Raw genomic sequence first — 55,144 nt, forward strand, 5'->3', positions numbered from 1 at the left:
CCCGCGCCGGTGGCCGACGACCTCGCCTACATCATCTTCACCTCCGGGACGACGGGTGTGCCCAAGGGCGTGGCCATCACGCACCGCAACGTCACCCTGCTGGCCGACGCCCTCGACGACACCGGCCTGCCGCCGGGACCCGAGCGGGTGTGGTCGCAGTGGCATTCCTACAGCTTCGACATTTCGGGCTGGGAGATCTTCGGCGCCCTGCTGCGTGGCGGGCGCCTGGTCGTCGTGCCCGAATCGGTGGCCAGCTCGCCGGAAGACTTCCACGCCTTGCTCGTCGACGAACGGGTCAACGTGCTGAGCCAAACCCCGTCGGCCGTCGGGGCGTTGTCACCGGAGGGTTTGGACTCGGTGGCCCTGCTCGTCGGTGGCGAGGCCTGCCCGGCCGAAGTGGTCGACCGCTGGGCGCCCCGGCGGGTGATGATCAACGAATACGGCCCGACCGAGACCACGATGTGGGTCGCGATCAGCGCCGCACTGACGCCCGGGTCGGGCGTGGTGCCGATCGGGTCGCCCCTGCCGACGGCGGCGTTGTTTGTGCTCGACGCATGGTTGCGGCCGGTGCCGGCCGGAGTGGTCGGTGAGTTGTATGTGGCCGGCGGCCAGGTCGGCTGCGGGTATTGGCGCCGGGGCGGGTTGACCGCGTCGCGATTCGTGGCGTGCCCGTTCGGCGGGCCCGGGACACGGATGTACCGCACCGGCGACCTGGTGTGCTGGGGCCCCGACGGACAACTGCAATATCTCGGGCGCACCGACGAGCAGGTGAAGATCCGCGGGTATCGCATCGAACTCGGTGAGGTGCAGGCGGCGCTGGCCGCGCAACCCGGGGTGCGGCAGGCGGCGGTGATCGCCCGCGAGGACCGCCCCGGGGATAAGCGCCTGGTCGGCTATGTCACCGGGACCGCCGATCCGGCCGCGGCCCGCGCCCAGCTGGCCGAGCGGCTCCCCGCGTACATGGTGCCGGCGGCCGTGGTGGCGGTGCAGGCCCTGCCGTTGACCGTCAACGGCAAACTCGACAAGCGCGCCCTGCCGGCACCCGAATACCAGGAGGGTGATCGGTACCGAGCGCCGTCCACTCCCACCGAGGAGATCCTCGCCGGCATCTACGCCGAGGTGCTCGGCGTCGACCGCGTCGGGGTCGACGAGTCGTTCTTCCACCTCGGTGGGGATTCGCTTTCCGCGATGCGGGTGATCGCCAAGATCAACACCGCCCTGGATACCCACCTGTCGGTGCGCGTCTTGTTCGACGCGCCGTCGGTAAGCGGCCTGAGCCAGCAGGTCGGCCGGCATGCCGGCGCGGACGGCTTCACCTCCGTGCACGGCCGCGACGCCACCGAGGTGCACGCCGCCGACCTCACGCTGGACAAGTTCCTCGACGCCACGACGCTTTCCGCCGCCCCGTCCCTGCCCGGCCCCAGCGCCGAGGTGCGGACGGTATTGCTCACCGGCGCAACCGGTTTCGTGGGGCGCTACCTGCTGCTGGAATGGCTGGAGCGGATGGAGCTGGTCGACGGCACGCTGATCTGTTTGGTGCGGGCCGATTCCGACGAGGACGCGCGACGCCGGCTGGTCAAGGTCTTCGACCGCGGCGATCCGGATCTGCTGTGGCGATTCCAGGACCTGGCCCGCGATCATCTGCGGGTGATCGCGGCCGACAAGGCCGAAGCCAACCTCGGCCTGGACGAGCAGGCCTGGCAGGGGCTGGCCGACACGGTCGACCTGATCGTCGATTCCGCGGCCATGGTAAGCGCCGTCTTGCCCTACAGCGAGCTGTTCGGGCCCAACGTCGCGGGCACCGCCGAGTTGATCCGGTTGGCGCTGGCCACCAAACTCAAGTCCTACATCTACGTGTCGACCGTCAACGTGGGCGACCAGATCGAGCCGTCGGCGTTCACCGAGGACGCCGATATCCGGGTCATCAGCCCCACCCGAACCATGGACGGCAGCTACGCCAACGGCTATGGCATCAGCAAATGGGCCGGCGAGGTGCTACTGCGCGAGGCCAACGATCTGTGTGGGCTGCCGGTGGCGGTGTTTCGCTGCGACATGGTCATGGCCGACACCACCTACGTGGGTCAGCTCAACGAGTCGGACCTGTTCTCCCGCATGGTGTTGAGCGTGGTGGCCACCGGTATCGCACCGCGTTCGGTGTACCGGCTCGATGCCGACGGCAACCGGCAACGCGCGCACTTCGACGGGCTGCCCGTCGGATTCGTCGCCGAGTCGATCGCCACACTGGGAGCCCAGGTGGTCGACGGGTTCGAGACCTACCACGTGATGAACCCGCACGACGACGGCATCGGATTCGATGAGTTCGTCGACTGGCTGATCGAGGCCGGCCACCCGATCCAGCGCATCGACGACTTCGGGGAATGGCTGCGGCGCTTCGAGGCCGCCCTGCGTGCCCTGCCCGAACGGCAGCGCCAGCACTCGGTGCTGGAGGTACTGCAATTGCTGCTGCGCAATACCCCGGACGTGCACGCGATCGAGCCGGTCCGGGGTTCTCTCGCGCCGACCGACCGATTCCGGGCTGCGGTGCAGGAAGCCAAGATTGGGCCGGACAACGACATCCCGCACGTCTCGCCGCCGATCATCGTCAAATACGTCACCGAGTTGCAGCGGCTCGGACTGCTCTAGCCGGCAATCACCACATGCACGGCACCAGGCGGTAGCGGACCTTGCGCGTGTACTCGCGATACCCGTCCAGCTCTTCGGACAGCAGCTTCTCCTCATCCCGGATGCGCCAGGCGAGCACGCCGAGGCCCGGCAGAACGAACAGCAGCCCCCAATAGGAGCCGAGCGCGAGGGAGAAGCCGATCATCATGATCACGTTGCCGGTGTACATGGGGTGGCGCACCAGCCCGTAGAGCCCGTTGGAGATGACCTTCTGGCCGGCCTCCACCCGGATCGTCGCGGCCGCATGGCTATTCTGGACGACCACCAGCATCATCACGCCCAGCCCGACGGCTACCAGGACATCACCGGCCAGGCAGACCGCGGCCGGGGCCCGCGACCAGCCGAAGCGATGGTCGAGGGCGCTCAGGGCGAGCATCGCCGCCAGCGACGACCACGAGGCCGCCATCACGACCTTCTGCGTCGTTCGCGTCTCCGCCGCCGGTCCTCCACGCATCCGGCGTTGTAGCGCAACGGGATTCGTGCGCAGTAAGTAAAGGCTGGGGAGCCACCCGGACAGGGCGAACACCACCAGGAAAACCCATGCCTGCCAGTAGTCGAACGTGAAAGCCGCCGTGAATAGGATCACCCCGAACACGACGGGCTCAACAAGCCCCAATGCCAACATTTTTGGAACGGTGGTCACGCATCCTCCTGCCGTGGGCTGCCGCGGGCGCCAGTTTTCGCACGGTGTTCGTACTGTAGGCGATCGGTGTGTGTCCGGCGGTCGGCTACACCTGAACAGGTACAGCGACTTGCCGGGTTTTGTCCCCGACGGTGGCGGCGACGACGGTAATCTGATGACCGTGGAGGGGACTTCCGTTCCGGCTGTGCTGCGCGAACGCGCCAGCCTGCAGCCCGATGACACGGCGTTCACGTTTGTCGATTACGACCAGGACTGGAACGGCGTGGAGGAAAGCCTGACCTGGTCGCAGCTGTATCGGCGAACACTGAACGTCGCACGGGCGCTCGAAGATTGCGCGTCGACGGGTGACCGCGCCGTCATATTGTCACCCCAGGGGCTCGACTACATCGTTGCGTTTCTCGGCGCATTGCAAGCGGGGCAGCTCGCGGTTCCGCTTTCGGTTCCGCTAGGTGGCGTCAGCGATGAGCGCGTCAGCTCGGTACTGCGCGACACGTCGCCGACCGTCGTCCTCACCACGTCCCCTGTCGCGGGCAAGGTTGCCTATTATGCGACGCGGTCCGCGGAATCAGTTCCCACGATCGTTGAGGTTGACCGGCTGGATCTTGACGCTCCGGCAGGATCGGGCGCCCGGCGCGAGACCTATCCGGATGTGGCGTATCTGCAATACACGTCGGGGTCGACCCGCCAGCCGGCCGGAGTCATGATCTCGCACCACAACTTGCTGGCCAATTTCGAACAGCTGATGTCCGACTTCTTTGTGGATTACGGACGGGTCCCGCCGGCCGACGGCTGTATTGTGTCGTGGCTGCCGTTGTATCACGACATGGGTTTGGTCCTGGGGGTATGCGCGCCGATTCTGGCGGGGGTCGGCACCGTGCTGACGAGCCCGGTGGCGTTCCTGCAACGGCCGGCCCGCTGGATGCAATTGCTGGCGAACAACCACCATCCATTTTCGGCGGCGCCGAACTTCGCCTTCGAATTGGCGACACGAAAAACCTCGGACGAGGACATGGCCGGATTGGACCTGGGGGAGGTGCTGGTCATCCTCAGCGGTAGCGAACGGGTGCACCCCGCGACGCTGCGGCGTTTCACCAATCGGTTCGCGCGTTTTAACTTGCCCGACAACGCGATACGGCCGTCATATGGGCTCGCCGAGGCAACGGTGTATGCGGCTACCCGCACTCCTTCCCAGCCACCCGAGATCGTCCACTTCGAATCCGAGAAGCTGTCCGCCGGCCATGCGGAGCGTTGCGCTAGCGGGACCGGTACACCGCTAGTCAGCTACGGGGTGCCGCGGTCACCGACGATTCGCATCGTCGATCCCGACACGTGCGTCGAGTGCCCGGAAGGTACGGCCGGTGAGATTTGGATGCACGGCGCCAACATCGCTATGGGCTACTGGCACAAGCGCGACGAGACCGAGCGCACCTTCGGCGGGCGGCTCGTCGCTCCGTCGGCGGGGACGCCCGAAGGGCCGTGGCTCAGAACGGGAGACCGGGGATTCTTCTCCGATGGGGAGCTGTTCATCGTTGGCCGCATCAAGGATCTATTGATTGTTTACGGGCGTAACCACTCACCCGACGACATCGAGGCGACCATCCAGGAGATCACCCGGGGCAGGTGCGCGGCGATAGCGGTTGCGCGCGATCACACGGAGGAGCTCGTGGCCATCATCGAGGTCAAGCGCCGCGGCGATTCCGATGAAGCGGCAGCGGACCAGCTCGTCGCCGTCAAGCGTGAGGTCACCTCGGCCATATCCAATTCGCATGGGCTGGCCCTCGCGGATCTGGTTGCGGTGCCACCGGGTTCGATTCCCATCACCACGAGCGGCAAGGTCAGGCGAGCGGCCTGTGTCGAGCACTATCGACACGGCCGGTTCACCCGTTTGGACGCTTAGGCAATCACCGGGCCCGCGGCTCCGGGCTTCAGGGGGTGCGCAGACCGCGGTCGCAAACCGGAGGTCACGAGGTGGGTAAGAGATCGTCCAAATGTGTTGTTTTACATGTGTTTTACTGCACGATCGGTTCACCCGTTCGGCCGTTCGAGCAACACCGCGGACCGGGGTCCAGCGCGAATTTGTTAGGCAGGCTTGGAGTTCCGGGCTTCAGCTCATTGATCTGCGACTTCGTCCGGCGCTAGCCGACTAGGCCTGAGCTCGCATGGTCCGGCCGCAAACCGGAGGGCGTGTGTTGGGTAAGAGATCGTCGAAAAGTGTTGTTTTACATGTGTTTTACAGCAAGAAACTTTCTCGAAATCCCAACGGACGCGGTAGGCCTCCGTTATGGTTTGGGCCGGGCTTCACTCATTTCGACTAGACGGCCTAGGGGAATTTTGCCGGTGTTCCAGGCGGCTGGCGGATGGTCTCGGGTGAAGAGGATCGCGTCGCGTATCCGGACTACTTCGAAGAGAAAAGGACCGATAGACGGCCGAAAAGTCTGCGCGAGAGGCTGGCAGTGGGCAGGGCTTTTGATAACTAAACCATGCGGGGTGGGGGATTCGGATGGCACTCGATGACCGCGCACTGACGCTGACGCGCGAACATGATGACCGGGCACTACCGGTAACGCGCGGACAGCTAGACATTTGGCTTGCGCAGGAAACGGGACACTCCGGCACGGAGTGGCAACTCGGTCTGTTCGTGAAAATCGAGGGCACGGTAGAACCCGATGCCCTGCAATGGGCGATCCGTCGAGTAGTGAGCGAGGCCGAACCTGTCAGGGCTGCCATCTTTGAGGTGGATGGCCAGGTTTTCCAAAAGCCGATCGAGTACCCGGATGTGGAGCTCGTCTTCTATGACCTGACTGGTTCGCACAATCCCGTACAAGAAGCGCATCGGATAACCTCATCGATCCAGCGCACCCCGATGCCACTCAGTGGCCCGCTGTTCAAATTCGCATTGCTTCGGACGGCGCCCGAGGAATTCTATTTTTTCGGGTGCGGCCACCACATAGTCGTGGACGGAACCGGGATCGCGCTGGTTGGTCAGCGGATTGCGGCCGTCTACTCGGCGATCGTTTCGGGCGCGCCGATTCCTGATGCGTTCTTCGGCTCGCTGCAGGACTTGGTCGAATGCGAGTTGGAATACGAAGCGTCCGACGACTATCTCGAAGATCAGGCCTATTGGACCAGAAACCTTCCCAGCGAAAGCGGGCCGCGCGATCGGTTGCCCGCTGCCGCGGGCGAGCGGGAACCGTATTGGCTTTCCGCGCCGGTTCAATTGGACCCTTTGGTCCTTCGCCGCGTAGAAGAGTTATCCGAGGTGTGGAATGTGCCTCGATCGTCGGTCATCACCGCGGCGTGCGCCCTCTTGGTCCGTGGCTGGTGCGCCGAGGGCCCAGAGGTGGTGTTCGATTTCCCGGTCGCCAGGCGAGTACGTCCGGAATCACGGACGCTTCCCGCAATGGTTGCCGGAATTGTGCCGCTGGTGTTGACGGTTTCGCCGGGATGTACGGTCGCCGGTTTTTGTGAATATGTTGACAAGCGGATACGGGAAGCGCTGCAGCATCAGAGGTTTCCGGTGCAAGCCCTTGAGCGCAAAGCTCGCCCGGGTCAGCCGATCGGCAGGGTGAGCGTTAATTTCATCCCGTCCATATTCACCTTGGCCTTCGGTGGTGCCGCGGCGTCGGCCTCATTGACCACTGCGGGCCCCGTGGACGGCTTTGGGCTGTTCTTCTCTGGCGCCGGCGATCGGCTGTTTCTCAGCACGGCGGGCGCTGGGCAGCCATTTTCGAATTTCGATGTCACCGATGTGGCGCAGCGGTTGGAGCGGGTACTGGCGGCGATGACCGCCGACCCCACGCGTCCCTTGTCGTCGGTGGACTTGCTGGATCCGCCCGAGCAGGCCCGGCTGGAGGGGTGGGGCAACCGGGCGGTGTTGAGCGAGCCGGCGAGCACGCCGACGTCGATCCCGGCGTTGTTCGCCGCGCAGGTGGCGCGCACACCCGAGGCGGTGGCACTGGTATGCGAGGGGTGCTCTTGGACGTACCGCGAGCTTGACGAGGCGGCCAACCGGTTGGCGCACCTGCTGGCCGGCCAGGGCGCGGGCCCGGGTGAGTCTGTGGCGCTGCTGTTTTCGCGTTCGGCCGAGGCGATCGTGTCGATTTTGGCGGTGCTGAAAACCGGGGCGGCCTACCTACCGATCGACCCGGTACTACCGGCGTCCCGCGTCGGGTTCATGCTCGCCGACGCCACGCCGATCGCCGCGATCACCACCGCCGGGCTGGCCGACCGGCTGGACGCCCATCAGTTGCTGGTTATCGACGTCGACGACCCCCGCATTGATATACAGCCCAGCACGGCACCGCCGGCGCCGGCTCCCGATGACATCGCGTACGTCCTGTACACCTCCGGCACCACGGGTGTGCCCAAGGGGGTGGCGATTACCCACCGCAACGTGACCCAGTTGCTGGAGTCGTTGGATGCGGGCCTTCCGGCGCCGGGCCAGGTGTGGACGCAGTGGCATTCGTTGGCCTTCGACGTCTCGGTGTGGGAGATCTTTGGCGCGCTGTTCTACGGCGGGCGGCTGGTGGTGGTGCCCGAAGAGGTGGCCCGCTCGCCGGAAGACTTCCACGCCTTACTGGCCGCCGAACACGTCAGCGTGCTAAGCCAAACCCCCTCTGCGGCGGGGGTTTTGTCTCCTGAGGGCTTGGAAGCGGCGCTGGTGGTGGCCGGTGAGGCCTGCCCGGCCGAGCTGGTGGATCGGTGGGCGCCCGGGCGGGTGATGATCAACGCCTACGGCCCGACCGAGACCACGGTGTACGCGGCGATCAGTGCGCCGTTGACGGCGGGTTCGGGGGCACCGATCGGTTCGCCGGTTCCCAGGGCGGCGTTGTTTGTGCTCGATGCGTGGTTGCGGCCGGTGCCGGCGGGTGTGGTCGGTGAGTTGTATGTGGCCGGTGCCGGTGTGGGAGTTGGGTATTGGCGCCGGCCGGGGTTGACCGCTTCGCGGTTCGTGGCGTGCCCGTTCACAGCGGGAACTCGGATGTATCGCACCGGGGATGAGGTGTGTTGGGGCACCGATGGGCAGCTGCGGTATCTGGGGCGTGCCGATGAGCAGGTCAAGATCCGCGGGTATCGCATCGAACTCGGCGAGGTGCGCGCGGCGCTGGCTGGGCTGGATGGCGTCGAGCAGGCGGTGGTGATCGCCCGCGAGGACCGTCCCGGCGACAAGCGTCTGGTGGGCTACGTCACCGGGACCGTCGATGTGGCCGGCATACGCGAGCGGCTGGCGGATCGGTTGCCGGCCTACATGATCCCCGCGGCGGTGCTGGCGCTCGAGGCGCTGCCGTTGACGGTGAATGGCAAATTGGATAAGCCGGCCTTGCCGGCACCCGAGTACATCGAGCTTGATCGCTATCGCGCGCCAGTCAGCCCGACCGAGGAGATTTTGGCCGGCATTTATGCCCGGGTGTTGGGGTTGGACCGGGTCGGGGTCGACGAGTCGTTTTTCGATTTGGGTGGGGACTCGCTGTCGGCGATGCGGGTGATCGCCGCGGTCAACACCGCTTTGGATGCCGGTCTGGCCGTGCGCACCTTGTTCGACGCGCCCACGGTGGCCCAGTTGGCGCCCCGCATCGGTGAGGACGGGGATCGGCGTCCGCCGTTAGTGGCCGGCCAGCGACCCGCGGTGGTGCCGATGTCGTTTGCGCAGAGCCGGTTGTGGTTTTTGGACCGCTTCGAGGGCGGGGTAGCGACCTACAACATGCCGATCGCATTCCGGATCGACGGGGCGTTGGATGTGCCGGCCCTCGTTGCGGCGCTGGACGATGTGATCGCCCGTCACGAAGCGCTGCGCACGGTCTTCGTTGATGTTGACGGGGTCCCGTGCCAGCAGGTGTTGGCAGCCGCCTCGGGAATGTGGCATCACAAGGGTGCGGCGGTGGTGTCGTTGCCGGAGCGGGACGTGGCCGGCGAATTGGTGGCGTTGGCCGGGTATCGGTTTGAGCTGTCGACCGAGATCCCGATTCGCGCGCAGATCTATGCCGTGGGCCCCGATCAGCATGTGGTGGGAATCGTGGTGCACCACATCGCTTTTGACGGCTGGTCGATGGCCCCGATGGTCCGCGACGTGGGCATGGCGTATGCCAGCCGGCGTGCTGGGCAAGCCCCGTGCTGGGCACCGTTGGCGGTGCAGTACGCCGATTACACTCTGTGGCAACGGGATTGGCTGGGCGACGAGTCCGATCCCGACAGTGAGATCGGCGGGCAGTTGGCCTACTGGCGCCAGGAGCTGGCGGATTTGCCCGAGCTGGTGTCGCTGCCCACCGATCGGATCCGTCCGCCGGTGCCCAGCTACCGCGGTGATCGGGTGCCGCTGCGCATCGACTCCCAATTATGGGCGGGGGTCAAGGCGCTGGCGGAGGCGCACAACGCGACGGTGTCGATGGTGTTGCAGGCGGTCTTGGCGGTGGTGTTGCACCGTGCCGGCGCCGGTGAGGACGTGGTGATGGGCTCGCCGATCGCCGGACGGTTGGACGAGGCGCTCGACGATCTGGTCGGGTTTTTCGTCAACACCTGGGTGTTGCGCTTGGATGTCAATCCCGCGCAGCGGTTTTGCGACGTGCTGGCGCAGGTGCGGCACAAGGCGCTCAACGCGTACGGCAACCAGGACGTCCCCTTCGAGCTGCTGGTCGAGCAGCTCAACCCGGCCCGCTCCACCGCGCATCACCCGCTGTTCCAGGTGGGCATGGTCTTCCAGAACAACGTGCGCCCCGAGGTGGCGCTGGACGGTGTGAACGTCGAGTCGCTGGCGATGTCCACCGGGACCTCTAAGTTCGACCTGGATTTCGATCTGCATGAGATAGCCGCCGACTCCAGTGGCTCGCCGATGGCCGCCGGGATGGTGACCTATGCGACAGACTTGTTCGACCGGGCCAGCATCGAGCGGGTGGTCGGCTGGTTCGGGCGAGTCATCGAGGCGGTGGTCTTCGACGCCGCGGTGGCGGTGGGAGAGGTGTCGTTGCTGGATCGCGGTGAACGCGATCTGGTGCTGGAGCGATGGTCTGGCGCCGAGGTGGACGCGCCGGTGGGGGTGGCGCCGCAGGTGTTGGCCGCGACGGTGGCCGCCGACCCCGACGCGGTGGCGGTGATCGACGGCGCGCGGCGCGTGTCCTACCGCGAGCTTGATGAGTGGTCGTCGCGGTGGGCGCGGGTGTTGATCGAGGCTGGAGTCGGTACCGAGCGCGCCGTCGGTGTCGCGCTGGACCGGTGTGCGGAGTTGCTGGTGGCCTGGTGGGCGGTGCTCAAGGCCGGCGGGGTGTATGTGCCAGTGGACCGGACCCACCCCGTCGAGCGCATTTCCGCGGTATTGGACGCGGCCGGGGCGGTGTGCGTGGTGACCTGCGGTGCCGAGGAGGTGGCCGGGGCCGGGGCGCGCCCGGTGCTGCGCCTCGACGGCACCGATGTCTCCAGGTACTCCGCGGACCCGATCATCGACGCCGATCGGCTGGCGCCGCTGGCACCCGATAACACCGCGCATGTGTTCTTTACGTCGGGGTCCACCGGGGTGCCCAAGGGGGTGTCGGTTAGCCACGCCGGTCTGCCGGGGGTGGCCGCGGCGCAACGCACGGAGTTCGGGTTGGGCGCCGACGCGCGGGTATTGATGGTGTCCGCACCTACCTTCGATGCGTCGGTGTTTGAAATCCTCTGGGCCACAGGGTCGGCGGCGGCGTTGGTGGTGGCGCCACCGGATGTGTATGCCGGGGAGGCGCTGACCGATCTGCTGCAAGCCCAGCGGGTCAGCGCGGCCATCATGACTCCGACGGTGGTGTCGTCGCTGGATCGGGACCGCCTGGACCAACTGGACACACTGGCCACCATGGGTGAGGCCTGCCCGCCGGAGGTCGTGGCGGCCTGGGCGCCGGGCCGGCGGATGTTCGACGCCTACGGTCCGACCGAGACCACCGTTTGGGCGACGTGGGCGCCGCTGGTGGCGGGGCAGCGGGTGACGATCGGCGTACCGATCGCGGGGGTGTGCGCGTGGGTGCTCGACGCGCGGCTGAACCTCGCGCCGATCGGGATGGTCGGTGAGTTGTATATGAGTGGGCCGGCGGTGGCGCGTGGTTATGTGGGCCGGGCGGGTTTGACCGCGGAACGGTTCGTGGCCAACCCCTTTGGTGCTCCGGGGGACCGGATGTATCGCACCGGCGATCTGGTGCGCTGGACCCCCAGCGGCGCCCTGGAGTATCTGGGCCGCGCCGACACGCAGGTCAAATTGCGCGGGCAGCGCATCGAGCTGGGCGAGATCGAAAACACCCTGCTGGCCTGCCCACAGGTGACCCAGGCCGCCGCCGCGGTGCACGAGACCGCCACCGGCTCCCACCTTGTCGCCTACGTGGCTCTCGAGCACGCGGCGACCGAAGAGGACGACGCCGAGGTCGTCGACCAGTGGCAGCACCTGTACGACGAGCTGTATGGGTCCGAGGGCGAGGCGCCGGAGTTCGGCATGGATTTTCGGGGCTGGAACAGCAGCTACACCGAGGAGCCGATTCCGCTGCAGGAGATGGTGCAGTGGCGCGGGGCCACCGTGGATCGGATCTTGGCCCTGCGGCCGCGGCGGGTGTTGGAGATCGGGGTTGGTTCGGGGCTGGTGTTGTCCCAGATCGCCCCCCACTGTGAGCAGTACGTCGGCACGGATATGTCGGCGGTGGCTATCGAGAAGCTTGCCCGCGCGCTCGAGCGGTTGCAGATCGAGTGGCGTGATCGGGTGCGGTTGCTGGCCCAGCCCGCTCATGTGATCGAAGCTCTGCCGCATGCTCATTTCGACACGATCATCTTGAACTCGGTGGTGCAGTACTTCCCGAACGCGACGTATTTGCGCGAGGTCATCGACAATGCCATGCAGTTGTTGGCCCCGGGTGGGTCGGTGTTTCTCGGTGACGTGCGCAACCATGCCCTGCAGGGTGCGTTGCAAACCGGGGTTGCGCTGGCGCGCACCGACAGCGCCGATGCCGCCGAGATCCGCCAGCGCATTCAGCGTGCGGTGCTCGCCGAGACCGAATTGCTGTTGGCGCCAGAGTTTTTCACCGCCTATGCGGCCGAGAATTCGGCGGCGGCCGGGGTTGACATTCAGGTCAAGCGTGGAACGGCCGACAACGAACTGACCCGGTATCGCTACGACGTCGTCATCCACAAAACCCCCGCGGCCGTGCGTTCGCTGGCCGACGCCCCCCGTTGGGCATGGACGCATTGCGCCGGAGTACGCGACCGGTTGATCTCGCAGCGCCCCAACATGATTCGCGTCACGGGGATACCCCGTGCCGGGGTGATCGGCGACGTCCACATCGAAGGCGTCCTGGAGGCCGGGCTACCTCTGGAGGCAGCCCTCGCCGAAGCCGCAGCCACAGCGGATGCCGTCGTCCCCGAAGAGTTGCACCGTCTCGGTGAAACCGCCGGATACCACGTCGCCGTGACCTGGGGCGCCCAACCGGGCACCATGGATGCGGTCTTCATCGCGCCGACCGACGCCGACGGCCAGCACATCGCGCCGCTGGTGGACCTGTATCTGCCCTCCGCCGGAGCCGGGCAACAAACCGCTCACGCAAATGATCCCGACACCAATACCAAGATCGGAGCGGTGCGGCAGCGGTTGAGCGCATGGTTGCCCGACTACATGGTTCCCGCACACATCGTCGTGCTCGAGAAATTTCCGTTGACCTCATCGGGCAAGGTCGACCGAAAGGCGTTGCCGGCGCCGGTTTTTGCCGCCAGGGCGTTTCGGGCGCCGCAGACCCAGACCGAAAAGATCATTGCCGAGGCGTTCGCCGAGGTATTGGGCCTGGCCCGGGTCGGGCTCGACGACGACTTCTTCGCCCTGGGTGGCGATTCCCTGAGCGCCACCCGTGTCAGCGCGCGCCTGCAGCTCGCGTTGGGCAGGGAAGTGCCGGTGCGGTATCTGTTCGAGGCCGCCAAAGTCGCGGACCTCGCCGAGCACTTGCGACGGCATCGTGGTGCTTCTCCCCGCCCGCCCCTGGTGCCGATGGCACGCCCGCAACGGATCCCGTTGTCGTATGCCCAGCAGCGGTTGTGGTTCATCGACCAGCTGCAGGGGCCTTCCCCGATCTACAACATGGCGGTTGCCTTGCGGCTGTGTGGGCGGCTCGACGTCGAGGCGTTGGGGGCGGCGGTGACCGATGTGGTGGCCCGCCATGAGAGTCTGCGCACCCTGTTCGCCGCGCCCGATGGCGTACCGCAGCAGGTGATCATCCCCTCGGAGCGGGCCGATTTCGGGTGGCAAGTCATCGATGCCACCGGCTGGCCGGGAGACCAGCTGTATGAGGCAATCAGCGCCGAGGCGCGTCACACATTTGATCTGGCCTCCGAGATCCCTTTGCGGGCAAGGCTTTTCCGCATCGACGACGACGAACATGTGCTGATGGCCGTGGCCCACCACATCGCCGCCGACGGCTGGTCCATTGCCCCGCTGGTGCGTGATCTGGGCGTGGCCTATGCCAGCCGCTCTGCGGGACACGCTCCCGACACGGCGCCGTTGACGGTGCAGTACGTCGACTACACGCTGTGGCAGCGCGAGCACCTCGGTGATCTCGACGATCCCGAGAGCCCCATCGCCGCGCAGCTGGCCTACTGGCAGGAAGCCCTGGCCGGGATGCCCGAGCACCTGCAGCTGCCCACCGATCGCCCCTACCCGCCGGTCGCCGATTACCGAGGCGCCACTCTGGCGGTGGAGTGGCCGGCGGCGCTGCAGCAGCGGGTGGCTCAGGTGGCCGGTAAGCACAACACGACCAGCTTCATGGTGATCCAGGCCGCCCTGACGGCGCTGCTATCCAAACTCAGCGCCAGCTCCGATGTGGCGGTGGGGATTTCGATCGCCGGGCGCCGCGACCCGGCGCTCGATGAGCTGGTCGGGTTTTTCGTCAACACGTTGGTGCTGCGTGTCGATCTGGCCGGTGATCCCACCATTGGTGAACTGCTGGCCCAGGTGCGGGCGCGCAGTTTGGAGGCTTTCGAGCATCAAGATGTGCCCTTCGAGGTGCTCGTCGAGAGGCTCAACCCTTCTCGGTCGCTCACCCATCACCCCTTGATCCAGGTGATATTTGCGTGGCAGAACTTCACCGGTCAAGACAGTGACCCCGCCGTCGAACCGGCTCTGGGTGACGTGCAGGTCACGCCGCTCCCGGTGGGCATCCAGGCGGCCCGGATGGATTTGGTGTTTTACCTCGGGGAACGCTGGAACGAGGCCGGTGAGCCCGCCGGGATCGGCGGGGCAGTGGAATTCCGCACCGACGTGTTCGACGCGGCCAGCATCCAAACACTGATCGAGCGGTTGGAGCGGGTGTTGGCGGCGATGACCGCCGAGCCCACCCGGCGGCTGTCGTCGGTGGACCTGCTCGACGAGCCCGAGCATGCCCGCCTGGAGGGGTGGGGTAACGGGGCGGTGCTGGCGCGGCCCGCACCCGCCGCGGCGTCGATCCCGGCGTTGTTCGCCGCGCAGGTGGCCCGCACCCCGGATGCGGTGGCGCTGGTGTGCGAGGAGCATTCGTGGACCTACCGCGAGCTGGACGAGACCGCCAACCGGCTGGCGAATCTGTTGGCCGGATCTGGTATCGGTGCGGGACAGCGTGTGGCGCTGCTGTTTTCGCGGTCCGCCGAGGCGATCGTGTCGATTTTGGCGGTGCTGAAAACGGGGGCGGCGTATCTGCCGATCGACCCGGTGGTGCCGGATGCCCGTATCGCCTTCATGCTCGCCGATGCCGCCCCGATCGCCGCGATCACCACAGGCGAGCTGGCCGACCGACTCGACGGACGCGACCTGCTGGTCGTCGATGTCGACGATCCCCGCATCGAGGCCCAACCCAGCACGGCGCTGCCGGCGCCGGCCCCCGACGACATTGCCTACCTGATCTACACCTCCGGCACCACCGGGGTGCCCAAGGGGGTGGCGACCACCCACCACAATGTCACCCGGCTGTTCGACGGCATGGATGTCGGCGTGGAGCTAGCGCCGGGACAGGTGTGGACGCAGTGTCATTCCCTGGCGTTCGACTACTCGGTATGGGAGATCTGGGGTGCGCTGCTGCATGGTGGGCGGCTGGTGGTGGTGCCCGAGTCGATCGCCCGCTCGCCGCAGGACTTCCACGAGTTACTGGTCACCGAAAAGGTCAGCGTCCTAAGCCAGACCCCCTCGGCGGTGGGGGTGCTTTCGCCGAAGGGTCTCGACTCGGCGGCGTTGATGGTGGCCGCTGAGCCCTGTCCGGCCGAGGTGGTCGATCGGTGGGCGCCGGGGCGGGTGATGATCAACGCCTACGGCCCGACCGAAACCACGGTGTACGCGACGATCAGTGCGCCGCTGACGGCCGGGTCGGGCGTGGTGCCGATCGGCTCGCCGGTGCCCGGGGCGGCGCTGTTCGTGCTCGACGGCTCACTGCGGCCAGTGCCGGCCGGTGTGGTCGGTGAGTTGTATGTGGCCGGTACCGGTGTGGGAGTTGGGTATTGGCGGCGGGGTCCCTTGACGGCGTCGCGGTTTGTGGCGTGTCCGTTCACCGCGGGAGCACGGATGTATCGCACCGGGGATCTGGTGTGTTGGCGTGCCGACGGGCAGCTGCAGTATCTGGGGCGCGCCGACGAGCAGGTCAAAATCCGCGGCTATCGCATCGAGCTCGGTGAGGTCCAAGCGGCGCTGAATGCACTGGACGGGGTCGAGCAGGCGGTGGTGATCGCCCGCGAGGACCACCCCGGCGACAAACGCCTCGTCGGCTATATCACCGGACCGGCGGACCCAGCCCATGCACGTACCGCGCTGGCCGAGCGGCTCCCGACCTACATGATCCCCGCGGCGGTGGTGGCACTCGACACGCTGCCGCTGACACCCAACGGCAAGCTCGACACCCGCGCCCTGCCGGCACCGAGCTACGCGGACGTCGATGGGTACCGCGCCCCCGCCACCCCCACCGAGGAAATCTTGGCCGGCATTTATGCCCAGGTGCTCGGGCTCGAGCGGGTCGGGGTCGACGACTCCTTCTTCGACCTGGGCGGGGATTCACTGTCCGCGATGCGGGTGATCGCCGCGATCAACACTTCCCTGGATGCCGGACTTTCGGTGCGCACCTTGTTCGAGGCGCCCACGGTCGCCCAGCTGGCGCCGTGTATCGGCGACGAGGGGGGCCGGCGTCAGCCGCTGGTGCCGGTCGAGCGGCCGGCGAGCGTTCCGTTGTCGTTCGCGCAGAGCCGATTGTGGTTCCTGGACCAATTGCAGGGTCCCTCACCGGTTTACAACATAGCGGCGGCGTTGCGGCTGAGCGGGGCCCTGGATGCCGCTGCGCTGGGTGCGGCGCTGGCCGATGTGGTCGGCCGGCACGAAAGCCTGCGCACCCTGTTCCCCGCGGTCGAGGGGACACCCCAGCAGCTGGTGGTGCCCCCCGAGCGCGCCGAGTTCGGTTGGCACGTCGTCGATTCCACCGGCTGGCCGGCGGACCGGCTTGATGAGGCGATCAGCCACGCGGTGCGTTACAGCTTCGACCTGGCCACCGAGATCCCGTTGCGGGCAGTACTTTTCCGTGTCGCCGACGACGAGCACGTGCTGGTGGCCGTGGTGCACCATATCGCCGCCGACGGCTCGTCGATCACCCCGCTGGTGCGCGATCTGGGCGTGGCCTATGCCAACCGGTGCGCCGGGCGCGCCCCCGACTGGGCGCCACTACCGGTGCAGTACGTCGATTACACGTTGTGGCAGCGCGAGCACCTCGGGGATCTGGCCGACAGCGAGAGCCCCATCGCCGCACAACTGGCCTACTGGGAAGACGCGCTGGCCGGAATGCCCGAGCGCCTGCCCCTGCCCACCGATCGGCCCTACCCACCCGTTCCCGATCCGCGCGGGGCCAGCGTGCCCGTGGAGTGGCCGGCCGAGCTGCAGCAGCGGGTCCGCGATCTGGCCCGCGAACACAACGCGACCACGTTCATGGTCGTTCAGGCCGCGCTGGCGGTGCTCTTGTCCAAGCTCAGCGCCAGCCCCGACGTGGCCGTGGGAATCGCGGTCGCCGGGCGCGGCGATCCCGCGCTCGATGAGCTGGTGGGGTTCTTCGTCAACACGTTGGTGCTGCGGGTCGACCTGGCCGGTGATCCCACAGTCGGCGAACTGCTGGCCCAGGTGCGACAACGCAGCCTGGCCGCCTACGAGCACCAAGACGTCCCGTTTGAAGTGCTGGTGGAACGGCTCAACCCCACCCGATCGCGCAAGCACCACCCACTGATCCAGGTGATGGTGGCCTGGCAGAATTTCGCCGGGCACAACGATCCCGTGGCCGGGTTGAGTTTGGGTGATGTCCAGGTCGCGGCGCTGCCCGTGCGGCTTCAGACCGCCCGCATGGATTTGACCATTTCGCTCGCGGAACGGTGGACCGAGGCCGGTGAGCCCGCCGGGATCAGCGGGGAAGTGGAATTTCGGACCGACATTTTCGACGCGGCCAGAATCCAGGCCCTGATCGAGCGGTGGCAGCGAGTGTTGGTGGCGATCACCGCCGAGACGGGGCGGCGCGCATGACGGCCGATGCGGGGCCGCGGCTTTCGTCGATCGACCTGCACGACGAGGGTGAGCATGACCGGGTGGAGGAGTGGGGTAATCGTGCGGCGTTGACCGCGCCGGCCGCCGCTCCGGCGTCGCTTCCGGTGCTGTTCGCCGCGCAGGCGGCGCGGGCCCCGGGCGCGGTGGCGCTGACCTCTGCAGGCCGCTCCATGACTTACCTGGAGCTCGACGAGGCCGCCAACCGGTTGGCGCACCTGTTGGCCGGCCAGGGAATCGGCCCGGGAAAGTTTGTGGCGCTGCTGTTTTCGCGGTCAGCCGAGGCGGTCGTAGCGATTTTGGCGGTGCTGAAAACCGGAGCGGCGTATCTGCCGATCGACCCGGTTGTGCCGGATGCCCGTATCGTCTTCATGCTCGCCGATGGCGCTCCGGTCGCCGCGATCACCACTGCCGAGTTGGCCGATCGGCTGGACGGGCATGGGCTGCTGGTCATCGATGTCGACGACCCCCGTATTGACACCCAGCCCGGCACGGCATTGCCGGCGCCCGCCCCGGATGACATGGCCTACCTGATCTACACCTCGGGCACCACCGGCACCCCCAAAGGCGTTGCGGTAACCCACCATAACGTCGCCCGGCTATTCGACTCGCTGGACGCCGGCTTCGAGCTGGGGCCGGAAAGCGTGTGGACGCTGTCTCACTCCTTGGCCTTCGACTACTCGGTGTGGGAGATCTGGGGCGCGCTGCTGCACGGCGGCCGGCTGGTGGTGGTGCCCGAAGAGGTGACGCGTTCTCCCGAGGACTTCCATGCCTTGTTGGTCGGCGAGAAGGTCAACGTTTTGGGCCAGACCCCGTCATCGGTGGGGACGCTGTCGCAGCAGGGTCTGGAGTCGGCGGCCTTGCTGATCGCCGCCGAGGCCTGCCCGGCCGACGTGGTGGATCGGTGGGCGCCGGGGCGGGTGATGGTCAACGCTTACGGCCCGACCGAGACGACGATATTGGCGACGATCAGTGCGCCGCTGACGGCTGGCTCGGGTGCGGTGCCGATCGGCTCGCCGGTGCCCGGGGCGGCGTTGTTTGTGCTCGACGGCTCATTGCGCCCGGTGCCGGAAGGTGTGGTCGGTGAGCTGTATGTGGCCGGTACCGGTGTGGGAGTTGGGTATTGGCGGCGGCCGGGGCTGACCGGTTCGCGGTTTGTGGCATGCCCGTTCGGCGGTGCGGATGCGCCGGGAGCACGCATGTATCGCACCGGGGATCTGGTGTGTTGGCGTCCCGACGGGCAGCTGGATTATCTGGGGCGCGTCGACGAGCAAGTCAAGATCCGCGGCTATCGCATCGAGCTCGGTGAGGTCCAAGCGGCGTTGAGCGCACTGGACGGGGTGGGGCAGGCGGCCGCGATCGTCCGCGAGGACCGCCCCGGCGACAAACAGATCGTCGGCTACGTCACCGGCACCGTCGACGTGACCGACGTACGCGCGCGCCTGGCCGAGCGGCTCCCGGCTTACATGATCCCCTCGGCGGTCGTGGCGCTGGATCGAATGCCGTTGACCCCCAACGGCAAACTCGACAAGCGGGCCCTCCCGGCACCCGACTATCAGAACGCGTCCCGCTACCGCGCCCCCTCCAGCCCGGTCGAGCAGGCCTTGGCCGATATCTACGCCCGGGTCCTCGGGCTGGAACGGGTCGGGGTCGACGACTCCTTCTTCGATCTGGGCGGGGATTCACTGTCGGCGATGCGGCTGATTGCCGCCGTCAACACCGCCCTGGATGCCGGTCTTGCGGTGGGCACCTTGTTCGACGCACCGACGGTTGCCGAGCTGGCGCCGCGGATCGGTGAGGACGGGGCCCGCCGTAAACCGTTGGTCGCGGCCGACCGGCCGGCGAGGATTCCGTTGTCGTTCGCCCAGAGCCGGTTGTGGTTTTTGGACCGGTTCGAGGGCGGGGTGGCGACGTACAACATGCCAACCGCGTTCCGGATCGACGGACCGCTGGATGCCGAAGCACTCGGGGCGGCGCTGGACGATGTGATCGCCCGCCACGAAGCGCTGCGCACCATATTCCCCGACGTCGACGGGGTGCCGTGCCAGCAGGTGTTGCCGGCGCAGCCGGGAATGTGGCGGCACAAGGGCGCGGCGGTGCTGTCGCTGCCCGAGCGCGACGTGGCCGGCGAGTTGGTGGCGCTGGCCGGGTATCGGTTTGACCTGTCGACCGAGATCCCCATCCGTGCCCAGATCTATGCCGTGGGCCCCGAGCAGCATGTGGTGGGAATTGTGGTGCACCACATCGCTTTTGACGGCTGGTCGTTGGCTCCCATGTTCCGCGATGTGGCCGAGGCGTATCGGTCCAGGCGAGCTGGCCGCGCCCCCAGCTGGCCCGGTTTGGCGGTGCAGTACGCCGATTACACGCTGTGGCAACGGGATTGGTTGGGAGAGGAGACGGATCTCGACAGTGTGATCTCCTCGCAGTTGGCCTACTGGCGCCAGGAGCTGGCCGGGCTGCCCGAGGTGGTGTCGCTGCCGACCGACCGGGTGCGACCGCCGGTGCCCAGCTACCGCGGTGATCAGGTGCAGGTGCGCATCGACCCCCAGCTGTGGGCGGGGGTCAAGGCGCTGGCCGCGGTGCACAACGCGACGGCCTCGATGGTGTTGCAGGCCGCGTTGGCTGTGGTGTTGCACCGCGCCGGCGCCGGTGAGGACATCGCGATGGGCACGCCGATCGCCGGGCGGTTGGACGAGGCACTCGACGATCTGGTCGGGTTTTTCGTCAACACCTGGGTATTACGGGTGGGCGTCACCTCCGCGCATCGGTTCTCCGACGTCCTGGCGGCGGTGCGGCACAAGGCGCTGGCGGCTTACAACAGCCAGGACGTTCCCTTCGAGCGGCTGGTCGAACAGCTCAACCCGGTCCGCTCCACCGCGCATCACCCGCTTTTCCAAGTGGGCATGGCCTTTATGAGCAATGTGCGCCCCGAGGTAGCGCTGGACGGAGTCAGCGTCGAGCCGCTCGGAGTGTCCACCCAGACGTCCAAGTTCGACCTGGATTTCAACCTGGGTGAGGTGCTTGCCGAGGATTCGGGCGCGCCGATGGCCGCCGGGGTAGTGCTGTACGCCACGGATTTGTTCGAGCGGGCCAGCATCGAGCGGTTGGTCGGCTGGTTTGGCCGGGTGATCGAGGCGGTGGTGACCGATGCCTCGGTGATGGTGGGAGAGGTGTCGTTGCTGGATCGCGGTGAGCGTGATCTGGTGCTGCAGCGGTGGTCTGGCGTCGAGGTGGAGGCGCCCGTTGGGGTGGCGCCGCAGATATTGGCCGCGGCGGTGGCCACCGCGCCGGCCGCGCCGGCGGTCATCGACGGCAGCCGCACGATGTCGTATCGCGAGCTTGATGAGTGGTCGTCGCGCTTGGCGCGGGTGCTGATCGAGGCGGGGGTCGGTCCCGAGCGCGCGGTGGGCGTCGCGATGGATCGGTGTGCGGAGTTGGTGGTGGCCTGGTGGGCGGTGGTCAAGGCCGGCGGGGTCTATGTGCCGGTGGATCGGAGCCATCCCGTCGAGCGCATCGCCGCGGTGCTCGATGCCGCGGGGGCGGTGTGTGTGCTGACCTGTGGCGCCGACCCGATGGCCGGGGCGGGCCCGGTGCTGAGGGTCGACGATCTGGATGTCTCGGGGTACGGCGCGGATCCGGTCACCGACGCCGATCGGTTGGCGCCGCTGCGAGTCGACAACGGCGCGTACGTGATTTTCACGTCGGGCTCTACCGGGGTGCCCAAGGGGGTGGCGGTCAGCCACGCCGGTTTGGCGGGGATGGCCGCAGCGCAACGGACGGTGTTCGGCCTCGGCGCGGATGCGCGGGTGTTGATGGTGGCCGCACCGACCTTCGATGCGTCGGTGTTCGAAATGTTATGGGCGGCAGGATCGTCGTCGGCGGTGGTGGTGGCGCCACCGGACGTGTATGCCGGGCAGGCGTTGACCGAGTTGCTAGAGGACAACCAAGTCAGCGCGGCGGTGGTGACCCCGTCGGTGGTGTCGTCGCTGGACCCGGTCCGCCTGGAAACGCTCGACGCGTTGGCCACCATGGGCGAGGCCTGCCCACCCGAGGTAGTGGCCGCTTGGGCGCCGGGCCGTCGGATGTTCAACCTCTACGGTCCGACCGAGACCACCATCTGGGCTACCTTTGCGCCGCTCGTGGCGCGGCAGCCGGTGAATATCGGCGCCCCCGTAGCGGGCGTACATGCGTGGGTGCTCGACGCGCGGCTACACCCCGCGGCGGTCGGGGTGGTCGGCGAGTTGTATGTCGGTGGGCCGGCGCTGGCGCGCGGCTACGTGGGCCGGGCAGGGTTGACCGCGGAACGGTTCGTGCCTAACCCCTTTGGGGCCCCGGGGGCGCGCATGTATCGCACCGGAGACCTGGCGCGCTGGACCCCCGCCGGCGCCCTGGAGTATCTGGGCCGCGCCGACACCCAGGTCAAACTCCGCGGGCAGCGCATCGAGCTGGGCGAAATCGAAAACACCCTCCTGGCCAGCCCGCAGGTCACCCAGGCCGCCGCCGCCGTACACGAAACCGCCACGGGTTCGCATTTGGTCGGCTACGTCACCTTCGACGACACCGCCACCGTCGAGGACGATGCCGAGGTCGTCGAGGGGTGGCAGCGGCTCTACGACGAGCTCTATGGCGCCGAAGGACAAGCGCCGGAGTTGGGCATGGACTTTCGGGGCTGGAACAGCAGCTACACCGAGCAGCCGATTCCGATCGAGGAGATGGCCGAGTGGCGCGCGGCCACCGTGGATCGGATCCGCGCGCTGCGGCCACGGCGGGTGTTGGAGATCGGCGCCGGGTCGGGGCTGGTGCTCTCGCAGGTCGCTCCCGCGTGTGAGCGCTATGTGGCCACCGACATGTCGGCGGCGGCGATCGAGAACCTGCGTGCGGCGGTGGCCGCACAGCCGTGGGGTGATCGGGTGGAATTGCTGTGCCGGCCTGCGCATGTCACCGATGCGCTGCCGGACGGATATTTCGACACCATCGTTTTGAACTCGGTAATCCAGTACTTCCCTAACGCCGCGTACTTGCGCGAGGTCATCGACAACACCATGAGGTTGTTGGCGCCGGGCGGGGCCCTCTTTCTCGGTGATGTCCGCAATCACAGCCTGCAGGGCGCGTTGCAAACCGGGATCGCGCTGGCCCGCACCGAATCCGCCGACGCCGCCGACATCCGTCAGCGTGTCCAGCGCGCTGTGCTCGGTGAACCCGAATTACTGTTGGCCCCAGAGTTTTTCACCGCCTGGGCCGCCGACCATCCCGCGGTGGCCGGGCTTGACCTCGAAGTCAAACGCGGGGTGGCCGACAACGAACTGACCCGGTATCGCTACGACGTCACCGTCTACAAGACGCCCGCAGCGGTGCGCTCGGTGATCGCCGCGGATAGCTGGGCGTGGGCCCGGTGCGCCGGGCTCGACGGACTGCGGGACCGGTTGACATCACAACGTCCGGGCGCGGTTCGGGTCACCGGGATTCCGCGTGCCGGGCTGATAAGCGAGGTCCGCCTCGAGGCCGGCCTGGCCGCGGGGTTGTCCGTCACCGACGCGCTGGCCGATGCCGCCGCCACCGCCGATGCCGTTGTGCCCGAAGCGTTGTACCGCCTCGGTGAGACCACCGGATACCGGGTGGCGGTCACCTGGGGCAACCCACCGGGCACCCTGGACGCGGTCTTCCTCGCACCCGCCGACCCCGACCAGCGCGCCGCGGTGACCGACGTGTATCTGCCCCCGGCCGGGGCGCCCCAAGGCGGCGCCTGCGCCAACGATCCGCAGACCAACACCAAACTCGGCACCGTGCGCCAATGGCTCAGCGCATGGTTGCCCGACTACATGGTGCCGGCCCAGATCGTCGTGCTCGACGAGTTCCCGCTAACGTCGTCGGGCAAGATCGACCGTAAAGCTTTGCCGGCGCCGATTTTTGGTTCCACCGCGTTTCGGGCGCCGCAGACCCAGACCGAAAAGATCATCGCCGAGGTGTTTGCCGAGGTGTTGGGCGTTGCCCGGGTCGGACTCGACGACGATTTCTTCGCCCTGGGCGGGGATTCGCTGATCGCCACCCGGGCGAGCGCGCGCCTGCAACTGGCCCTGGGCCGACAAGTGCCGGTACGGTACCTGTTCGACGCCGCCAAAGTCGGAGATCTGGCCGATTACCTGCACTACCACCGCGGGGGCCCTGCCCGCCGGCGGCTTGAGGCGACGGCGCGGCCACCCCGAATCCTGCTGTCCTACGCCCAAAACCGGCTGTGGTTCCTGGACCAATTGCACGGGCCCTCACCGATCTACAACATGCCGACCGCGTTCCGGATCGGCGGGGCGCTGGACGTCGACGCGTTGCGCGCGGCGCTGTCCGATGTGGTGGCCCGCCACGAGAGCCTGCGCACCCTGTTTCCCGCGACCGACGGGATACCCCGGCAGGTGGTGGTGCCCGCCGAGCGGGCCGACTTCGGGTGGGACGTCGTCGATGCCACCGGCTGGCCGGCGGATCGGCTGGGCGAGGCCATTGCTGCCGCGGCTCGTCATCCGTTCGATCTGGCCGCCGAGATCCCGTTGCGGGCAAGGCTTTTCCGCGTCGGCGAGGACGAGCATGTGCTGGTGGCCGTGGCCCACCACATCGCCGCCGACGGCTGGTCGGTCGCTCCGCTGGTGCGTGATCTGGGTGTGGCCTATGCCAGCCGCTGCGCGGGACACGCTCCCGACACGCCGCCGTTGACGGTGCAGTACGTCGATTACACGCTGTGGCAGCGCGAGCACCTCGGCGATCTCGACGATCCCGACAGCGCGATCTCCGCGCAGCTCGCCTACTGGCAGGAAGCCCTGGCCGGGATGCCGGACCGGCTGCAGCTGCCCACCGATCGGCCCTACCCGCCGGTCGCCGATTACCGCGGCGCCAGTGTGGCCGTCGACTGGCCGGCGCAGCTACAGGAGCAGGTCGCCCGGATAGCCCGCGAGCACAACGCGACGAGCTTCATGGTCGTGCAGGCGGCCCTGGCGGTGCTCCTGTCCAAGCTCAGCGTCAGCAGCGATGTGGCGCTGGGCATCGCGATCGCCGGACGTGACGACCCCGCGCTCGATGAACTGGTCGGCTTTTTCGTCAACACCTTGGTACTGCGGATCGACCTGGCCGGTGACCCCACCGTCGCCGAGCTACTGGGCCGGGTCCGACAGCGCAGCCTCGCCGCCTACGAACACCAAGACGTGCCCTTCGAGGTGCTCGTCGATCGGCTCAACCCGACACGATCGCTGACCCATCACCCGCTGGTTCAGGTCATGCTGGCCTGGCAGAACCTGCCCGGGCAGGGCACCAACCCGGCCGCAGAGCCGGCCCTGGGGGATCTGCAGGTTAGCCCATTGCCCGCCGAGACCCACACCGCCCGAATGGATCTGACGTTTTCGTTGGCCGAGCGCTGGAACGAGGCCGGGGAGCCCGCGGGGATCGGCGGGCTGGTGGAGTTTCGCACCGACGTGTTCGATGCGGCCACCGTTGAGGCGTTGGTTGAGCGTTGGCGGCGGGTGTTGGCGGCGATCACCGCCGAGCCCACCCGGTCGTTGTCGTCGGTGGATGTGCTCGATGCCGCCGAGCGGGCCCGCCTTGATGGCTGGGGTAACCGTGCGGTCTTGAGCGCGCCGGCGGCCGCGGGGGCGTCCATTCCGGAGTCGTTCGCCGCCCAGGCGGCGCGCACACCCGATGCGGTGGCGCTGACATGCGGGGAGCGTTCGTGGAGTTACCGCGAGGTCGACCAGGCGGCCAACCGGTTGGCGCACCTCTTGGCCCGCCACGGGGCGGGCCCGGGACAGTCTGTGGCGCTGCTGTTTTCGCGGTCGGCCGAGGCGGTCGTGGCGATGTTGGCGGTGCTCAAATCTGGGGCGGCTTACCTGCCGATCGACCCGGCACTGCCGACGGCGCGCATCGAGTTCATGCTCGGCGACGCCGCACCGGTTGCCGCGCTCACCACCGCCGGGCTGGCCGAGCGGCTCGACGGGCGCGGGCTGCTGGTCATCGACATCGACGAACCCGGCATCCAGACCTATCCGTGCACCGGCCTGCCCGCACCGCAATCCGACGACATCGCCTACCTGATCTACACGTCCGGTACCACCGGGACGCCGAAAGGGGTGGCGGTCACTCACGGCAACGTCACTCGACTGTTAGAGACGCTGCATGCCGGCATGCCAGGGACCGGCGTGTGGTCCCAGTGTCATTCGCTGGCCTTCGACTACTCGGTGTGGGAGATCTTCGGTGCGCTGCTCGGCGGTGGGCGGCTGGTGGTGGTGCCCGACGCGGTGGTGCGCTCACCCGAAGACCTCTATGCCTTGCTCGTCACCGAACAGGTCAGCGTCTTCAGCCAGACGCCGTCCGCGTTTTACGCACTGCAGGCCGTCGATGCGGCAGCACCCGAACCGGCACAGCAGCTGAAGCTTGAAACGGTGGTGTTCGGCGGGGAAGCGCTGGAACCGAAACGTCTTGGGCCGTGGCTGCACAACCATCCGGGATCGCCCCGGATGGTCAACATGTACGGCATCACCGAGACGACGGTGCACGCCTCGTTCCGGGAGATTGTCGACGGCGATGTCGAAAGCAACGCCAGCCCCATCGGTGTGCCGCTGGCCCACCTCGGCTTTTTCGTGCTGGACGGCTGGTTGCGCCCCGTGCCGGCGGGGGTGGCCGGGGAGTTGTACGTGGCCGGCGCCGGGCTGGCGTGTGGGTATCTGCGCCGGGCGGATTTGACGGCGTCGCGGTTTGTGGCTTGCCCGTTCTCCGGAGCGCCAGGAGCACGCATGTATCGCACCGGGGATCTGGTGCGTTGGGGGGCCGATGGTCAGCTGCGGTACGTCGGCCGCGCCGATGAACAGGTCAAGATCCGCGGCTACCGCATCGAACTCGGTGAAATCCAGGCAGCATTAAGCGGTTTGGCCGGGGTGGAGCAGGCGGTGGTGATCGCCCGCGAGGACCGTCCCGGCGACAAGCGCCTCGTCGGATATGTCACCGGAACGGTGGATCCGGTCGGGATCCGCGCGCAGCTGACCGAGCGGGTGCCGGCGTATATGGTGCCGGCCGCGGTGGTGACGTTGGAGGCGCTGCCGCTGACCCCCAACGGCAAACTCGACACCCGGGCCCTGCCGGCGCCGGACTATGCGGACGCCGATCGCTATCGCGCCCCTGCCACCCCCACCGAGGAGATTCTGGCCGGCATTTACGCCCAGGTGCTCGGGCTCGAGCGCGTCGGGGTCGACGACTCGTTCTTCGAGCTGGGCGGGGACTCACTCTCGGCGATGCGCTTGGTCGCCGCCGTCAACGCCAACCTGGAGGCCGGGCTTGCGGTACGCGCCGTGTTCGAGGCGCCCACCGTTGCCCAGTTGGCGCCCCGCATCGGTGGAGACGCGGATCGGCTGGGGCCGGTGGTGCCGGTTGAGCGGCCCGCGGTGGTGCCGTTGTCGTTTGCGCAGAGCCGGTTGTGGTTCCTGGACCAGTTGCAGGGGCCGTCACCGATCTACAACTTGTCGGTGGCGTTGCGGCTGGGCGGGCGCCTTGATGCCGACGCGTTGGGTGCGGCCCTGGCCGACGTGGTCGACCGGCATGAGAGCCTGCGCACGCTGTTCCCGGCGCCGGACGGGATACCCCGGCAGCTGGTGGTGCCGGCAGACCGGGCCGACTTCCGCCTCGAAGTCATCGATGCCACCGGCTGGCCGGCAGAGCGGCTGGGCGAAGCCATCGGCGCGGCGGCGGGTCACAGTTTCGATCTGGCCGCCGAGATCCCGTTGCGGGCAACGCTTTTCCGCGTCGGCGAGGACGAGCATGTGCTGGTGGCGGTGGTCCACCATATCGCCGCGGATGGCCTCTCCATCGCCCCGTTGGTGGGCGACGTGGGGGTGGCGTACGCCAGCCGGTGTGCCGGCCAAGCCCCCGGGTGGGCGCCATTGGCGGTGCAGTATGTCGACTACACGCTGTGGCAGCGTGAGCAGCTAGGGGACCTCGACGATAGCGAGAGCCCCATCGCCGCGCAGCTGGCCTATTGGGAACGGGCCCTGGCCGGGCTGCCCGAGCGCCTGCAGCTGCCTACGGATCGGCCCTACCCGCCGGTTGCCGATCACCGTGGCGCCAGTGTGGACGTGGAGTGGCCGGCCGAGCTGCAGCAGCGCGTGCGTGATCTCGCCCGCGCGCACAACGCGACCAGCTTCATGGTGGTTCAGGCCGCGCTGGCGGTGCTGCTGGCCAAGCTCAGCGCCAATAGCGATGTGGCAGTGGGGATCACGATCGCCGGGCGGCGTGACCCCGCGCTGGATGACTTGGTCGGGTTCTTCGTCAACACCTTGGTGCTGCGCGTCGGCGTGACGGGCGATCCGACCGTAGCCGAGCTGGTGGACCAGGTGCGCCAGCGCAGCCTGGCCGCCTACGAGCACCAAGATGTGCCCTTCGAGGTGCTGGTGGATCGGCTCAATCCGACCCGGAGCCTGGCCCATCACCCGCTGATCCAGGTGCTGCTGGCCTGGCAGAATTTCGCGAAGCAGGACACCGAACCCGAGGGCTCGGCCTTCGGCGATTTGCGGGTCACGCCGCTGCCGGCGCGCACTCAGACCGCCCGCATGGACCTGGTATTCACCTTGGCCGAGCGTTGGGACAAGGCGGGCGAGCCTGCCGGGATCCGCGGGGCGGTCGAGTTTCGCACCGACGTGTTCGACCCAGCCAGCATCGAAACGCTGATCGACCGGTTGGAGCGGGTATTGGTCGCGATGACCGCCGATCCCGCCCGGCGGATCTCCTCGGTGGACCTACTCGAAGAGGGCGAGCGCACCGGCTTGGATCGGTGCGGTAACCGGGCGGCGTTGACCGCGCCGGCAGACACAACGGGGTCGATTCCGGCGCTGTTCGCCGCCCAGGTGGCGCGCACACCCGAGGCGGTGGCGCTGGTGTGCGGGGGGCGCTCTTCGACATACCGCGAGGTTGACGAGGCGTCGAATCGGTTGGCGCACTTGCTGATTGGCCAGGGCGTAGGCCCGGGGCAGCGGGTGGCGCTGGTGATGTCGCGCTCGGCCGAGGCGATCGTGTCGATCTTGGCGGTGCTGAAAACCGGGGCGGCCTATCTCCCGATCGACCCGATGGTGCCGGCGACACGGGTGCGGTTCATGCTCGACGACGGCGCGCCGATCGCCGCGCTCACCACCACCGAACTGACCGACCGGCTGGACGGCCTTCAGTTGCCGGTCATTGATGTCGACGACCCCCGCATCGATGTCCAGCCCAGCACGGCGCCACCGGCGCCGGCCGCCGACGACATCGCCTACATCATCTACACGTCGGGCACTACCGGTGTTCCCAAGGGCGTGGCGATCACCCACCGCAACGTGACCCAGCTGCTGGAGTCGGTGGACGGCGACGTCGAGCGCGCGGGCGTGTGGACGCAGTGGCATTCGTTGGCCTTCGACGTCTCGGTGTGGGAGATGTGGGGCGCGCTGCTGGACGGGGGACGGCTCGTCGTCGTGCCCGAAGAGATCGCCCGCTCGCCGCAAGACTTCCACGCCTTACTCGCCGCTGAACAAGTCACCGTCCTCAGCCAGACCCCATCGGCGTTCTACGCGCTGCAAACCGGCGAGGCCCTGCAACCTGAGGTGGGACGGCAGCTGAAGCTCGAGACCGTGGTGTTCGCCGGCGAAGCGCTGGAACCACAGCGGCTTCGCACCTGGCTCGACAACCACCCCGGACTGCCGCGGCTGATCAACATGTACGGCACCACCGAGACGACGGTGCACGCCTCGTTCCGCGAGATCGCCGACGAAGACGTCGAGGGCAGCGCGAGCCCCGTCGGGGCACCGTTGGTCCGTCTCGCCTTTTTCGTGCTCGATGCGTGGTTACGTCCGGTGCCGACCGGTGTGGTCGGCGAGCTGTACGTCGCCGGTGCCGGTGTGGGAGTTGGGTATTGGCGGCGGCCCGGACTGACCGGTTCGCGGTTTGTGGCATGCCCATTCGGCGGCGCGGGTGCGCCGGGAGCACGCATGTACCGCACCGGGGACGTGGTGAGTTGGGGCGCCGACGGGCAGCTGCGGTATCTGGGCCGCGCCGACGAGCAGGTCAAGATCCGCGGCTACCGCATCGAACTCGGCGAAATCCAGGCGGCACTAAGCGATTTGGCTGGGGTGGAGCAGGCGGTGGTGATCGCCCGCGAGGACCGCCCCGGCGACAAGCGTCTGGTGGGTTATGTGACCGGGAACGTCGATGTCACCGGCATACGTGCGCAAATGGCCGAGCGGCTCCCGGGATACATGATCCCCGCGGCGGTGGTGGCGCTGGACACCTTGCCATTGACGGTCAACGGCAAACTCGACAAGCGGGCCTTGCCGGCACCGGAATACAGCGACGTCGATCGTTATCGCGCGCCGTCGGGCCCCACCGAGGAGATCCTGGCCGGTATTTATGCCCGAGTCCTCGGGCTGGAGCGGGTCGGGGTCGACGACTCCTTCTTCGACCTGGGCGGGGATTCGCTGTCGGCCATGCGGGTGATCGCGGCGATCAACACCGGTTTGGATGCCGGCCTTGCCGTGCGCACCTTGTTCGACGCGCCCACGGTGGCCGAGCTGGCACCGCGGATCGGTCAGGATGGCGACCGGCGCAAGCCATTGGTCGCGGGGGCGCGGCCGGCACGGATTCCATTGTCGTTCGCGCAGAGCCGGTTGTGGTTCTTGGACCGCTTCGAGGGCGGGGTGGCGACCTACAACATGCCGATCGCGTTCCGGATCAACGGGCCGCTGGATATCGAGGCGCTCGATACCGCACTGGACGATGTGATCGCCCGCCACGAAGCGCTGCGCACCATATTCCCCGACGTCGACGGTGTGCCCTGCCAGCAGGTGTTGCCCGCTCAGCCGGGAATGTGGCGGCGCGGCGGCGCGGCGGTGGTGTCGTTGCCGGAGCGCGAGGTGGCCGGCGAGTTGGTGGCGTTGGCGGGGTATCGGTTTGACCTGTCGGGCGAGATTCCGATCCGTGGACAGATCTATGCCGTAGGCCCCGAGCAGCATGTGGTCGGGATGGTGTTGCACCACATCGCTTTTGACGGATGGTCGATGGCACCGATGGTCCGGGATGTGGGCGTCGCATATGCCAGCCGGTGCGCGGGGCAAGCCCCCAGCTGGCCTGACTTGCCGGTGCAGTACGCCGATTACACGCTGTGGCAACAGGATTGGCTGGGAGATGAATCCGATCCCGAGAGCGTGATCGCCGCGCAGTTGGCGTACTGGCGCCAGGAGTTGGCCGAGCTGCCCGAGGTGGTGTCGCTGCCGACGGATAGGGCCCGCCCGTCGCTGGCCAGCTACCGCGGCGATCAGGTGCCGCTGCGCATCGACGCGCCGCTGTGGGCGGGGCTCAAGGCACTGGCGGCGACGCACAACGCGACGGCCTCGATGGTGTTGCAGGCGGTGTTGGCGGTGGTGTTGCACCGCGCCGGCGCCGGTGACGACATTGCACTGGGCTCGCCGATCGCCGGGCGGTTGGATCCGGCCCTTGATGAACTCGTCGGGTTTTTCGTCAACACGTGGGTGCTGCGCGTGGATGTCAAACCCGCGCAGCGGTTCTCCGATGTGCTGGCGCGGGTGCGGCACAAGGCGCTCAACGCCTACAGCAACCAGGACGTCCCGTTCGAGCTGCTGGTCGAGCGGCTCAACCCGGTGCGCTCCACCGCGCATCACCCACTGTTCCAGGTGCTCCTGGCCTTCCAAAACAACGTGCGCCCCGAAGTGGCGCTGGACGGGGTGAACGTCGAGCCGTTGGCGGCGTCCACGGGTACCTCCAAGTTCGACCTGGACATCGACCTCAGGGAGGTGCCCACCGAGAATGCGGGCGCGCCGGCGGCCGCCGGAGTGGTGACCTACGCGACGGACGTGTTCGACCGGGCCAGCATCGAGCGATTGGTCGGCTGGTTTGGGCGGGTGATCGAGGCGGTGCTGGCCGACGCCTCGGTGGCGGTGGGGCAGGTGTCGTTGTTGGATCGCGGTGAACGCGATCTGCTGCTGTCGGGGTGGTCCGGTGCCGGTGTAGGAGCGCCGGTAGGGGTGGCGCCGCAGCTGTTGGCCGCTGCGGTGGCCGCCGGCCCGGATGCGGCGGCGGTGATCGACGGTTCCCGGCAGCTGTCGTATCGCGAGCTTGACGAGTTGTCGACACGGTGGGCGCGGGCGCTGATCGAAGCGGGGGTGGGACCCGAGCGCGCGGTGGGCGTGGCGCTGGATCGGTGTGCGGAGTTGGTGGTGGCCTGGTGGGCGGTGCTCAAGGCCGGCGGGGTGCATGTGCCGGTGGATCGCGCCCATCCGGTCGAGCGGATCGCCACGGTGCTCGACGCGGTAGGCGCGGTGTGCGTGCTGACCCGCGGTGCCGAGGAGGTGGCCGGGGCCGGGGCGCGCCCGGTGCTGCGCGTCGACGATCTGGACGTATCCGGGTATTCCGCGGATCCAATTACCGATGCCGATCGGCTGGCGCCGCTGGCGGCCGATAACACCGCGTATGTGATCTTCACCTCGGGGTCCACCGGGGCGCCCAAGGGGGTGGCGGTGAGCCACGCCGGTCTGCTGGGTTGGGTGGCGGCGCAACGCGCCGCGTTCGGGTTGGGCGCCGATGCGCGGGTGCTGATGGTGGGCGCGCCGACCTTTGATGCGTCGATGTGCGAGTGGTTGTTGGCTGTGGGGCCGGGGGCGGCGTTGGTGGTCGCGCCGGCGCAGGTGTATGCCGGGCAGGCGTTGACCGATCTGCTGCAGGACCAACAGGTCAGCGCGGCCGTCTTGACCCCGACGGTGCTGTCAACATTGGATCGGGGCCGCCTGGACAAACTGGACACACTGATCGCCGTCGGCGAAGCCTGCCTGCCGGAGTTGGTGGCCGGCTGGGCGCCGGGCCGGCGGATGTTCAACGCTTATGGCCCCAGCGAGACGACCATCTGGGTCACCTGTGCGCCGCTGACGGCGGGGCAGCCGGTGCGCATCGGCGCTCCGATCCCGGGGGCCTGCACGCTCGTGCTCGATATGCGGTTGAACCCCGCGCCGATCGGCGTGGTGGGCGAGCTGTATGTGAGTGGGCCCGCGTTGGCGCACGGCTACGTCGGCCGGATGGAGTTGACCGCGGAACGGTTCGTGGCCAACCCCTTTGGGGCACCGGGGGAGCGGATGTATCGCAGCGGTGATCTGGTGCGCTGGACGCCCGATGGCACGCTGGAGTATCTGGGCCGTGCCGACACCCAGGTCAAGCTGCGCGGGCAGCGCATCGAGCTGGGCGAAATCGAAAACACCCTGCTGGCCTGCCCCCAGGTCATCCAGGCCGCCGCCGCCATGCACCACGGCAGTACCGGCTCGCATCTGGTCGCCTACGTCACTCTCGAGCACAACGCCACCGCCGATGACGACGCCGAGGTCGTCGAAGAGTGGCAACACCTGTACGACGAACTCTATGGCGCCGAGGGCGAGGCGCCGGAGTTCGGCATGGATTTTCGGGGCTGGAACAGCAGCTACACCGAGCAGCCGATTCTGCTGGAGGAGATGGCCGAGTGGCGCGCTGCCACGGTGGATCGGATCATGGCGCTGCGGCCGCGGCGGGTGTTGGAGATCGGCGTGGGTTCGGGGCTGTTGTTGTCCCAGATGGCCCCGCACTGTGAGCATTACGTCGGGACCGATTTCTCGGCGGTGGTTGTCGACCGCCTGGCTCGGTCGCTGCGGGAACTGCAGACTGAATGGCGTGATCGCGTCGAGCTGCTGACCCAGCCCGCCGATGTCACCGGAACTTTGCCGCACGGTTATTTCGATACCGTCGTGCTCAACTCGGTGGTGCAGTACTTCCCCAACGCGACGTATCTGCGCGAGGTCATCGACAACGCGATGGATCTGCTAGCCCCGGGTGGGTCGGTGTTTCTCGGTGACGTGCGCAACCATGCCTTGCAGGGCGCGTTGCAAACCGGGGTTGCGCTGGCACGCACCGACAGCGCCGATGCCGCCGAGATCCGCCAACGCGTCCAGCGCGCGATGCTCGCCGAGACCGAATTGCTGTTGGCGCCAGAGTTTTTCACCACCTATGCGGCCGAGAATTCGGCGGCGGCCGGGGTTGACATTCAGGTCAAGCGTGGAACGGCCGACAACGAACTGACCCGGTATCGCTACGACGTCGTCATCCACAAAACCCCCGCGGCCGTGCGTTCGCTGGCCGACGCCCCCCGTTGGGCATGGACGCATTGCGCCGGAGTACGCGACCGGTTGATCTCGCAGCGCCCCAACATGATTCGCGTCACGGGGATACCCCGTGCCGGGGTGATCGGCGACGTCCACATCGAAGGTGCCCTGGAGGCCGGGCTACCTCTGGAGGCAGCCCTCGCCGAAGCCGCAGCCACAGCGGATGCCGTCGTCCCCGAAGAGTTGCACCGTCTCGGTGAAACCGCCGGATACCACGTCGCCGTGACCTGGGGCGCCCAACCGGGCACCCTGGACGCGGTCTTCACAGCACACTCCGGCGCCGAGCGCACGGCACCGCTGACGGATCTGTATCTGCCCTCCACCGAGGCCGACGATCCCGTCGCGTACGCCAATGATCCGCAGACCAACACCAAGCTCGGCGCGGTGCGCCAGCGGTTGAGCGCGTGGTTGCCCGATTACATGGTGCCCGCACACATCGTGGTGCTCGAGGAGTTCCCGTTGACCTCCTCGGGCAAGATCGACCGTAAAGCGTTGCCGGCGCCGGTGTTTGCCGCCACCGTCTTCCGGGCGCCGCAGACCCAAACGCAAAAGATCATTGCCGAGGCGTTCGCCGAGGTATTGGGTATGGCCCGTGTCGGGCTCGACGACGATTTCTTCGCCATGGGTGGCGATTCGCTGACCGCCACCCGCGTCAGCGCGCGACTGCAACTCGGACTTGGCCGGGAAGTGCCGGTGCGGTATCTGTTCGACGCCTCCACCGTCGCGGGTCTGGCCGAGTATCTGCACCACCACCGCGGCGGCCCCGCCCGTCCGCCGTTGCGGGTGATGGCGCGCCCAGACCGGGTTCCGTTGTCGTTCGCCCAAAACCGGTTGTGGTTCCTGGATCAGTTGCAGGGCCCCTCGCCCGTCTACAACATGCCGACCGCGTTCCGGATCAGCGGGTCGCTGGACGTCGAAGCGTTGGGCGCGGCGCTGGCCGATGTGGTGGCCCGCCACGAGAGCCTGCGCACCCTGTTCGCCGCAACCGACGGCATACCCCAGCAGATAGTCATCCCCGCCGAGCGGGCCGACTTCGGATGGGACGTCGCCGATGCCACCGGCTGGCCGGCGGAGCGGCTGTATGAGGCCATCGACGCCGCGGTGCGGCACAGTTTTGATCTGACTGCCGAGATCCCTTTGCGGGCAAGGCTTTTCCGCGTCACCGCTGCCGAACACGTGCTGGTGGTCGTGGTGCACCATATCGCCGCCGACGGCTGGTCGGTGCGGCCGCTGGTGGCTGACCTGGGTATGGCCTACGCCAGCCGGTGCGCGGGGCGCGCTCCCGGGTGGGAGCCCTTGGCGGTGCAGTACGTCGACTACACCCTGTGGCAGCGTGATCACCTCGGCGATCTCGATGATCCCCACAGCGCGATCGCCGCGCAGCTGTCCTACTGGGAGCAGGCCCTGGCCGGCCTTCCCGAGCGGCTGCAACTGCCCACCGATCGGCCCTACCCGCCGGTGGCCGACTACCGCGGCGCCAGTCTCGAGGTCAATTGGCCGGCCGGGCTGCAGCAGCAGGTGGCCAGGGTGGCCCGCGAGCACAATGCGACCAGCTTCATGGTGATCCAGGCCGCCCTGGCGCTGTTGCTGTCTCAGCACAGCGGCAGCCCCGATGTGGCGGTGGGGATCGCGATCGCCGGGCGCCGCGACCCGGCGCTCGACGGGCTGGTCGGGTTCTTCGTCAACACCTTGGTGCTGCGTGTCGACCTGGCCGGGAATCCCACCATCGGCGAAGTGCTGGCCCAGGTGCGGGCGCGCAGTTTGGAGGCGTTCGAACACCAAGACGTGCCCTTCGAAGTGTTGGTCGAGCGGCTCAACCCCAACCGGAGTCTCGCCCATCACCCGTTGGTCCAGGTGTCGCTGTCGTGGCAGAACCTTCCCGGGCAAGACAACCCAGCCGCCACCGAGGCGGGCTTGGGTGACCTCGAGGTCGCCCCGCTGCAGGTGGACACCCGGACGGCCCGCATGGACCTGACACTCTCACTCGGGGAACGCTGGAACGACGCCGGTGAGCCCGCCGGGATCAGCGGGACCGTCGAATTTCGCACGGACGTGTTCGACGAGGAAACCATCCACGGGCTCGTCGAGCGCTGGCAGCGGGTGCTGGCGACGATCACCGCCGACCCCACCCGCCGGCTCGCGTCGGTGGATCTGCTCGATGAGGTCGAGCACGCCCGCCTGGAGGGGTGGGGTAACCGCGCGGTGTTGACCGCGCCGGTGAGTGCGCCGATGTCGATACCGGCATTGTTCGCCGTGCGGGTGTCGCAGATACCGGACGCGGTGGCGCTGGTGTGCGGGGAGCGCTCATGGACCTACCGCGAGCTGGATGAGGGCGCCAACCGGCTGGCGCATCTGTTGGCCGGCTCTGGTGTGGGCCCGGGACAGTATGTGGCGCTGCTGTTTTCGCGGTCGGCCGAGGCGATCATCGCGATTCTGGCGGTCCTGAAAACCGGCGCGGCCTACCTGCCGATCGACCCGGTCATCCCGGCGGCCCGCATCGCCTTCATGCTCGCCGATGCCGCCCCGACCGCCGCGATCACCACCGGCGAGCTGGCCAACCGATTCGCCGGGCATGAGCTGCGGGTCATCGACGTCGACGACCCGCGCATAGACGCCGGGCCCAGCACGGCGCTGCCCCTGCCCGCTCTCGACGACATCGCTTACCTGATCTACACGTCGGGCACCACCGGGGTCCCCAAGGGGGTGGCGGTCACCCACCGCAACGTCACCCAGCTGCTGGACACTCTGGACGCGGGCCTGCCGGTGGCGGGGGTGTGGACGCATAGTCACTCGTTGGCGTTTGACGTTTCGGTGTGGGAGATCTTCGCTCCTCTGTTGCGTGGTGGTCGGCTGGTGGTGGTGCCCGAAGAGGTGGCCCGCTCACCGCAGGACTACCACGCCGTGCTGGTCGGTGAAGAGGTCACTGTCTTGACGGAGACCCCGTCCGCGGTGGGGGTGTTGCCGACCGCCGGTTTGGAGTCGGTGGCATTGGTGATGGCCGGTGAGGCTTGCCCCGCCGAAGTGGTGGATCGCTGGGCGCCGGGGCGTGTCATGGTCAATGCCTACGGCCCGACCGAGACCACGATGTGCGTGGCGATCAGTGCGCCGCTGGCGGCCGGGTCGGGCGTGGTGCCGATCGGCTCGCCGGTGGCCGGGGCGGCGCTGTTCGTGCTCGACGGGTTGTTGCGCCCGGTGCCGGCGGGTGTGGTCGGCGAGTTGTATGTGGCCGGCGCCGGCCTTGCGTATGGATACGTGGGCCGGGCGGGGTTGACCGGCTCGCGGTTCGTGGCGTGCCCGTTCTCCGCGGGAACGCGGATGTATCGCACCGGGGACCTGGTGTGCTGGGCCCCCGACGGGCAGCTGCACTATCTGGGGCGCGCCGACGAGCAAGTCAAGATCCGCGGCTATCGCATCGAGCTCGGCGAAGTCCAGGCCGCGCTAAATGCACTCGACGGTGTCGAGCAGGCGGTGGTGATCGCCCGCGAGGACCGCCCCGGCGACAAACGCCTCGTCGGCTATGTCACCGGTACCGTGGCCCCGGCCGAGATACGGGCCGCGCTGGCCGAGCGGCTTCCGGCCTTCATGATCCCCGCGGCGGTGGTGGTACTCGAGGCTTTGCCCTTGACGCCCAACGGCAAGCTCGATACCCGGGCCCTCCCGGTGCCCGAGTACGCCGGCGTCGGGTATCGCGCGCCGGCCACCCCCGCCGAGGAAATCTTGGCCGGCATCTACGCCCAGGTGCTCGGGCTCGAGCGGGTCGGGGTCGACGACTCGTTCTTCGACCTGGGCGGGGATTCGCTGTCGGCGATGCGGGTGATCGCCGCGATCAACACCGGGATGGGTGCCGGCGTTTCGGTGCGCGCCTTGTTCGAGGCACCCACGGTGGCCCAGTTGGCGCCGCGTATCGGTGAGGGTGGGGTTCGGCTCGAGCCGTTGGTGCCGGTCGAGCGGCCCGCGGTGGTCCCGTTGTCGTTCGCGCAGAGCCGATTGTGGTTCCTGGACCAATTGCAGGGTCCCTCACCGGTTTACAACATCGCGGCGGCGCTGCGACTGAGCGGGCGTCTGGACACCGACGCATTGGGTGCGGCGCTGGCCGACGTGGTCGGCCGGCACGAAAGCCTGCGCACACTGTTCACCGCACCCGCAGGCGTACCGCAGCAGTTGGTGGTACCCCCCGAGCGGGCCGAATTCGGTTGGGACGTCATCGATTCCACCGGCTGGCCGGCGGACCGGCTGGGTGACGAAATCGGCGCGGCGGTGCGGCACAGCTTTGATCTTTCTACCGAAATCCCGTTGCGGGCACGGCTTTTCAGAGTCGGCGGGAACGAGTACGCGCTGGTGATTGCCGTGCACCACATCGCCGCCGACGGCCTGTCGCTGCGGCCCCTGGTCCGTGATCTGGGCGTCGCGTATGCCAGCCGGTGCGCTGGGCAAGCCCCCGACTGGGCGCCGTTGCCGGTGCAGTACGTCGACTACACGCTGTGGCAGCGCGCGCAGTTCGGTGACCTGGACGACCGCGAGAGCCCCATCGCCGCACAGCTGGCCTACTGGGAAGACGCCCTGGCCGGGATGCCCGAACGCCTGCAGCTGCCCACCGATCGGCCCTACCCGCCGTTTGCCGATCAGCGCGGCGCCAGTGTGGCCATCGAGTGGCCGGCCGAGCTGCAGCAGCGGGTGTGCGATCTGGCCCACGAGCACAACACGACCAGCTTCATGGTGGTTCAGGCGGCGCTGGCGGTGCTGTTGTCTCGGCTCAGCGCCAGTCCCGATGTGGCGGTAGGGTTCCCGATCGCCGGGCGCCGTGACCCCGCGCTGGACGAGCTGGTGGGCTTTTTCGTCAACACGTTGGTGCTGCGGGTCGACCTGACCGGCGATCCCACCATCGGCGAAGTGCTGGCCCAGGTGCGACAGCGCAGCCTGGCCGCCTACGAACACCAAGACGTGCCCTTCGAGGTGCTGGTCGAGCGGCTCAACCCCAGCCGAAGCCTGACGTTCCACCCGGTCGTCCAGGTGTTGTTGGCCTGGCAGAATTTCGCCGGGCAGGACACCGTCCCCGCCGGGCGGAGTTTGGGCGACGTCGAGGCCACGCCACTGCCGGCGGACACCCGCACCGCCCGCATGGACCTGATGTTCACCGTGGCCGAACGCTGGAGCGAGGCCGGGGAGCTCGCCGGGATCGGCGGGGCGGTGGAATTCCGCACCGACATTTTCGACGCGGAAACCATCGAAACGCTGATCGAGCGGTTGGAGCGGGTGTTGGTGGCCATGACCGCCGACCCCGCGCGGCGCCTGTCGTCGATGGACCTGCTCGACGAGCCCGAGCGCGCCCGGTTGCGTGACATCGGTAACTGGGCGGCGTTGACCGCGCCGGCTGTCACCTCGGCGTCGATCCCGGAGTTGTTCGCCGCGCAGGTGGCGCGCGCCCCGGAGGCGGTCGCGCTGAGCTTTGGCGGTCGTTCCGTGACTTACCGGCAACTCGACGAGGCCTCCAACCGGTTGGCGCACCTGCTGGCCGGCCGGGGCATCGGCCCGGGACAGTCTGTGGCACTGCTGTTTTCGCGTTCGGCTCAGGCGATCGCGGCGATCTTGGCGGTGCTCAAAACCGGGGCGGCCTATCTGCCGATCGACCCGGCACTGCCCGGGACCCGGATCGAGTTCATGCTGGCCGATGCCGCGGCCGTGGCGGTGCTCACTAGCGGCGCGCTGGGCGACCGGCTGCAGCGATGCGATCTGCCGGTCATCGACGTCGACGACCCCCGCATCGACACCTACCCATGCACCGGCTTGCCTACCCCGGCCGCCGACGACATCGCCTACATCATCTACACGTCGGGCACCACCGGCACCCCGAAAGGCGTTGCCATCACCCATCACAACGTCACCGAGCTGATGGCGTCGATGGATGCGGGTCTGGCGGCGCCGGGGCAGGTGTGGGCGCAGTGGCACTCCTATAGCTTCGACATCTCGGGCTGGGAGATCTTCGGCGCGCTCCTCCACGGTGCGCGGCTGGTCGTGGTGCCGGAATCGGCGGCCCGCTCACCGCTGGACCTTCGTGCCTTGCTGGTCGCCGAAAAGGTCAGCGTCCTAAGCCAAACGCCAACCGCTGCCGCAGTGCTGTCGCCCGAGGGTTTGGATTCGGTGGCCTTGCTGGTGGGCGGCGAGCCCTGCCCGGCCGAAGTGGTCGACCGCTGGGCGCCCGGGCGGGTGATGATCAACGAATACGGCCCGACCGAGACGACGATGTGGGTGGCGACCAGTGCGCCGCTGACACCCGGGTCGGGTGTGGTGCCGATCGGCTCGCCGCTGCCCAGGGCGGCCCTCTTCGTGCTGGATGGTTGGTTGCGTCCGGTGCCGTCCGGCGTGGTCGGTGAGTTGTACGTGGCCGGTGCGCAGGTCGGGTGCGGGTACTGGCGGCGGCCCGGTTTGACGGCGGCGCGGTTCGTCGCCTGCCCGTTCGGCGGGCCGGGGACGCGCATGTATCGCACCGGGGACCTGGTGCGCTGGCGCCCCGACGGTCAGCTTGACTATCTGGGTCGCGTCGACGAACAGGTCAAGATCCGCGGTTATCGCATCGAGCTGGGTGAGGTCGGGGCGATGCTGGCGGCCCATCCCCGGGTGGCGCAGGCGGCGGTCACCGCCCACGCGGCCACGCCCACACCGGATGCGGCTACCGACACGCTGTTGGCCGGCTATGTCGTACTGGATCAGCAGATGAAACTGGTCCGAGAGCCCGAGCGGGAAGCGCGGCTGGTCGAGCAGTGGCAGCGGGTGTGGGGCGACGTGTACTCGGGATCGGAGCCCGAGGCGGCCGCGCCCGCGGAGTTTGGGGAGGACTTCGCGGGCTGGAACAGCAGTTACACCGGGGCGCCGATCCCAGTGGAGGAGATGCGGGAATGGCGCGCGGCCGCGGTGGAGCGGATCCGCGGATTGGGCGCGGCCCGGGTGCTCGAGATCGGGGTGGGCGCTGGGTTGCTGCTTTCTCAGCTGGCCCCGGATTGCGTCGAGTATTGGGGTACCGACTTGTCCGCGCCGACGATCGAGAAGTTGCGGGCGGCGGTGGCGTCGCAGCCTTGGGCGGATCGGGTTCGGTTGCGGGTGCAGACGGCGGATGTGGCCGATGGGCTGCCGCAGGGGCATTTCGATGTGGTGGTGCTCAACTCGGTGGTCCAGTACTTCCCGAGCGCGGGCTATCTGCTCGACGTCCTGGCGGTCGCGATGCGCCTGCTGGCGCCGGGCGGGGCGGTGTTCGTCGGCGACGTGCGCAACCTGTCGTTGTTGCGGGCCTTCACCACCGGGATTATGTGCGCCGACGCGACCACCGGCGAGGACATGGCCGAGGTGATGCGGGCGCGGGTGCGCCGGGAGATGCTCGCCGAGCAGGAATTGTTGTTGGCGCCAGAGTTTTTCGCGGCATTACCGCGCAGTCTCGCCGATATCGCCGCGGTGGACGTGCGGCTCAAGCGGATGCGTGCGGTCAATGAACTCAGCGCGTACCGCTATGACGTGGTGCTGCACAAGGCGCCGGTGGCGCTGCGCTCCGTTGCCGACCTGCCGGCACAGCCGTGGCAGCGATTCGAAAGCCTGGCGGGCCTGGCCGACTACCTGCGCTCGGAGAACCTGCCGGAGTTGCGCATCACCGGGGTGCCCCATGGCGCGACGTGGCCCGATGTGGCGCTGACGGACGCGTTGGCCCGAGCCGGTGATCGGGTGCCGGTCAGCGCGTTGGGTGCCGGTATCTCCGCGCCCGATGCGGTGTTGCCGCACCAGTGTCATCAGTTGGGGCGGGAGCTGGGTTACGCCGTCGCGGTGACCTGGTCGCCCGAGGCCGGTCTGGTGGACCTCATCTTGACCCGCGCGGCCGAGACCCCTGACGGTATGCCGCGGGCGGCGTTGTCGGATCTGTATTTGCCGGCCGCCGAGGCCGATTCTCTGGCCGGTTACGTCAACGACCCGGCGGTGATCGAGCGAGTGGCCGAGCTGCGCGGTTTCGTGGCGGAGCGGTTGCCGGAGTTCATGGTGCCGGCGGCGATCACGGTGGTGGACTCGTTGCCGTTGACGGTCAACGGCAAGCTCGACCGGCGGGCGTTGCCGGCCCCCGAGTTCGTCAGCGCGGTGGCCTATCGGGCGCCGCGCGATCGACGCGAAGGGGTGCTGGCCGCGCTGTTCGGCGAGATTCTCGGCGCGGCGCGGGTCGGCATCGACGACGGATTCTTCGATCTGGGCGGGCATTCACTGACCGCGACGCGGCTGATCGCGCGCATCCGGGCCGAATTGGGTGTCGAGGTCCCGATCCGGGTGCTGTTCGACGCGCCCACCGTGGCCGGGTTGGTCGAATGGATGAGAACCCATGGCGGGGAACGCGTTACAGCGCCGTTGACCCCGCAACAACGGCCCGCGGTGATCCCGTTGTCGTTCGCCCAGCAGCGGTTGTGGTTCCTGGATCAGCTGCACGGACCCTCCCCGGTTTACAACATGGCGACCGCCTATCGAATCACCGGCACGCTTGATGTCGACGCGTTGGGCGCGGCGCTGAGCGACGTGGTGGGCCGCCAGGACAGCCTGCGCACCCGGTTCCCGTTGAGCGACGGCGTACCCCAGCAGGTGATCGTCCCCGCTGAGCGGGCCGACTTCGGGTGGCAGATCATCGACGCGACCGGCTGGCCGGCGGACCGGCTGGGTGAGGCCGTCGGCGCCGAGGTGCGTCACTCGTTTGATTTGGCGAGCGAGATCCCGTTGCGGGCAAGGCTTTTCCGCGTCGGCGACGACGAGCATGTGCTGGTGGCCGTGGTGCATCACATTGCCGCGGACGGCTTGTCGATTGCCCCGCTGGTGGGTGATCTGGGGGCGGCGTATGCCAGCCGGGCCGCCGGCCACGCCCCCGGGTGGGCGCCGTTGGCGGTGCAATACGTCGACTACACGCTGTGGCAGCGCGACCAACTTGGTGATCTCGATGACCCGCACAGCCGCATCGCCGCGCAGCTGGCCTACTGGCAGGATGCCCTGGCCGGGATGCCCGAGCGCCTGCAGCTGCCCACCGACCGGCCCTACCCCGCGGTTGCCGACTACCGCGGCGCCACGGTGGCCGTGGAGTGGCCCGCGGGGCTGCAGCAACGAGTGGCCCGGGTCGCGGCCGAACACAGCGCGACCAGCTTCATGGTGATCCAGGCCGCCCTGGCAGTGCTGCTCGCCAAGCTCAGCGCCAGCAGCGATGTGGCGGTCGGATTCCCGATCGCCGGGCGCGGCGACCCCGCGCTGAACGAACTGGTGGGGGTTTTCATCAACACCCTGGTGCTGCGCGTCGACCTGGCCGGCGATCCCACCATCGGCGACGTGCTGGCCCAGGTGCGACGGCGTGGCCTGGCCGCCTACGACCACCAGGATGTGCCCTTTGAGGTGCTCGTCGAACGGCTGAACCCCACCCGAAGTCTCACGCATCATCCGCTGATCCAGGTGATGTTGGCGTGGCAGAACCTTCCCGGGCAGAGCACCGACCCCGGCGGCATCGCCTTGGGTGACCTCGAAGTCGCCCCGCTGTCAGCCGACACCCAAACCGCGCGCATGGACCTGACATTTTCCCTGGCCGAACGCTGGAACGAGGCCGGTGAGCCCGCCGGGATCAGCGGGGCGGTGGAATTCCGCACCGACGTGTTCGACGCGGAAAGCATTGAAACGCTGATCGAGCGGTTGGAGCGGGTGTTGGCGGCGATCACCACCGATCCGGCCCGACGGCTCTCGTCGGTGGATCTGCTCGACGCCGGTGAGCGTGCCCGCCTGGCGGGGTGGGGCAATCGGGCGGTGTTGACGGCGCCCGCGGCCACGTCGGCGTCGATCCCGGCGTTGTTCGCCGCGCAGGCGGCGCGTGCCCCCGAGGCGGTGGCGCTGGTGTGCGGTGCGGCCTCGTTGACCTACCGCGAGCTCGACGAGGCGTCTAACCGGTTGGCGCACTTGCTGATTGGCCACGGCGCGGGTCCGGGACGGCGTGTGGGTGTGCTGTTGCCACGGTCGACCGAGGCGATCGCGGCGATTCTCGCGGTGCTCAAAACCGGGGCGGCTTATCTGCCGATCGACCCGGGCCTGCCGGCGGCCCGCATCGGGTTCATGCTCGATGACGCCGCGCCGATCGCCGCGATCACCACCGCCGGGCTGGCCGAGCGGCTGGACGGACGCGGTGTGCCCGTCGTCGATGTCAACGACCCCGCCGTCGGCACGCAACCCGGCGCGGGGCTGCCGGCGCCGGCCCCCGATGACATCGCCTACCTCATCTACACCTCGGGCACTACTGGTATCCCCAAGGGAGTGGCCGTCACCCACCGCAACGTCGCCGAGCTGCTGGCGACACTGGACTCGGCGCTGGAGTTGTCGGCCGCGCAGGTGTGGACGCAGTGCCATTCCCTGGCCTTCGACTACTCGGTGTGGGAGATCTTCGGTGCGCTGCTGCACGGTGGGCGACTAGTGGTCGTACCCGACGAGGTGATCCGTTCTCCGGAAGACCTCCATGCCTTGCTGGTAACCGAACAAGTCAGCGTGTTGAGCCAGACGCCGTCGGCGTTCTACGCCCTGCAAACCGCCGACGCGCTCGCCGCCGAATCCGGACGCCAGCTGAAGCTCGAGACGGTGGTGTTCGGCGGTGAGGCGCTGGAACCACAACGCCTCCGGCCCTGGCTAGCCAATCATCCGGGATCACCGCGGCTGATCAACATGTATGGCATCACCGAGACGACGGTGCACGCCTCGTTCCGCGAGATCGTCGGCGGTGACGTCGAGAGCAACGCCAGCCCGATCGGGGTGCCGCTGGCGCACCTCGGCTTCTTCGTGCTCGACGGGTGGTTGCGTCCCGTCCCGGCAGGTGTGGTCGGGGAGTTGTACGTGGCCGGGCGCGGACTGGCATGCGGGTACGTGGGCCGGCCGGGATTGACGGCAACGCGATTTGTCGCCTGTCCATACGGCGCGGCCGCGGGCACACGGATGTATCGCACCGGAGATCTGGTGCGGTGGACCGCCGATGGGCAACTGCACTACGTGGGCCGTGCCGACGAGCAGGTCAAGATCCGCGGGTATCGCATCGAACTCGGTGAGGTCCAGGCCGCACTTGGCGCGATGGACGGGGTGGAGCAGGCGGTGGTGATCGCGCGCGAGGACCGCCCCGGCGACAAGCGGCTGGTCGGCTATGTCACTGGCACCGCCGACCCCGGTGCGGCGCGTGGCGCTCTGGCCGAGCGTCTACCCGCCTACATGGTGCCAGCCGCGGTGGTGGTGCTGGAAGCGCTGCCGCTGACGGTCAACGGCAAACTGGACACACGAGCCCTGCCCGCACCGGAATACACCGGCGTGGGGTATCGCGCCCCGGCTACCCCCACCGAGGAGATCCTGGCCGGCATCTACGCCCAGGTGCTCGGACTCGAGCGGGTGGGCGTCGACGACTCGTTCTTCGACCTGGGCGGCGATTCACTATCGGCGATACGGGTGATCACCGCGATCAACGCCAGCCTGGATACCCACGTTGCGGTGCGCACCTTGTTCCACGCGCCGTCGGTGCGAAGTTTGAGTCAGCAGCTGGGCAGACCCGGCAGCTCGGTGGAGATAGTCCCCGTCGAGGTCCTCAAGGAAGGTGCCGGTGTCCCGCTGTTCTGCATTCATCCCGGGGCCGGGATGAGTTGGGCGTATCAGGCGCTCGGCAGTTTCCTGGACTGCCCGATCATCGGGATTCAACAGATCCTGCAGGACGGAGAAGCCGAACCGCGATCGATTCGCGATATGGCGAAAAACTACGCCGACCGGATCCAAAGAATCTGCCCTGCCGGGCCGTACCACCTTCTCGGCTGGTCATTCGGCGGCGTCGTCGCCCACGAACTCGCCGTCGAGCTTCGGCGGCGCGGATGCGTAGTCGCACGTCTTGTCCTGCTCGACGCTCAACCCCGTCTCGACGACCGCGTCGCGCTGCCAAGCGATGCTTTGGACAGGCAGCAGATCCTGGCAGAGGTCTTGCGGCTCTATGGCATTGATATGCCAGAACAGGATCCGTCGCTTACCTACGAGCAGTTAGCGGAACTGGCGCGCGAACGAGCGGCGGTCGAATTTCCTCAATATAAACAGCTGCTGGATCCGCTGGTTGAAAACCTGGATTTGCTCGTTCGAAACGTCGTTGACAACAGGACGTTGCAGCGAGCTCACGAACCCGCCGTTTTCGACGGTGACATGACCATATTTTCCGCGGCGCAAGACGAAAGCGATAAGAGTTCGTCTGCTCTGCAGAGTTGGCGCCCTTATGTCACCGGCGACGTCACTGAGTACGCGACGGGCTGTGCACATGCGGTCATGCTGAGTCCCGAATCGCTCAGCAGCTATGGCGAGCAACTCAAATCTTCGTTGGAAGGCGGTCTCTGATGTTTACGGATGTCGTTCAGAAGTACTACGTGGCGGTTGATAACGCAGATGTCGACGGCCTGGTCGCTCTCTTCGAAGCCGACGCCGAATACTCCCGGCCCGGCTATGCGCAGCTGCGCGGAAGAGACGCGATCCGGTCCTTTTACGTGGATGACCGCATCATCGAGTCGGGCATGCACAATATCGAGTCGATCGTTTCTGATTCCGACGTAGTTGCTGTCGAAGGCTCGTTCAGCGGAACCGTACGCGGGGGAGCCGCTGCAGAAGTCGAGTTTGCCGACTTCTTCTGGCCTGGCCCAAACGGGCTGATAAAGAAACGACGGACGTATTTCTACGCGCCGCTGGTATAAATCTCATCAGGTGGAGCAAAATGTCGGTGGATCAGGAAGTAGCGCTTGTGTCCGGGGGCTTTCGCCTCGACGTGTCCCCGTCGCGGGTGTCGGACTCTAAGCGGGCTAAAATTTTGGCCGACCCCGGGTTCGGGCGTTTTTTCTCCGACCATATGTCGATCATTTACTGGGATGCGAACAAAGGTTGGCATGGGGCCTGTATAACGCAGCTCAAACCGTTCACCATTCATCCGGCGTCCGTTGTGCTGCACTATGCGCAGGGAGTCATCGAGGGCCTGAAAGCTTATGGCCGGGCAGACGGCAGCGTTTGGCTGTTCAGGCCGCTGCTCAATGCTCGTCGCTTCCGCAAATCGGCTGCCAGGCTGGCCCTTCCAGAGCTGCCCGACGACCTGTTCCTCTCGAGCCTGATTTCGCTGGTGCAGGTGGACCGCGCGTGGGTGCCCGCGAATGATCGTGAATGCAGCTTGTATCTCAGGCCTTTCATGTTCGGTGCAGAAGTGGCACTCGGGGTCCGGCCGAGTCCGTGCGTGACCTATGCGGTCATCGCCAGCCCGGCAGGGCCATATTTTCCAGGCGGAACCGACGGAATGCGGCTGTGGGTAGGGAAGTACCCGCGCGCCTGGGAGGGCGGCACGGGCAGCGTCAAGTTCGGCGGTAACTATGCGTCGAACCTCGTGGCAGACATTGAAGCTCGGGAGTATGGCTGCGATCACGTTCTGTTCCTCGACGATGATGGCAATCTGCAGGAATCGGGCACGATGAATATTTTCGTCATAACCTCTGACGGCGAGCTTGTCACTCCGCGCCTGGGCACGATTCTCGACGGGGTGACACGGGCGAGCATTCTTTCGCTGGCGCCCGCCCACGGGTTGGCCCCGAACGAACGCAAATTTTCGTTCGAGGAATTGAAGCGGGGCTGCATTTCCGGCAAGATTCGCGAGGTCTTCGCGGTGGGGACGGCGGCAGTCGTGAACCCCATCGTCGGCTTCAAGGGCCCCAAGTGTGAATTTGTGGTGTCCGACGGTTTGCCAGGACCGCAGAGCCAAGCGCTACGCGACCACCTCCTCGACATTCAATACGGTCGACGACCGGACCCGTACGACTGGATGGTTGAAATCCCCGAACTGGCAGAACTGAAAGGCGAGGATCCGCGATGATATTCGTGCTGGCCTGCTATGGAACTCGCGGCGATGTCGAGCCCGGCGTCGCCGTCGGCCGTGAGCTACAGCGCCGGGGGCATGAAGTGCGCATGGCCGTGCCTCCGGACATGGTGGGCGACACCGAGGCAGCCGGGTTTGCCGCGACCGCCTACGGGCTGGACACGCAGACGTGGATGGACGTGCACCGTGACCTGTGGACGTGTCTATCCCGCAGCCCGTGGAGGATCCGGGAGCTGATCGGCTTGGGACGCGAACTTTGGCAGCTCTTCATGCGCTGCTGGCGGGAGGCGAGCGCGACGCTGAGATCGCAGGCGGACGGGGCCGACCTGCTCATCACCGCCCGGACGTTGGAGGAGCCCGCCGCCAACGTGGCAGAGCATTACGGCATTCCGTTGGCCACGCTGCATTACGCGCCGGCGCGGGCCCACGGCCAGGTCATCCCATTCCTGCCGTCGGTATTCGGGCGCTCCATCATGACTTTCAACGAGTGGCTGGTGTGGCGCGGGACGAAAAGGGTGGAGGACGCGCAGCGGCGTGACTTGGGCCTGGCGAAGTCAACGCGCACCTCGTCGCGGCGGATCGCCGAACGCGGATCGCTGGAAATCCAGGCCTACGACGAGGTCTGCTTTCCCGGGCTGGCAGCCGAATGGGCGAACTGGAATGGCCAGCGGCCGTTTGTTGGCGCGCTGACGATGGAGTTGCCGACGGACGCCGACGACGAGGTCGCGTCGTGGATTGCCGCGGGCACACCGCCGATTTACTTCGGCTTTGGCAGCATCCCCGTCGAATCTGCCGCCCGCACATTCGAAATGATCAGCGCGGCCTGCGCGCAGCTAGGCGAGCGAGCGCTGGTTTGCTCCGGTGGGACCGACTTCAGCAACATCCCCGATTTCGAGAATGTAAAGTTGGTGCGCGCGGTGAACCACGCGGCCGTCTTCCCTGCGTGCCGCGCGGTCGTCCACCATGGCGGCGCGGGCACCACGGCGGCCGGGCTGCGCGCCGGAGTCCCCGCCTTGATCCTCTGGACGGCGGCCGACCAGCCGTACTGGGGAACTCAGGTCAAACGGCTGAAGGTCGGTACTGCCCGGCGCTTTTCGGGCACGACCCAGCGATCACTGGTCGGCGACCTGCGCACCATCCTCGACCCCGACTACGCCGCGCGGGCCCGCGAAATCGCCACTCGGATGACCAAACCCGCCGAAAGCGTCGCAACCGCCGCCGATTTGCTGGAGAGCTTCGCCCGCTCGCGGCGTGCGGGTTGAGCCCTGCGGCCGGTTTGAGGATGCCGCTGGCCTGTTAGCCGGCAGCTTAGATGGCACCAATGCCGTGGGCCACCAGCGTGGCCCCAACGATGGCGGCGATGGCTATCAGGATCTTCGGACGGTGAGCCAACGCCCAGTTGTGTAGCAGTTGGAGTGCCGCATGGGTTTTCGCTGGCTTGGCCAGATAGCTGATGAGGATGACCTCTTCAAGCGCGAATATCCCGAAGACGAACGCAATGGCGACGCCGAACTGCATGCCGATCGAGGCTCCCGAGGCCACGATAATAGCGTCGACGATGAGAACCGCTTCGAGTGACGGCGCCGACGAGATGCCGACCACGAATGCAACCCACAACGACCCGCCTTGCCAAATATTGCCTGCCCAGCGGATCAGCCGCCGGATTGGAGATCCGCCCTCCGTTGGCGCATCCTGCGTGCGACCGAGCAGCCGTGAAATCGCACTCGGTGGATTCGAGTCCAGCACTAGCGTCGACGTGTTGCCGCCGGCTGCCGGCACGGTTGCGCGCTGACGCGCCGAGAAGCGTACTGCCATCAGGGCGGCGATCAATAGCGCTAGCACACCCACGCCCGTTTCAATCTGCCGGGCAATGGAGTTCGCGACGGTGCCCGGGGTGTCCACATCTTTCGTAAAAGAAGCAAATGTCGGGGTGATGTGCAGCACGACTAGCGGAACCAGGTAAGACGGAAGATTTGCCGTAATGCAGCCGACCCAGTAGACAAACAAGTTTTGCAGGGGACGCGACCGGGAGATCAGGAGCAGGATGACGGCGAGACGCACCGGATGGAACGTCACGAAAAGTGCGAATCCCAGCAATGACCCCCACATGGCCAGAACCCTACCTTGTCGGCTTTTGCCTGTTGGCTATTTCCGAGGGTGCGTTCGGGGCGAGCTGGCGCATGATCCCGTATCGCGCGTGGAAATTGCGTTACACCGGCGCGTCGCGTGTTCGCATCGCACAGCTCGCCGTACCTACAGCCGTCCCTTCCCAGCGGTTCACACAATTCTGATGGGAATGACTCCAATCCAGCGGGCAATTTCTTCGGCAGTTTCGCGACTGGTGCCGGTCCGGTGGCAGTCCCTTGAGCTCGCACCCGGTTTGCTCGTGCCCGTTGGGATTGCGCGTTGGAGCGGAACTCTTCGGCGAACGGGCTGCGCCAGGCCGAGGTGGTCGACTCCTCGATCGCCCAGGTGGCAATGACGACGCCATTTTGCACGTGTGGAACATATCGACAAATCCACCCCGCGGCCCTGAGTCTGCGCGGCGAGGGCGCTTTCCCAACTTTTCTGGATTTCATTTCGACAGCGGGAGTTGCGGGTTAGGCTCCCTGGTGGCTGACGGGCAGGCTCCCCGGCTTTCAGCTGACCGCGCACGACACGTGACAGGCGAGGATCGCGCGATGAAATTTGTGCTAGCAAGCTACGGAAGTCGTGGCGATGTCGAGCCTTGTGCCGCCGTCGGCCGTGAGTTGCTGCGCCGCGGGCATGAAGTGAAGGTGGCCGTGGCGCCTGATTGGGTTAGCTTCGTCGAGTCGGCTGGGCTTACTGCAGTCCCCTACGGACTGGATTTGCGGGCCATCATGGAAGCACAGCATGACTTTTGGAGGTATTCACTCCGCAACTTCTGGAGGATTCAGGATCGGATCAGGTCGTGGCGCGAACTTTCGGAGGTTGTTACCCGGTGTTGGGCGGAGTTCCGCACGACGCTCAAGTCGCTGGCGGATGAGGCCGACCTGCTAGTGACCGGCATGGGCTTCGAGGACGTCGTTGCCGACGTCGCGGAGTATTACGACATTCCGTTCGCCACCCTGCATTACTTGCCGCTGCGGGCCAACGGCCAGCTCCTGCCATTCCTGCCGGCGCCGTTGACTCGCTCCGCGATGACAGCGTTGGACTGGCTGAGTTGGCGCGCATCAAAACAGCTCGCGGACGCGCAGCGTCGTGAACTGGGCCTGCCGAACGCCACCGGCCCCGTGTTTCGACGGATCGCCGAACGTGGATTGCTGGAAATCCAAGCCTACGACGAGGTTTGCTTTCCCGGGCTGGCAGCCGAATGGGCGAAATGGGACGGCCAGCGGCCTTTTGTCGGCGCGTTGACGATGGAGCTGCCGACGGATGCCGACGATGAGGTCGCGTCGTGGATTGCCGCGGGAACCCCGCCGATTTACTTCGGTTTTGGCGGCGTGCCGGTCGAATCTCCCGTCGACACGCTTGCCATGATCGGCGCGTCTTGCGCGGAGTTGGGGGAGCGGGCGTTGGTTTGTGCCGACTGGACTGACTCCGGCAGCCTCCCCCGCTTCCAGCACGTCAAGGTTGTGGCCGGGGTCAACCATTCGGCAATGTTTCCGGCCTGCCGGGCCGCGGTGCACCACGGTGGTGCGGGCACGACGGCCGCGGCACTGCGCGCCGGGATCCCCATGTTGATCCTTTGGAAATGGGGCGATCGGCCGTTCTGGGCGGCACAGGTCAAACGCCTGAAAGTTGGCTTCGGGCGCCGCTTTGCGAGCACTACTCAAAAATCTCTGGCCGCGGACCTGCGCACCATTCTCGCCCCGCAATACGCCTCCCGGGCCCGCGAGGTTGCGACCCGGATGACAAAGCCCACCGCCAGTGTTGCGGCCGCCGCCGATCTTGTGGAGAACCTCGCCCGGTACAGGCGTGTTGGCTGATGGGCGAAGGCGGCCATTGGGATGATGAGTACCGGCGAACTGTCGCTCATGCGCCGCGGCTTGCGCGAAGGGGGTAACTAAAGACATGACCAATGTGCAGCCGTCCCTAAGGGACATGAAGCGGCTCAAATTGCGCGGACTCCGCCAGCTGCTGTTGAAGGGAACCTTCCCCGCGGAACGCTCGAGTTCAGCCGCCGAGCTTCTATACCTTGTGCAGATGGTGCAGCGCACAAACGCGCGCCTGGTCGCAGAGATTGGCTTCAACGTCGGCTACTCGAGCTACGCAATGCTCGCCGCCAGCCCCGACTTGACGGTGGTGTCCTTCGATTTGGGAAATCACGGTTCGACGCGGGCAGCCAAACAGCTGATCGACAAAAATTTCCCCGGCCGCCACACCTTGATCTGTGGCGATTCCCGCGAAACCGTGCCGGAGTACGCGAAGCGCCACCCGGGGCTGCGGTTCGACCTGGTATTCATCGACGGCGGCCATGACTACGAGGTGGCTAAGGCCGACCTGTTGAACATGAAGAGCTTGAGCTCTGAGCACACCGCGGTGGTCATGGACGACGTCGTTCCATGGCTGAGATATGGCAAGGGGCCTGCGCGAGCATGGGCAGAGGCCATTGAAGGTGGCGTCGTATCCCAAGAAGAGATCTTCAAAGACGGGCGACCCGTCGATTTGCTGCAGCCTCCGGGCGTGCGGGCGTGGGCACTGGGCCGGTACGTCGGTTAGAGCGTGCGGCGGCGAAAGCGCCGAACAGGCGTGGTCACTCGCCCTCGGCGGGCGTTAGCCTTTCGCAGAGCAGCTCCGCCAGACCGCGAATGGTGCCAATGGTGGTGAAGTCGGTGGGATTGATCCGTATTCCGGTTTCCGTCTCGATGCGGGTGCGCAGTTCAAGCGCGCCCAGCGAGTCGATGCCGTACTCCGAGAGTGGCCGGTCCGGATCGATGCTGCGATGCAAGATCAGGCTGACCTGATCGGAGATCAGGCGCCGCAGCCGGGTGGGCCATTCCTCGAGCGGCAGCTCGCTGAGCTCGGCGCGCAGCTTGCTTGTGCCCGTTGGGTTTTGTCCGTTGGAGCGGAATGCTTCGGCAAACGGGCTGCGTTGCGCGAAGCTGGTCAACCACGGGGCGCCGGTGATCGGTGCATACCCGGTATAGCCTCGGTCGTGGCGCAGCAGCGCTTCGAACGCATACGCGCCCTCCTCGGGAGCGATAACGCCGTCGGCGCCCTCCGCCAGCGGGGCGGCGCGCCCGACCTGCGCCCATGCGCCCCAGGCGATCGCGGTCGCCGGCAGGCCTTGAGCCCGGCGCCACAGGCTGAAGGCGTCCAGCCAACTGTTGGCCGCCGCGTAGGCGCCCTGCCCGGGCGAGCCAACTAGCGCGGCCGCCGAGGAGAACCAGCAGAACCAGTCCAACGGCTGGCCGGCGGTGGCCGCATGCAGGTTCCACGCACCGTAAACCTTTGGCGCCCAGTCACGCTCGATGAGCTCATCGGTGATATTCGTCAGTGTCGCATCCTCGATCACCGCCGCGGCATGCAGCACACCGCGCAGCGGAAGGCCGGTCGCGGTCGCGACTGTCACCAACCGCTCTGCCGTCCCGTCCGCGGCGATATCGCCACACTCCACCACGACGTCGGTACCGGTGGCGCGGATGCGTTCGATGGTCTGCGACGCATCGACGGTTGGTTGCGAGCGCGAGCACAACACGAGACGCCCGCAGCCTGCCGTCGCCATCTTCTCGGCCAAGAACAGCCCCAGGCCCCCCAGCCCGCCGGTGACGATGTAGGCGCCGTCGGGGCGGAAGACCCGAGTCTGGCCCGGCGGCACCACCACGCGGCTGGACCCGGCGTGCGGAACGTCGAGCACGAGCTTCCCGGTGTGCTGGGCCCCGCTCATCAACCGAATGGCCGTAGCGGCGTCCGCAAGCGGGTAGTGCGTGCTCTGCGGCATCGGCAAAACGCCGTCGGCGGTGAGCCGGTACACCGTTTTCAACAGCTCCTGCAGCCGCTCGGGATGGCTGTAGGACAGCAATCCTAGGTCGACGCCGTAGAAGGCGAGGTTGCGCCGGAACGGAAAGAGCCCCAGCCGGGTGTCGCCGTAGATGTCGCGTTTGCCGATTTCGACGAATCGTCCACCGAGCGCGAGCAATTCGAGACCGGCGCGTTGGGCGGCGCCGGTAACCGAATTGAGGACGATGTCTACGCCATATCCCTGGGTATCACGGCGTATTCCCTCGGCGAACTCCAGGCTTCGCGAGTCGTAAACGTGCTCAATACCCATGCCGCGCAGCAGGTCTCGGCGCTGCTCGCTGCCGGCGGTGGCGAAGATCTCGGCACCCGCGGCCCGGGCGATGGCAATCGCCGCCTGGCCCACGCCGCCGGTCGCGGAATGGATCAACACCTTGTCGCTGCCGCTGATGCGGGCCAGGTCGTGGAGGCCGTACCACGCGGTGGCGTGCGCGGTTGTCACCGCGGCCGCCTGGCCGTCGGAAAGACCGGCCGGCACCGATACGGCCAGGCGCGCGTCGCAGGTGATGAACGTACTCCAACAGCCGTCGGCGCATAGGCCTGCGACGTGATCGCCCACCTTGTGGCCGGTCACGTCGGGCCCGACCGCGGTGACGACACCGGCGAAGTCGGTGCCGAGCTGCGGGAGTCGCCCCTCGAAGGCTGGGTAGCGTCCGAACGCCAGTAACACGTCGGCGAAGTTGATGCTGGACGCGCTGACCGCGACCTCGATCTGTCCGGGCCCCGGCGGAATCCGGTCGCAGGCAACGAGTTCCATTGACTCCAGGTCGCCCGGTGTACGGATCTGCAGACGCATCCCGTCGCTCTCATGGTCGGCGACGGTCGTGTGCCGTTCCTCCGGCCGCAGGGGAGTCGAACGCAAACGCGCCGTATACCACTGGCCGTTTCGCCAGGCGGTCTCGTCTTCGTCGGATCCGCTGAGCAGTTGCTGCGCCAGGTGCTCGCTGTCGGTGTCGGCGTCCAGGTCGATCTGGGTGGCGTGCAGGTGCGGATGCTCGGCGCCGATTACGCGCAGCAAACCCCGCAGCCCGGCCTGCTCGAGGTTGGGCCGGTCGCCGGCCAGCACCGCCTGAGCGCCGCGGGTGACGACGCACAGGCGCGGCGGCTGGCCGGCGATGTCCGGCAATCCGCGGGCGATACGCACCACATGCTCCACGTACTCGCGGCCAAGCAGCGGGGAGTGGTCGTCGGAGTGACCGTTTTTGGGTCCGGCGAGGATCACCACGCCGGTGAATCCCGCTGCGCGCAAA

The 55,144-nt window shown here is 67.4% G+C and carries 12 protein-coding genes; 9 read left to right on the top strand and 3 right to left on the bottom strand.

Features of this window, described 5'->3' with window-relative positions:
* On the top strand, positions 1-2,643 hold a 2,643-nt coding region (locus tag A5736_RS04315; protein WP_139333128.1), incomplete at its 5' end, for an amino acid adenylation domain-containing protein.
* 7 nt (positions 2,644-2,650) lie between these two features.
* Here the strand turns inward: A5736_RS04315 and A5736_RS04320 are convergent.
* Positions 2,651-3,307: an isoprenylcysteine carboxylmethyltransferase family protein gene (locus tag A5736_RS04320; RefSeq protein ID WP_076244704.1), complete on the bottom strand. Its 657-nt coding sequence runs from the start codon at positions 3,305-3,307 to the stop codon at positions 2,651-2,653.
* Between the two features lie 172 nt (positions 3,308-3,479).
* Here A5736_RS04320 and A5736_RS04325 point away from each other — a divergent pair, with 172 nt between their 5' ends.
* From A5736_RS04325 to A5736_RS04390, 6 genes are all read left to right on the top strand, one after another.
* The gene (locus A5736_RS04325; protein WP_076244716.1) at positions 3,480-5,222 is read left to right on the top strand and encodes an AMP-binding protein; all 1,743 of its coding nucleotides are present in this window, start codon (positions 3,480-3,482) and stop codon (positions 5,220-5,222) included.
* A gap of 603 nt (positions 5,223-5,825) precedes the next feature.
* Entirely contained in the window at positions 5,826-17,819 is an 11,994-nt protein-coding gene (locus A5736_RS25845) for a non-ribosomal peptide synthetase (protein ID WP_139333129.1), read from the top strand.
* A complete protein-coding gene (locus A5736_RS27170) occupies positions 17,816-46,402 on the top strand; it encodes a non-ribosomal peptide synthase/polyketide synthase (RefSeq protein ID WP_139333130.1) in 28,587 nt (9,528 codons plus the stop codon). The genes A5736_RS25845 and A5736_RS27170 overlap by 4 nt, the downstream gene beginning before the upstream one ends.
* Positions 46,402-46,752, top strand: coding sequence for a nuclear transport factor 2 family protein (locus tag A5736_RS04380; protein ID WP_076244707.1), 351 nt, complete (start codon positions 46,402-46,404; stop codon positions 46,750-46,752). The genes A5736_RS27170 and A5736_RS04380 overlap by 1 nt, the downstream gene beginning before the upstream one ends.
* Positions 46,753-46,772: 20 nt before the next feature.
* The gene (locus tag A5736_RS04385) at positions 46,773-47,909 is read left to right on the top strand and encodes a branched-chain amino acid aminotransferase (RefSeq protein WP_083667132.1); all 1,137 of its coding nucleotides are present in this window, start codon (positions 46,773-46,775) and stop codon (positions 47,907-47,909) included.
* Positions 47,906-49,174: a glycosyltransferase gene (locus A5736_RS04390; RefSeq protein WP_076244710.1), complete on the top strand. Its 1,269-nt coding sequence runs from the start codon at positions 47,906-47,908 to the stop codon at positions 49,172-49,174. The genes A5736_RS04385 and A5736_RS04390 overlap by 4 nt, the downstream gene beginning before the upstream one ends.
* Before the next feature lie 46 nt (positions 49,175-49,220).
* Here A5736_RS04390 and A5736_RS04395 read toward each other — a convergent pair whose 3' ends face one another.
* Positions 49,221-50,021, bottom strand: coding sequence for a GAP family protein (locus A5736_RS04395; protein ID WP_076244711.1), 801 nt, complete (start codon positions 50,019-50,021; stop codon positions 49,221-49,223).
* Positions 50,022-50,593: 572 nt separating this feature from the next.
* On the opposite strand from A5736_RS04395, the gene A5736_RS04400 reads away from it, so the two are divergent.
* The gene (locus tag A5736_RS04400; protein ID WP_076244713.1) at positions 50,594-51,862 is read left to right on the top strand and encodes a glycosyltransferase; all 1,269 of its coding nucleotides are present in this window, start codon (positions 50,594-50,596) and stop codon (positions 51,860-51,862) included.
* Between the two features lie 85 nt (positions 51,863-51,947).
* On the top strand, positions 51,948-52,595 hold the full coding sequence (locus tag A5736_RS04405) for a class I SAM-dependent methyltransferase (RefSeq protein ID WP_254848278.1): 648 nt from the start codon (positions 51,948-51,950) through the stop codon (positions 52,593-52,595).
* A gap of 34 nt (positions 52,596-52,629) precedes the next feature.
* Here A5736_RS04405 and A5736_RS04410 read toward each other — a convergent pair.
* The coding region (locus A5736_RS04410) for an SDR family NAD(P)-dependent oxidoreductase (protein ID WP_139333131.1) at positions 52,630-55,144 on the bottom strand (2,515 nt) is incomplete at its 5' end.

Source organism: Mycobacterium sp. SP-6446, assembly GCF_001954045.1.
Lineage (GTDB): Bacteria > Actinomycetota > Actinomycetes > Mycobacteriales > Mycobacteriaceae > Mycobacterium.

Excerpts from the sequence above, each read along its gene's own strand:
- A5736_RS04380 (WP_076244707.1), top strand. The coding sequence starts at position 46,402 with ATGTTTACGGATGTCGTTCAGAAGTACTACGTGGCGGTTGATAACGCA.
- A5736_RS04325 (WP_076244716.1), top strand. The coding sequence starts at position 3,480 with ATGACCGTGGAGGGGACTTCCGTTCCGGCTGTGCTGCGCGAACGCGCC.
- A5736_RS04405 (WP_254848278.1), top strand. The coding sequence starts at position 51,948 with ATGACCAATGTGCAGCCGTCCCTAAGGGACATGAAGCGGCTCAAATTG.
- A5736_RS04320 (WP_076244704.1), bottom strand. The coding sequence starts at position 3,307 with ATGTTGGCATTGGGGCTTGTTGAGCCCGTCGTGTTCGGGGTGATCCTA.
- A5736_RS04390 (WP_076244710.1), top strand. The coding sequence starts at position 47,906 with ATGATATTCGTGCTGGCCTGCTATGGAACTCGCGGCGATGTCGAGCCC.
- A5736_RS04385 (WP_083667132.1), top strand. The coding sequence starts at position 46,773 with ATGTCGGTGGATCAGGAAGTAGCGCTTGTGTCCGGGGGCTTTCGCCTC.
- A5736_RS04400 (WP_076244713.1), top strand. The coding sequence starts at position 50,594 with ATGAAATTTGTGCTAGCAAGCTACGGAAGTCGTGGCGATGTCGAGCCT.
- A5736_RS25845 (WP_139333129.1), top strand. The coding sequence starts at position 5,826 with ATGGCACTCGATGACCGCGCACTGACGCTGACGCGCGAACATGATGAC.
- A5736_RS04395 (WP_076244711.1), bottom strand. The coding sequence starts at position 50,021 with ATGTGGGGGTCATTGCTGGGATTCGCACTTTTCGTGACGTTCCATCCG.
- A5736_RS27170 (WP_139333130.1), top strand. The coding sequence starts at position 17,816 with ATGACGGCCGATGCGGGGCCGCGGCTTTCGTCGATCGACCTGCACGAC.